Origin of the sequence: Psychrosphaera haliotis, from assembly GCF_039523615.1 — a bacterium.
Classification (GTDB): domain Bacteria; phylum Pseudomonadota; class Gammaproteobacteria; order Enterobacterales; family Alteromonadaceae; genus Psychrosphaera; species Psychrosphaera haliotis.
Genome location: NZ_BAAAFQ010000011.1, coordinates 1 through 56744 on the forward strand (window position 1 = coordinate 1; position 56744 = coordinate 56744).

Annotated in this window: 66 protein-coding genes (1 of these 66 running past the window's edge); 12 read left to right on the forward strand and 54 right to left on the reverse strand. The window is 40.7% G+C overall.

The features are described 5' to 3' along the window. Positions 1–203 precede the first annotated feature (203 nt). The 33 genes from rplQ to cobO form a co-directional block, all read right to left on the reverse strand. Complete coding sequence (rplQ, locus tag ABD009_RS12995; RefSeq protein ID WP_155696616.1) at positions 204–605, reverse strand: 50S ribosomal protein L17; 402 nt, start codon at positions 603–605, stop codon at positions 204–206. Between the two features lie 33 nt (positions 606–638). Next, positions 639–1631 carry a DNA-directed RNA polymerase subunit alpha gene (locus tag ABD009_RS13000; protein WP_343826092.1) on the reverse strand — a complete coding sequence of 331 codons (993 nt, stop codon included), beginning with the start codon at positions 1629–1631 and terminating at the stop codon, positions 639–641. Positions 1632–1655: 24 nt separating this feature from the next. Then, positions 1656–2276: a 30S ribosomal protein S4 gene (gene rpsD / locus ABD009_RS13005; protein ID WP_155696619.1), complete on the reverse strand. Its 621-nt coding sequence runs from the start codon at positions 2274–2276 to the stop codon at positions 1656–1658. 22 nt (positions 2277–2298) lie between these two features. Then, entirely contained in the window at positions 2299–2688 is a 390-nt protein-coding gene (gene rpsK, locus ABD009_RS13010) for a 30S ribosomal protein S11 (protein WP_155696621.1), read from the reverse strand. Positions 2689–2704: 16 nt separating this feature from the next. Continuing rightward, positions 2705–3061, reverse strand: coding sequence for a 30S ribosomal protein S13 (rpsM, locus tag ABD009_RS13015; RefSeq protein WP_330997821.1), 357 nt, complete (start codon positions 3059–3061; stop codon positions 2705–2707). A 112-nt stretch (positions 3062–3173) separates the two neighbouring features. Next, positions 3174–3287, reverse strand: coding sequence for a 50S ribosomal protein L36 (gene rpmJ / locus ABD009_RS13020; RefSeq protein ID WP_105051509.1), 114 nt, complete (start codon positions 3285–3287; stop codon positions 3174–3176). A 17-nt stretch (positions 3288–3304) separates the two neighbouring features. Continuing rightward, the gene (gene secY, locus ABD009_RS13025) at positions 3305–4663 is read right to left on the reverse strand and encodes a preprotein translocase subunit SecY (protein ID WP_155696623.1); all 1359 of its coding nucleotides are present in this window, start codon (positions 4661–4663) and stop codon (positions 3305–3307) included. A gap of 13 nt (positions 4664–4676) precedes the next feature. Then, on the reverse strand, positions 4677–5108 hold the full coding sequence (gene rplO / locus ABD009_RS13030) for a 50S ribosomal protein L15 (protein WP_155696625.1): 432 nt from the start codon (positions 5106–5108) through the stop codon (positions 4677–4679). Between the two features lie 3 nt (positions 5109–5111). Further along, positions 5112–5294, reverse strand: a complete 183-nt coding sequence (rpmD, locus tag ABD009_RS13035) for a 50S ribosomal protein L30 (RefSeq protein WP_155696627.1) — start codon at positions 5292–5294, stop codon at positions 5112–5114. A 6-nt stretch (positions 5295–5300) separates the two neighbouring features. Beyond that, a complete protein-coding gene (rpsE, locus tag ABD009_RS13040) occupies positions 5301–5801 on the reverse strand; it encodes a 30S ribosomal protein S5 (protein WP_155696629.1) in 501 nt (166 codons plus the stop codon). 9 nt (positions 5802–5810) lie between these two features. Beyond that, a complete protein-coding gene (rplR, locus tag ABD009_RS13045; protein WP_155696631.1) occupies positions 5811–6161 on the reverse strand; it encodes a 50S ribosomal protein L18 in 351 nt (116 codons plus the stop codon). A 9-nt stretch (positions 6162–6170) separates the two neighbouring features. Then, positions 6171–6704, reverse strand: a complete 534-nt coding sequence (gene rplF / locus ABD009_RS13050) for a 50S ribosomal protein L6 (RefSeq protein WP_155696633.1) — start codon at positions 6702–6704, stop codon at positions 6171–6173. A 13-nt stretch (positions 6705–6717) separates the two neighbouring features. Further along, complete coding sequence (gene rpsH / locus ABD009_RS13055) at positions 6718–7110, reverse strand: 30S ribosomal protein S8 (protein WP_155696635.1); 393 nt, start codon at positions 7108–7110, stop codon at positions 6718–6720. Positions 7111–7130: 20 nt separating this feature from the next. Continuing rightward, positions 7131–7436, reverse strand: coding sequence for a 30S ribosomal protein S14 (gene rpsN, locus ABD009_RS13060; protein ID WP_155696637.1), 306 nt, complete (start codon positions 7434–7436; stop codon positions 7131–7133). 11 nt (positions 7437–7447) lie between these two features. After that, positions 7448–7987 (reverse strand): 50S ribosomal protein L5, encoded by a 540-nt coding sequence (rplE, locus tag ABD009_RS13065; RefSeq protein WP_155696638.1) that lies wholly within the window; start codon positions 7985–7987, stop codon positions 7448–7450. 14 nt (positions 7988–8001) lie between these two features. After that, positions 8002–8316, reverse strand: a complete 315-nt coding sequence (gene rplX, locus ABD009_RS13070) for a 50S ribosomal protein L24 (protein ID WP_155696640.1) — start codon at positions 8314–8316, stop codon at positions 8002–8004. A 10-nt stretch (positions 8317–8326) separates the two neighbouring features. Continuing rightward, positions 8327–8695: a 50S ribosomal protein L14 gene (gene rplN / locus ABD009_RS13075; RefSeq protein ID WP_155696642.1), complete on the reverse strand. Its 369-nt coding sequence runs from the start codon at positions 8693–8695 to the stop codon at positions 8327–8329. Between the two features lie 265 nt (positions 8696–8960). Further along, complete coding sequence (gene rpsQ / locus ABD009_RS13080; RefSeq protein ID WP_155696644.1) at positions 8961–9218, reverse strand: 30S ribosomal protein S17; 258 nt, start codon at positions 9216–9218, stop codon at positions 8961–8963. Further along, the gene (gene rpmC / locus ABD009_RS13085) at positions 9218–9412 is read right to left on the reverse strand and encodes a 50S ribosomal protein L29 (protein ID WP_155696646.1); all 195 of its coding nucleotides are present in this window, start codon (positions 9410–9412) and stop codon (positions 9218–9220) included. Before rpmC ends, rpsQ begins: the two co-directional genes overlap by 1 nt. Beyond that, positions 9412–9825: a 50S ribosomal protein L16 gene (rplP, locus tag ABD009_RS13090; RefSeq protein ID WP_155696648.1), complete on the reverse strand. Its 414-nt coding sequence runs from the start codon at positions 9823–9825 to the stop codon at positions 9412–9414. Before rplP ends, rpmC begins: the two co-directional genes overlap by 1 nt. 9 nt (positions 9826–9834) lie before the next feature. Next, the gene (rpsC, locus tag ABD009_RS13095; RefSeq protein WP_155696649.1) at positions 9835–10539 is read right to left on the reverse strand and encodes a 30S ribosomal protein S3; all 705 of its coding nucleotides are present in this window, start codon (positions 10537–10539) and stop codon (positions 9835–9837) included. An 11-nt stretch (positions 10540–10550) separates the two neighbouring features. Next, positions 10551–10880 carry a 50S ribosomal protein L22 gene (gene rplV / locus ABD009_RS13100; RefSeq protein ID WP_155696651.1) on the reverse strand — a complete coding sequence of 110 codons (330 nt, stop codon included), beginning with the start codon at positions 10878–10880 and terminating at the stop codon, positions 10551–10553. Between the two features lie 10 nt (positions 10881–10890). Beyond that, on the reverse strand, positions 10891–11169 hold the full coding sequence (gene rpsS, locus ABD009_RS13105) for a 30S ribosomal protein S19 (protein WP_155696653.1): 279 nt from the start codon (positions 11167–11169) through the stop codon (positions 10891–10893). A 16-nt stretch (positions 11170–11185) separates the two neighbouring features. Then, complete coding sequence (gene rplB, locus ABD009_RS13110; RefSeq protein ID WP_155696655.1) at positions 11186–12010, reverse strand: 50S ribosomal protein L2; 825 nt, start codon at positions 12008–12010, stop codon at positions 11186–11188. A 14-nt stretch (positions 12011–12024) separates the two neighbouring features. After that, positions 12025–12330: a 50S ribosomal protein L23 gene (gene rplW / locus ABD009_RS13115; RefSeq protein WP_155696657.1), complete on the reverse strand. Its 306-nt coding sequence runs from the start codon at positions 12328–12330 to the stop codon at positions 12025–12027. Continuing rightward, a complete protein-coding gene (rplD, locus tag ABD009_RS13120; protein WP_155696658.1) occupies positions 12327–12932 on the reverse strand; it encodes a 50S ribosomal protein L4 in 606 nt (201 codons plus the stop codon). The genes rplW and rplD overlap by 4 nt, the downstream gene beginning before the upstream one ends. 14 nt (positions 12933–12946) lie before the next feature. Then, positions 12947–13585, reverse strand: coding sequence for a 50S ribosomal protein L3 (rplC, locus tag ABD009_RS13125; protein ID WP_155696660.1), 639 nt, complete (start codon positions 13583–13585; stop codon positions 12947–12949). Positions 13586–13609: 24 nt separating this feature from the next. Further along, on the reverse strand, positions 13610–13921 hold the full coding sequence (gene rpsJ, locus ABD009_RS13130) for a 30S ribosomal protein S10 (protein ID WP_105051487.1): 312 nt from the start codon (positions 13919–13921) through the stop codon (positions 13610–13612). 323 nt (positions 13922–14244) lie between these two features. After that, positions 14245–16017: an acyl-CoA dehydrogenase C-terminal domain-containing protein gene (locus ABD009_RS13135; protein ID WP_343826123.1), complete on the reverse strand. Its 1773-nt coding sequence runs from the start codon at positions 16015–16017 to the stop codon at positions 14245–14247. Positions 16018–16142: 125 nt separating this feature from the next. Next, positions 16143–19295 carry an error-prone DNA polymerase gene (locus ABD009_RS13140; RefSeq protein WP_343826125.1) on the reverse strand — a complete coding sequence of 1051 codons (3153 nt, stop codon included), beginning with the start codon at positions 19293–19295 and terminating at the stop codon, positions 16143–16145. Further along, a complete protein-coding gene (locus ABD009_RS13145) occupies positions 19292–20683 on the reverse strand; it encodes a Y-family DNA polymerase (RefSeq protein WP_343826128.1) in 1392 nt (463 codons plus the stop codon). Before ABD009_RS13145 ends, ABD009_RS13140 begins: the two co-directional genes overlap by 4 nt. Before the next feature lie 29 nt (positions 20684–20712). Beyond that, positions 20713–21429: a translesion DNA synthesis-associated protein ImuA gene (imuA, locus tag ABD009_RS13150; protein WP_343826131.1), complete on the reverse strand. Its 717-nt coding sequence runs from the start codon at positions 21427–21429 to the stop codon at positions 20713–20715. 165 nt (positions 21430–21594) lie between these two features. Beyond that, positions 21595–22206, reverse strand: coding sequence for a cob(I)yrinic acid a,c-diamide adenosyltransferase (gene cobO, locus ABD009_RS13155; RefSeq protein WP_343826471.1), 612 nt, complete (start codon positions 22204–22206; stop codon positions 21595–21597). 195 nt (positions 22207–22401) lie between these two features. Here cobO and fusA point away from each other — a divergent pair, with 195 nt between their 5' ends. From fusA to rluF, 3 genes are all read left to right on the forward strand, one after another. Continuing rightward, entirely contained in the window at positions 22402–24489 is a 2088-nt protein-coding gene (fusA, locus tag ABD009_RS13160; protein ID WP_155696666.1) for an elongation factor G, read from the forward strand. Between the two features lie 169 nt (positions 24490–24658). Beyond that, positions 24659–26563 (forward strand): alpha/beta hydrolase family protein, encoded by a 1905-nt coding sequence (locus ABD009_RS13165; protein ID WP_343826135.1) that lies wholly within the window; start codon positions 24659–24661, stop codon positions 26561–26563. A gap of 81 nt (positions 26564–26644) precedes the next feature. Beyond that, positions 26645–27385: a 23S rRNA pseudouridine(2604) synthase RluF gene (gene rluF / locus ABD009_RS13170; protein ID WP_343826138.1), complete on the forward strand. Its 741-nt coding sequence runs from the start codon at positions 26645–26647 to the stop codon at positions 27383–27385. Positions 27386–27430: 45 nt separating this feature from the next. On the opposite strand, the gene ABD009_RS13175 is transcribed toward rluF, so the two are convergent. Continuing rightward, the gene (locus tag ABD009_RS13175) at positions 27431–28750 is read right to left on the reverse strand and encodes a DUF5610 domain-containing protein (protein WP_343826140.1); all 1320 of its coding nucleotides are present in this window, start codon (positions 28748–28750) and stop codon (positions 27431–27433) included. A 211-nt stretch (positions 28751–28961) separates the two neighbouring features. Between ABD009_RS13175 and ABD009_RS13180 the strand changes: the two genes are divergently transcribed. From ABD009_RS13180 to ABD009_RS13195, 4 genes are all read left to right on the forward strand, one after another. Next, entirely contained in the window at positions 28962–29942 is a 981-nt protein-coding gene (locus ABD009_RS13180; protein ID WP_343826143.1) for a glutathione S-transferase family protein, read from the forward strand. 92 nt (positions 29943–30034) lie between these two features. Continuing rightward, positions 30035–30943: a citrulline utilization hydrolase CtlX gene (gene ctlX / locus ABD009_RS13185; RefSeq protein WP_343826146.1), complete on the forward strand. Its 909-nt coding sequence runs from the start codon at positions 30035–30037 to the stop codon at positions 30941–30943. A 97-nt stretch (positions 30944–31040) separates the two neighbouring features. After that, positions 31041–32054 carry a hydrolase gene (locus ABD009_RS13190; protein WP_343826149.1) on the forward strand — a complete coding sequence of 338 codons (1014 nt, stop codon included), beginning with the start codon at positions 31041–31043 and terminating at the stop codon, positions 32052–32054. Beyond that, the gene (locus tag ABD009_RS13195; protein WP_155696676.1) at positions 32051–32287 is read left to right on the forward strand and encodes a YheU family protein; all 237 of its coding nucleotides are present in this window, start codon (positions 32051–32053) and stop codon (positions 32285–32287) included. Before ABD009_RS13190 ends, ABD009_RS13195 begins: the two co-directional genes overlap by 4 nt. Here ABD009_RS13195 and cysQ read toward each other — a convergent pair. Next, entirely contained in the window at positions 32259–33092 is an 834-nt protein-coding gene (cysQ, locus tag ABD009_RS13200; RefSeq protein WP_343826153.1) for a 3'(2'),5'-bisphosphate nucleotidase CysQ, read from the reverse strand. The two genes, ABD009_RS13195 and cysQ, sit on opposite strands and share 29 nt — an antisense overlap. A 193-nt stretch (positions 33093–33285) precedes the next feature. Further along, positions 33286–33879 carry an ADP compounds hydrolase NudE gene (gene nudE, locus ABD009_RS13205; RefSeq protein WP_343826155.1) on the reverse strand — a complete coding sequence of 198 codons (594 nt, stop codon included), beginning with the start codon at positions 33877–33879 and terminating at the stop codon, positions 33286–33288. 60 nt (positions 33880–33939) lie between these two features. Here nudE and yrfG point away from each other — a divergent pair, with 60 nt between their 5' ends. After that, positions 33940–34599: a GMP/IMP nucleotidase gene (yrfG, locus tag ABD009_RS13210; RefSeq protein ID WP_155696682.1), complete on the forward strand. Its 660-nt coding sequence runs from the start codon at positions 33940–33942 to the stop codon at positions 34597–34599. Positions 34600–34657: 58 nt separating this feature from the next. On the opposite strand, the gene ABD009_RS13215 is transcribed toward yrfG, so the two are convergent. The 15 genes from ABD009_RS13215 to gspC form a co-directional block, all read right to left on the reverse strand. Beyond that, positions 34658–35215 carry a DUF3833 domain-containing protein gene (locus tag ABD009_RS13215; RefSeq protein ID WP_343826160.1) on the reverse strand — a complete coding sequence of 186 codons (558 nt, stop codon included), beginning with the start codon at positions 35213–35215 and terminating at the stop codon, positions 34658–34660. A gap of 14 nt (positions 35216–35229) precedes the next feature. After that, positions 35230–35850 carry a chalcone isomerase family protein gene (locus ABD009_RS13220; RefSeq protein WP_343826162.1) on the reverse strand — a complete coding sequence of 207 codons (621 nt, stop codon included), beginning with the start codon at positions 35848–35850 and terminating at the stop codon, positions 35230–35232. Next, positions 35847–36482 (reverse strand): DUF2878 domain-containing protein, encoded by a 636-nt coding sequence (locus ABD009_RS13225; RefSeq protein ID WP_343826165.1) that lies wholly within the window; start codon positions 36480–36482, stop codon positions 35847–35849. Before ABD009_RS13225 ends, ABD009_RS13220 begins: the two co-directional genes overlap by 4 nt. 106 nt (positions 36483–36588) lie before the next feature. Continuing rightward, positions 36589–37353 carry a type II secretion system protein N gene (locus ABD009_RS13230; protein ID WP_343826168.1) on the reverse strand — a complete coding sequence of 255 codons (765 nt, stop codon included), beginning with the start codon at positions 37351–37353 and terminating at the stop codon, positions 36589–36591. Then, on the reverse strand, positions 37353–37853 hold the full coding sequence (gene gspM / locus ABD009_RS13235) for a type II secretion system protein GspM (RefSeq protein ID WP_343826170.1): 501 nt from the start codon (positions 37851–37853) through the stop codon (positions 37353–37355). Before gspM ends, ABD009_RS13230 begins: the two co-directional genes overlap by 1 nt. Next, complete coding sequence (gene gspL, locus ABD009_RS13240) at positions 37853–39076, reverse strand: type II secretion system protein GspL (RefSeq protein WP_343826173.1); 1224 nt, start codon at positions 39074–39076, stop codon at positions 37853–37855. Before gspL ends, gspM begins: the two co-directional genes overlap by 1 nt. Then, positions 39057–40079, reverse strand: a complete 1023-nt coding sequence (gspK, locus tag ABD009_RS13245; protein WP_343826175.1) for a type II secretion system minor pseudopilin GspK — start codon at positions 40077–40079, stop codon at positions 39057–39059. The genes gspL and gspK overlap by 20 nt, the downstream gene beginning before the upstream one ends. Then, positions 40066–40698 carry a type II secretion system minor pseudopilin GspJ gene (gene gspJ / locus ABD009_RS13250; protein WP_343826178.1) on the reverse strand — a complete coding sequence of 211 codons (633 nt, stop codon included), beginning with the start codon at positions 40696–40698 and terminating at the stop codon, positions 40066–40068. Before gspJ ends, gspK begins: the two co-directional genes overlap by 14 nt. Continuing rightward, positions 40691–41146, reverse strand: coding sequence for a type II secretion system minor pseudopilin GspI (gene gspI / locus ABD009_RS13255; RefSeq protein WP_343826181.1), 456 nt, complete (start codon positions 41144–41146; stop codon positions 40691–40693). The genes gspJ and gspI overlap by 8 nt, the downstream gene beginning before the upstream one ends. Next, positions 41146–41742, reverse strand: coding sequence for a type II secretion system minor pseudopilin GspH (gspH, locus tag ABD009_RS13260; RefSeq protein WP_155696702.1), 597 nt, complete (start codon positions 41740–41742; stop codon positions 41146–41148). The genes gspI and gspH overlap by 1 nt, the downstream gene beginning before the upstream one ends. A gap of 43 nt (positions 41743–41785) precedes the next feature. Beyond that, positions 41786–42217: a type II secretion system major pseudopilin GspG gene (gene gspG / locus ABD009_RS13265; RefSeq protein WP_343826473.1), complete on the reverse strand. Its 432-nt coding sequence runs from the start codon at positions 42215–42217 to the stop codon at positions 41786–41788. A 64-nt stretch (positions 42218–42281) separates the two neighbouring features. Beyond that, positions 42282–43502 carry a type II secretion system inner membrane protein GspF gene (gene gspF / locus ABD009_RS13270; RefSeq protein ID WP_343826184.1) on the reverse strand — a complete coding sequence of 407 codons (1221 nt, stop codon included), beginning with the start codon at positions 43500–43502 and terminating at the stop codon, positions 42282–42284. Continuing rightward, positions 43502–45034 (reverse strand): type II secretion system ATPase GspE, encoded by a 1533-nt coding sequence (gspE, locus tag ABD009_RS13275; protein ID WP_196492528.1) that lies wholly within the window; start codon positions 45032–45034, stop codon positions 43502–43504. Before gspE ends, gspF begins: the two co-directional genes overlap by 1 nt. 4 nt (positions 45035–45038) lie before the next feature. Next, positions 45039–47186 (reverse strand): type II secretion system secretin GspD, encoded by a 2148-nt coding sequence (gene gspD / locus ABD009_RS13280; protein ID WP_343826188.1) that lies wholly within the window; start codon positions 47184–47186, stop codon positions 45039–45041. A gap of 18 nt (positions 47187–47204) precedes the next feature. Continuing rightward, positions 47205–48209, reverse strand: coding sequence for a type II secretion system protein GspC (gspC, locus tag ABD009_RS13285; protein WP_343826190.1), 1005 nt, complete (start codon positions 48207–48209; stop codon positions 47205–47207). A 191-nt stretch (positions 48210–48400) separates the two neighbouring features. Here gspC and hslR point away from each other — a divergent pair, with 191 nt between their 5' ends. Together hslR and hslO are read left to right on the forward strand one after the other, a co-directional pair. Further along, positions 48401–48796 (forward strand): ribosome-associated heat shock protein Hsp15, encoded by a 396-nt coding sequence (gene hslR, locus ABD009_RS13290; RefSeq protein WP_343826192.1) that lies wholly within the window; start codon positions 48401–48403, stop codon positions 48794–48796. 7 nt (positions 48797–48803) lie between these two features. Beyond that, positions 48804–49691, forward strand: a complete 888-nt coding sequence (gene hslO, locus ABD009_RS13295) for an Hsp33 family molecular chaperone HslO (protein ID WP_343826194.1) — start codon at positions 48804–48806, stop codon at positions 49689–49691. Between the two features lie 118 nt (positions 49692–49809). On the opposite strand, the gene ABD009_RS13300 is transcribed toward hslO, so the two are convergent. Then, on the reverse strand, positions 49810–50316 hold the full coding sequence (locus ABD009_RS13300; RefSeq protein WP_343826196.1) for a TlpA family protein disulfide reductase: 507 nt from the start codon (positions 50314–50316) through the stop codon (positions 49810–49812). Positions 50317–50457: 141 nt separating this feature from the next. Between ABD009_RS13300 and ABD009_RS13305 the strand changes: the two genes are divergently transcribed. Further along, positions 50458–52101: a M28 family metallopeptidase gene (locus ABD009_RS13305; protein WP_155696713.1), complete on the forward strand. Its 1644-nt coding sequence runs from the start codon at positions 50458–50460 to the stop codon at positions 52099–52101. Between the two features lie 292 nt (positions 52102–52393). Here ABD009_RS13305 and ABD009_RS13310 read toward each other — a convergent pair whose 3' ends face one another. Beyond that, entirely contained in the window at positions 52394–54631 is a 2238-nt protein-coding gene (locus ABD009_RS13310; RefSeq protein ID WP_343826199.1) for an acyl-CoA dehydrogenase, read from the reverse strand. Positions 54632–54938: 307 nt separating this feature from the next. On the opposite strand from ABD009_RS13310, the gene ABD009_RS13315 reads away from it, so the two are divergent. After that, a complete protein-coding gene (locus ABD009_RS13315; RefSeq protein ID WP_343826201.1) occupies positions 54939–56456 on the forward strand; it encodes a YifB family Mg chelatase-like AAA ATPase in 1518 nt (505 codons plus the stop codon). 88 nt (positions 56457–56544) lie between these two features. Here ABD009_RS13315 and ABD009_RS13320 read toward each other — a convergent pair whose 3' ends face one another. After that, a protein-coding gene (locus ABD009_RS13320) for an NAD-dependent epimerase/dehydratase family protein (RefSeq protein WP_343826203.1) crosses the window boundary here: on the reverse strand, positions 56545–56744 show its 3' portion. 781 nt of this gene lie beyond the right edge of the window; only the last 200 of its 981 coding nucleotides appear in the window; its start codon lies off the right edge, out of view; its stop codon occupies positions 56545–56547.

Consider the following 56744-nt stretch of genomic DNA (forward strand, 5'->3'; position numbering starts at 1 on the left):
ATAAGTAGATAAGTAGATAAGTAGATAAGTAGATAAGTAGATAAGTAGATAAGTAGATAAGTAGATAAGTAGATAAGTAGATAAGTAGATAAGTAGATAAGTAGATAAGTAGATAAGTAGATAAGTATAAAAAAAGAAGATTGCTAAAAACAACCTTCTTTTCTTAATAATGTAAAAAAGCCGGGTAAACCCGGCCTTTTCAATTACTCTTCAGTAGCTTCAACTACTTCAGCATCTGCATCAAGTTCTGGTCTACCAACCAGTTCAATGTACGCCATTGGTGCTTTATCACCAGTACGGTATCCACACTTGATAATTCTAGTGTATCCACCTGGACGTTCATTGTAACGTTGACCTAAGTCAGTAAATAATTTACCAACTACTTCAGCATCTCTCGTACGAGCGAATGCTAAGCGACGATTTGCTACGCTGTCAGATTTAGCCATTGTGATCAATGGTTCAATAACACGACGTAATTCTTTCGCCTTAGGCAAAGTTGTCTTGATGATTTCATGCTTCACCAATGAACCCGCCATATTACGGAACATCGCTTGACGATGACTGCTGTTGCGGTTTAATTGACGACCACTCTTACGATGGCGCATGAGCTTTTCCTTCTAACTAATTCGTTTAAAAATTTAGTCGTTATCTAACAGACTAGCCGGTGGCCAGTTCTCTAGGCGCATGCCTAGTGATAAACCACGAGACGCTAAAACGTCTTTGATTTCCGTTAGAGACTTCTTACCAAGATTAGGAGTTTTTAATAACTCAACCTCAGTACGCTGTACTAAATCACCGATATATTGTACTTGTTCAGCCTTCAAACAGTTGGCTGAGCGAACAGTCAATTCTAGATCGTCTACTGGACGTAATAGAATTGGATCAAATTCTGGTTTCTCTTCTTCTTGCGCTACTTCTGTAACATCACGTAAATCTACGAATGCTTCCAGTTGCTCAGCAAGAATAGTAGAAGAGCGACGAATAGCTTCTTCAGGATCTAAAGTGCCGTTCGTTTCCATATCAATGATCAATTTGTCTAAATCAGTACGCTGTTCAACACGAGCACTTTCAACATTGTAAGCAATACGCTCAACAGGGCTGAAAGACGCGTCTAGAAGTAAGCGACCAATTGGACGATCTTCTTCGTCTGAGGACACACGCGCAGAAGCAGGAACATAACCACGGCCACGCTGCACGTTTACACGCATTGAAATTTCAGAGCTTTCACTCGTTAAGTTACAAATAACGTGTTCAGGGTTGATGATTTCTACATCACCATCGTGCTGAAAATCAGCAGCTGTAACAGGGCCAATACCCGACTTAGTTAAAGTCAAGGTTACTTCGTCCTTTCCCTCTACGCGAACTGCTAAACCCTTTAGGTTTAACAATATTTCGATCACATCTTCCTGTACACCTTCTTTTGCACTGTATTCGTGCTGGACACCGTCGATTTCTACTTCGGTTACCGCACAACCAGGCATAGATGACAACAAGATTCTGCGTAACGCATTACCTAAAGTGTGACCAAAGCCACGCTCTAAAGGTTCAAGCGTTACTTTTGCTCGAGTTGCACTAACTTGTTCAATGTCTACAAGCCTAGGCTTAAGGAATTCAGTTACAGACCCCTGCATTTTATATCCTCTTATGTTTCAACTTTACTTAGAGTAAAGTTCAACAATTAACTGTTCATTAATCTCTGCAGACAACTCAGAGCGTTCAGGGTGTGATTTATAAACACCTGTCATCGCTTTCGCATCTACGTCAATCCAAGTCGGTTTTTCACGTTGTTCAGCTAACTCAAGAGCTGCAACAATACGGCCTTGCTTTTTCGATTTTTCACGAATAGCAACAACGTCTTCTGCAGACACTTTGTAGGAAGGAATGTTCACTACGCTACCGTTAACAACAATTGACTTGTGGCTAACTAGCTGACGAGCTTCCGCACGAGTACTTGCGTAACCCATACGATAAACAACGTTATCTAAACGGCTTTCTAAAAGTTGTAATAGGTTTTCACCAGTATTACCTTTAAGACGTGCCGCTTCTTTGTAGTAGTTACGGAATTGTTTTTCTAAAACACCGTAAATACGACGAACTTTTTGTTTCTCACGAAGCTGTAAACCATAGTCAGACAAACGCGGCTTACGCGCGCCATGTTGACCTGGTGCAGTATCGATTTTACATTTAGTATCTATAGCACGTACGCCACTCTTAAGGAACAAATCTGTTCCTTCGCGACGACTAAGCTTTAGCTTTGGACCCAAATATCTAGCCATGTTCTTTCTCCACTAACAGTCGTTATACACGACGTTTCTTAGGCGGACGACAACCGTTATGAGGAATAGGTGTAACGTCAGTAATGTTAGTGATCTTGTAACCCACAGCATTTAATGCGCGGATTGCAGATTCACGACCAGGACCAGGTCCCTTGACGAACACTTCAATATTCTTCAAACCGTACTCTTTTGCTGCTTCGCCTGCGCGTTCAGCCGCTACCTGTGCAGCGAATGGTGTTGATTTACGTGAACCACGGAAACCAGAACCACCTGCAGTAGCCCAAGACAATGCATTGCCTTGACGGTCGGTTAATGTAACGATTGTGTTGTTGAAAGACGCATGGATATGAGCCATACCATCAGCAACCTGCTTTTTTACTTTTTTACGTGAACGAGTTGGAGCTTTTGCCATTTCTTGCTACCTCGCCTTATTTAGTAATAGGTTTACGTGGACCTTTACGGGTACGCGCATTAGTTTTAGTGCGCTGACCACGTAGAGGAAGACTGCGACGGTGGCGCATGCCACGGTTACAACCTAAATCCATTAAACGTTTAATATTTAAAGTTACTTCACGGCGAAGGTCACCTTCTACAGTGTACTTGCCAACTTCTTCACGTAATTTATCTAAATCTTGTTCAGATAATGTTCCGATTTTCGTATCTTCCGCGATACCAGTAGACGCTAAAATTGCTTTTGAACGTGTTTTACCGATACCGAAAATCGCTGTAAGAGCGATTACTGAGTGTTTACGATCGGAAATGTTAATGCCAGCGATACGGGCCACTAACACATCTCCTATAGTTTTGGGTCAATCGAAAAGCCCGTTAGGATACTCGACCTTTGACCATTTGTAAATATGGGTGAGGAAAACTTCCTCACCCCCAACTTACGTCGTATTAACCCTGACGCTGCTTGTGCTTAGGGTCTGTACAGATTACGCGAACAACACCTGAACGCTTAATTACTTTACAGTTACGACATATCTTCTTAACGGAAGCACGTACTTTCATTGCTTTTACTCCGCAATCTAACGGCTGTAGCCTTTCAGGTTCGCTTTATCTAAAGCTTTTCCTGCAAGGTTTGCCTTCTTAAGAACAGAATCATACTGATGAGACATCAACAGTGTTTGAATCTGCGCCATAAAATCCATGACAACAACAACGATGATTAACAACGATGTGCCACCAAAATAAAATTGGACGTTCCAAGCGATCATCATGAACTCAGGTACAAGACAAACAAATGTAATGTACATGGCTCCTGCCAGTGTCAAACGCGTCATCACCTTATCGATGTATTTCGACGTTTGCTCACCAGGTCTGATACCTGGAATGAATGCACCTGAGCGCTTCAAGTTATCCGCTGTTTCTCTCGGGTTGAAAACCAACGCGGTGTAGAAAAAACAGAAGAATATTATAGCAGCTGCGTACAACATAACATATAGGGGTTGTCCCGGTGATAATGTTAAAGACACTTGTTGCAGAAATTCTGCAACGGCACCTTCTCCAGTACCAAACCAAGCAGCAATAGTGCTTGGGAACATAATAATACTACCAGCAAAAATTGGTGGTATTACGCCAGCCATATTTACTTTTAAAGGTAAATGAGAGCTTTGTGCTTGAAACACTTGGCGACCCTGTTGTCGTTTTGCGTAGTTAACAACTATTCGTCGTTGTCCACGTTCTACGAATACAACAAAGTATGTAACCGCGAAAACAATAACTGCAATCAACAATAGTAACAACATATGCAATTCGCCTTGACGAGCTTGCTCAGCTGTTGAACCGATTGCAGATGGCAACCCTGCTACGATACCGGTAAAAATCAGTATCGAAATACCGTTACCAATACCTCGTTCAGTAATTTGTTCACCTAACCACATTAAGAACATGGTACCGGTTACTAAACTTACTACTGCTGTGAAATAGAAACCTGGTCCTGGGTTTAACACCAATCCCGGCATCATATTCGGTAAGCTAGTAGCAATACCAAACGACTGGAATGTCGCTAATACAAGCGTGAAATAACGAGTGTATTGACTGATTTTCTTACGACCAGCCTCACCTTCTTTCTTTAGCTCTGCTAAAGAAGGGTGCATCACCGTCAATAACTGCATAATAATTGATGCGGTTATGTATGGCATGATACCTAACGCTAATACCGAAGCACGCTCAAGTGCACCACCGGAGAACATGTTAAACATTTCTACGATGGTACCCTTTTGCTGTTCGAATAATTCAGCTAGTACTGCAGCATCTATCCCAGGAATTGGAACAAAAGAACCCAATCGAAACACAACAATAGCTAAAAAAACAAATAATAATCGTTGTTTTAACTCGGCAAAGCCTGTCTGTCCGCTTTGTAGGTCTAATCCTGGTTTAGCCATAATGTACTTGTCCTTATTCTACTTTTCCGCCGGCTGCAACAATAGCTTCCTGCGCACCTTTAGTAACACGTAGACCAGCTACAGTTACCGGGCGTGCAACGTCGCCAGATTTAACAACTTTAACGAAAAGTATGTCTTTCTTCACTAGGCCTGCAGCTTTCAAAGTTTCTAAAGAAACGATGTCGCCTTCAACTTTTGTAATTTCTGACAATGTTACTTCATCAGTTACCAACGATTTACGAGAAGTGAAACCGAATTTCGGTAAGCGACGTTGTAAAGGCATTTGACCGCCTTCAAAACCTGGCTTAACACTTCCGCCTGAGCGTGATTTCTGACCTTTGTGTCCACGACCACCAGTTTTACCTAAACCAGAACCGATACCGCGTCCAACGCGTTTCTTATCCGTTTTAGCGCCTGGTGCTGGAGATAGAGTATTCAAACGCATCGATTACCCCTCCACTTTAACCATGTATTGAACTTGGTTTACCATACCACGTACACATGCTGTGTCTTCCAACTCAACAGTGTGATTGATACGGCGTAAACCCAAGCCACGTAATGTAGCTTTATGCTTCGGTAAACGACCGATAGAGCTACGTATTTGTGTTACTTTAATCGTCTTCTTAGCCATGGTCTATTACCCCAAAATTTCAGAAACGTTAAGGCCACGTTTAGCTGCGATTTGTTCAGGAGAATTCATTCCTGCCAAAGCGTCAACTGTAGCGCGAACTACGTTAATTGGGTTAGTCGAACCGTAACATTTAGATAGTACGTTTTGTACACCTGCTACTTCTAATACTGCACGCATTGCACCACCTGCGATGATACCCGTACCTTCTGAAGCTGGTTGCATGTAAACTTTTGAACCAGAGTGGCGACCCTTAATAGGGTGCTGCAATGTTCCATTAGTTAATTCTACACTAACCATGTTACGACGCGCTTTTTCCATTGCTTTTTGAATAGCAGCTGGAACTTCACGCGCTTTACCATAACCAAAACCTACACGGCCATTCTTGTCACCAACAACAGTTAAAGCAGTGAACGAGAATATACGACCACCCTTAACTACTTTTGATACACGATTTACCGCGATAAGCTTTTCTTCGAATTCTGTTTGCTTTGCTTCTACGTTAGACATGAGCTACTCCTAGAACTGAAGACCGGCTTCGCGAGCAGCGTCTGCTAACGCTTTCACACGGCCGTGATATTTAAAACCGCTACGGTCGAATGACACTTTTTCAACGCCATTCTTTACCGCACGTTCTGCTACTGCTTTACCAACCGCAGTTGCAGCTTCAACGTTACCTGTAGAAGCTACCGCAGAGCGGATATCTTTTTCTACAGTTGACGCCGCCGCTAACACCTTACCTTCAGGAGAAATTACCTGAGCGTAAGCGTGACGAGGCGTACGGTGCATTACTAAACGAGTAACACCGTTTTCAATAAACGTTCTGCGAGCGCGCTTGGCACGACGTAAACGAGCTGTTTTCTTATCCATCGTCTTACCTTACTTTTTCTTCGCCTCTTTGCGACGAACGATTTCATCGCTATAACGGATACCTTTGCCTTTATAAGGCTCTGGCTCACGATAAGCGCGAATATTCGCTGCAACTTGACCAACTAAATGTTTACTTGCACCCTTCACAACAACTTCTGTTTGTGATGGAGCTTCGATAGTCACACCAGCTGGCACTTCAAAGTCTACTGGGTGAGAGAAACCTAGAGATAGACTTAATACTTTGCCTTTTACCGCAGCACGGTAACCAACACCATTAAGAACTAACTTCTTCTCAAAACCAGCACTCACACCAACAACTTGGTTGTTAATGTTTGCACGAGCAGTACCTGCCTGTGCCCACGCGTCGGCAAAACCGTCACGAGGAAGTGTGCGAACTACGTTGTCTTCTAAAACAACTTCAACAGCAGGGTTAACGTTTAAAGTTAACTCGCCTACTTTACCTTTAACTTTTACTTCCTGACCATTTACGGCGATTTCAACACCGGCAGGAACATTAATAGGTGCTTTTGCTACACGAGACATTATGACTCTCCTATTAAGCTACGTAGCCGATGATCTCGCCGCCAATGCCCGCTTTGCGTGCAGCACGGTCAGTCATCAAACCTTTTGATGTAGAAACGATAGCTATACCTAGACCACCCATAACTTTAGGTAGGTCTGAAGTCTTCTTATATATACGAAGACCAGGACGGCTAACGCGTTTGATAGTTTCGATTACTGGTTTGTCTTCGAAGTACTTAAGTGTAACGTTTAATTCTTTCTTAACGTCACCTGACACTTCGTAGCCAGCAATAAAACCTTCGCTCTTCAAAAGTTCAGCCAAAGCTGTTTTTAACTTTGATGAAGGCATTGCAACGGTTACTTTGTTTGACATTTGACCGTTACGTACGCGGGTGAACATATCCGCGATAGGATCTTGCATGCTCATCTTTCAATACTCCCAGATTCTTACCAAGAAGCCTTTTTAAGGCCTGGAACTTCACCACGCATCGCTGCTTCACGAAGTTTAATACGGCTTAAGCCGAACTTACGTAAATAGCCATGTGGACGACCTGTCACATTACAACGGTTACGTTGACGTGCAGGGCTTGAATCACGAGGAAGCTCTTGAAGTTTAAGCACAGCTGCCCAACGATCATCATCAGACGTGTTAACGTCTTTGATAGTAGCCTTTAGATCGGCACGTTTTGCAGCGAATTTTTCAACTAATTTGGCACGTTTTACATCACGTGCTTTCATTGATTGCTTAGCCATAACTCTACACCTTATCCTTTAAATGGGAAGTTGAAAGCAGCTAACAGAGCGTGACCTTCCTCGTTCGATTTTGCAGAGGTAGTAATTGTGATATCTAAACCACGTACTTTGTCTACTTTATCGAAATCGATTTCAGGGAAGATAATTTGCTCGCGTACACCCATGCTATAGTTACCGCGACCGTCAAATGACTTAGGATTTAAGCCACGGAAGTCACGAACACGAGGTAGAGCGATTGTAATTAAACGCTCTAAAAAGTCCCACATACGCTCGCCGCGTAGAGTTACCTTGGCACCGATTGGGTAGCCTTCACGAATTTTAAAGCCAGCAACTGACTTACGTGCACGAGTAACAACAGGCTTTTGACCAGCAATAGATTGCATGTCAGAAGTTGCTGCTTCTAGTACTTTTTTATCCGCTAGAGCTTCACCCAGACCCATGTTCAGGGTAATCTTTTCAAGTCGTGGGACTTGCATGACAGATGTGTAGCCGAACTGTTTAACTAGTTCAGGCACTACGCTGTCTTTATAAGTATCATGCAGTTTCGCCATCATATACTCCAAGATTAGATAGTTTTACCATTAGATTTGAAGATACGAACTTTTTTGCCGTCTTCAAATTTAAAACCTACACGATCAGCTTTACCCGTTTCTGGGTTAAGGATCGCAACGTTTGATACGTTGATTGACGCTTCTTTTTCAACAATGCCACCAGGCTGCTGTAGTTGTGGTACAGGTTTTTGGTGTTTCTTGATAAGGTTCACGCCTTCTACGATTAATCTGTCAGTACCAGTGATAACTTTTAAAACTTTACCAGTTTTACCTTTATCTTTACCAGCAATAACGATTATTTCATCTTCACGACGAATTTTGCTTGCCATTTTCAGCTCCTTAAATTACTTCAGGTGCCAATGACACGATCTTCATGAACTTATCACCGCGAAGTTCGCGAGTAACAGGTCCAAAAATACGAGTTCCGATTGGCTGCAAGTTGGCGTTCAAAATAACAGCTGCATTACTGTCGAAACGGATGGCTTGACCATCTGGACGACGAACCGCTGCTTTAGTGCGAACTACCACCGCGTTAAGTACATCACCTTTTTTAACTTTACCGCGTGGAATTGCTTCCTTTACAGTAACTTTAATGATGTCGCCGATGCCGGCGTAACGACGGTGAGAGCCACCAAGAACCTTAATACACTGTACGCGACGCGCGCCTGAGTTATCAGCCACATCTAACGTAGTTTGCATTTGGATCATGTTTAGTGCTCCGCTAATTAAATTTATACTTCAATGTCCTTTCGGACTTGCCGCTTCTAGTCATTATTGACTACCCCCTACAAAAGGGCGCGCAAGTATAACTAAGTGATGGTTGAAATACAACCTAATTAAACACCTGATTAATTAATAATCGGTTATTAAATTGTAAGTCATTGCTCAGCATAGTTATCTTCTAAAAGAACAAAACTAAAAATAAAAAACCGGAGCTTTCGCTCCGGTTTTTTAAGCTAATTACTTCAATAAATTAAAGAGATTTAGCTTTTTCGATTACGTCTACCAAAGTCCAAGTTTTATTCTTAGAAATTGGAGCGCATTCACGGATTAAAACCGTGTCACCGATACCACATTGGTTAGTTTCGTCGTGAGCGTGCAACTTAGTTGTACGCTTAACGAACTTACCGTAGATAGGGTGTTTTACCTTGCGTTCGATAGTAACAACGATAGATTTCTCCATCTTGTCGCTAACTACGCGGCCTTGTAATGTACGGATATTTTCGCTCATTACGCACCTGCCTTGTTTTGTGCAATTACTGTTTTAACACGCGCAATGTTGCGACGTACTTGACGCAGTAAATGTGTTTGAGCTAGTTGGCCAGAAGATTGTTGCATGCGCAAGTTAAATTGCTCACGTAACAAACCTAGTAGTTCAGCTCTTAGCTCTTCTACAGTTTTATCTTTAAGATCGCTAGCTTTCATTACATCACCGTTCTAGTTACAAAAGTGGTTTTGAATGGCAGTTTACGAGCCGCTAGGCGGAACGCTTCACGTGCCAATTCTTCTGCTACACCGTCCATTTCGTAAAGTACTTTACCAGGTTGAATTTCAGCAACCCAATATTCAACATTACCTTTACCTTTACCTTGACGAACTTCTAACGGCTTAGCCGTAATTGGTTTGTCAGGGAACACACGGATCCAAATTTGACCTTGACGTTTTACGTGACGTGTCATTGCACGACGAGCTGCTTCGATTTGACGTGCAGTCATACGACCACGGCCAGTAGCCTTAAGGCCGAAAGTACCAAAGCTAACCTTGTTACCGTTCTGAGCTAGACCACGGTTGCGGCCTTTATGCTGCTTACGGAATTTTGTACGTTTTGGTTGTAACATCGTCTACTCCTACTTAGCGCTTTTGCTACGACGCTTCTTCGCTGGTTTAGGTTGTTTTGGTTCCTCTTGAGAGATAGAACCGAAACCACCAAGTACTTCACCTTTAAAGATCCATACTTTCACACCGATGATGCCGTAAGTAGTTAATGCTTCAGAAGTTGCATAGTCGATATCTGCACGTAAAGTGTGTAGTGGTACACGACCTTCACGATACCATTCTGAACGTGCAATTTCTGCTCCGCCCAAACGACCGCTTACTTCAACTTTGATACCCTTTGCACCAACACGCATTGCGTTTTGTACCGCGCGCTTCATAGCACGACGGAACATAACACGACGCTCAAGCTGGCTAGAAATGCTTTCAGCTACTAGCTGTGCATCTAACTCAGGCTTGCGAATCTCTGCGATGTTGATTTGAGCAGGTACGCCTGTCAATTTCGCTACAACGTTACGAAGTTTTTCAACGTCTGCGCCTTTTTTACCAATTACAACACCCGGACGAGCCGTGTGAATAGTAACTTTGATAGATTTAGCTGGACGTTCAATCGTAATCTTTGAAACTGAAGCGTTTTTTAATTCTTTAGTCAAGTATTGACGAACTTTGATATCGCCATTTAAGTGACTTGCGTAATCTTTTGTATTCGCGTACCAGGTAGCAACCCATGGTTTAGTGATACCTAGGCGAATCCCCGTAGGATGTACTTTTTGACCCATTAGTAAATCTCCTAGTCCGCTACTACAACAGTAATGTGTGAAGAGCGCTTAAGAACGCGATCTGCGCGGCCTTTTGCACGAGTCTTAATGCGTTTCATGGTTGGACCTGCGTCTATCATGATTGTCGCAACTTTAAGTTCGTCGATGTCTGCGCCTTCATTATGCTCAGCATTTGCAATTGCAGACTCAAGAACTTTCTTCACCAAAACAGCAGCTTTTTTATTGCTGAAATTTAATACGTCTAACGCCTTGTCGACTGGTAGACCACGAATCTGGTCAGCTACCAAGCGAGCCTTCTGTGGAGAAGTGCGGGCGAAACGATGTTTAGCTATTGCTTCCATTATTTACTCCTTACTTCTTCTTAGCTTTCTTGTCAGCCGCGTGACCGCGGTACGTACGAGTAGGTGCAAATTCACCTAACTTATGGCCAACCATTTCGTCAGATACAAACACAGGAACGTGTTGACGACCATTATGGACAGCGATGGTCAATCCAATCATATCAGGAATGATCATTGAGCGACGAGACCAAGTTTTAATTGGTTTCTTGTTCCCGCTTTCCAAGGCTGCTTCAACCTTCTTCAGCAAGTGTAGGTCAATAAAAGGACCTTTCTTGAGAGAACGTGGCATGGTATTACCTCACTAATTATTTATTACGACGACGAACAATGTACTTATCAGTACGTTTGTTCTTACGAGTCTTAGCACCCTTAGTCGGTTTACCCCAAGGAGTAACCGGGTGACGACCACCAGAAGTACGACCTTCACCACCACCGTGCGGGTGATCAACCGGGTTCATTACAACACCACGGACAGTCGGACGAACACCACGCCATCTGCTTGCACCAGCTTTACCAAGCTGACGAAGCATATGTTCAGCATTACCTACTTCACCTAAAGTCGCACGACAATCAGAAAGAACTTTACGCATTTCGCCAGAGCGAAGACGTAGAGTAACGTATTGACCGTCACGTGCTAATATTTGCACATATGCACCAGCTGAACGAGCAATCTGAGCGCCTTTACCAGGCTTAAGCTCAACATTGTGTACAGTACTACCTACAGGCATGTTACGCATAGGCATAGCATTACCAGCTTTGATAGGTGCATTGATACCAGACATAATCTGATCACCAGCTTTTAGGCCTTTAGGTGCAATGATGTACTTACGTTCACCGTCTGCATAAAGAACTAACGCGATGTTTGCGCTTCGGTTTGGATCATATTCCAAACGTTCAACTGTTGCCGGAATACCGTCTTTATTACGTTTGAAGTCAACCAAACGATAGTGTTGCTTGTGACCACCACCGATGTGACGAACAGTAATGCGACCATTGTTATTACGACCACCAGATTTAGATTTTTTCTCTAAAAGTGGTGCGTATGGTGCGCCTTTATGCAAGTCAGTGTTAACTACTTTCGTCATATGACGACGACCAGCAGATGTTGGTTTACATTTTACTAGAGCCATTTTTTACTCTCCAATTACTCTGCTGCGCCGTCTTCAAGATCAAGGCTTTGACCGTCTGCAAGAGTTACGTAAGCTTTTTTCCAATTCTTACGACGACCCATGCGAGCACCAGTACGTTTTGCCTTACCTTTAACGTTAAGAGAGTTAACTCGCTTAACTTCAACTTCGAAAAGTTTTTCAACAGCAGCTTTAATTTCTTCTTTAGTAGCGTCAACAGCAACTTTGAATACTAACGTGTTGTTAGCTTCAGATGCTAAAGTGGTCTTTTCAGAAACATGTGGAGCTACTAATACTTTTAACAAACGTTCTTCGCTTATCATGCTAGCATCTCCTCAATTTGTTTAACTGCACCAGCAGTTACCAATACTTTATCGAACGCAATTAAACTAACTGGGTCGATTGTTGCCGCATCACGAACGTCAACTTTATATAAGTTGCGAGCTGATAAGAACAAGTTCTCAGATACTTCTTCAGTAATGATCAATACGTCTTTTAAGCTCATTTCATTTAACTTAGCAGCTAGTGCTTTAGTTTTTGGAGTTTCAACTTCAAAGTTGTCAACTACCACGAAACGCTCTTGACGAACTAACTCAGAAAGAATGCTTTGAATAGCACCACGGTACATTTTCTTATTCACTTTTTGTGAATGATCCTGTGGCTTAGCAGCGAATGTTACGCCACCAGAACGCCAGATAGGACTACGAATAGTACCGGCACGAGCACGACCAGTGCCCTTTTGACGCCATGGCTTCTTACCACCACCGCTAACTTCTGAGCGAGTTTTTTGAGCTCTAGAACCCTGGCGAGCGCCTGCAGCGTATGCAGTAACTACCTGGTGAACTAATGCTTCATTGAACTCACGTCCGAAAGTAGCTTCTGAAACTTCAACAGCGCCTGTTGCGCCTGTAAAATCTAATTTCATCACTATTCTCCGGATTACGCTTTAATAGCAGGTTTAATGATGACGTCGCCGCCAATTGAACCTGGTACCGCGCCTTTAACTAGAAGTAAATTACGCTCTGCGTCAACGCGCACTAACTCAAGATTTTGAGTTGTAGTACGTACGTTACCCATTTGGCCGGCCATCTTCTTACCTTTAAATACACGACCTGGTGTTTGGTTTTGACCAATAGAACCAGGAGCACGGTGAGAAAGAGAGTTACCATGAGTTGCGTCTTGCATGCTGAAATTCCAGCGCTTAACACCACCTTGGAAACCTTTACCTTTTGACGTACCAGTTACGTCAACCAATTTAGCGTCATTAAATACTTCTACAGTAATATCGCTACCAACTTCGATACCTTCGCCTTCATTTGCAGCTAAGCGAAATTCCCACATACCACGACCAGCTTCAACACCTGCTTTCGCAAAGTGTCCAGCTTCTGCCTTAGTAACGCGGTTCGCTTTCTTAGTGCCTGCAGTCACTTGAAGTGCGCGGTAACCGTCGGTTTCTTCGTTACGGATTTGAGTAACACGGTTAGGTGTCGCTTCAATCACTGTAACTGGAATTGATACACCATCTTCTGTGAAGATACGTGTCATTCCCACTTTACGTCCGACTAGACCAATAGTCATTTTGAAACCCCTTTAATCTCTCGATTAACCCAGACTGATCTGAACATCTACACCAGCGGCAAGATCTAAACGCATAAGAGCATCAACAGTTTTTTCTGTTGGCTCAACAATGTCGATTAAACGCTTGTGCGTACGAATTTCATATTGGTCACGCGCATCTTTATTTACGTGTGGAGATACCAATATAGTGAAGCGTTCTTTGCGAGTAGGTAGTGGAATAGGACCACGAACCTGCGCGCCTGTACGCTTTGCCGTTTCAACGATTTCTTGTGTTGACGCATCGATTAGACGATGGTCGAACGCTTTCAATCGGATACGAATACGTTGACTGTTCATTTTATACCTCAAAAGAGCATTTTAGAAAGAGCATAAAAAAACATCGCACTACCCCCATTTTATTGGACATAAGCGAAGCTTTCTTATCTATTAATTGGACTCACAATTGGAGCCCCTGTATATCTGCTAACTAATTGTTAGCTTTCAAACCGATAAAAGAGCATCTTAAATATTTCGGTTTGTCTCAAAAGAATCCTTACGGAAAATTCGAGAGAGCGCATTATATATAAATTGAGTATAAATACAACACTTATTTCTGAATAAATTAAGCCAAAGCGGCTGTCTGTATGGACATGCCGCTAAGTGTTTAATATATGTACTAATTAAACTTCGTCAGCGGTGAAGTCGAATAATAACTCCGCACCGGACTCAATTTGTTGCTTAAGTGAATGTATTCTAGGTAATACTCTAGCAAAGAAGTAAGTCGCTGTTTTCTGTTTACTCGTTGTCGTTACTTCATCAATACTTTCATCTTCAACAGCCACAACCATTTTCGCCCACATATATGCATAAAATACATATCCGCATAAATGTAAGAAATCTACTGATGCTGCACCTATTGCGTTTTTGTCACCTTTGGCTTCTTCCAATACAGTTGCTGTAACTTCTCTTAATAGTAAAGCGCTATCGTTTAGCTGCTTCATCATTGAGCCATTTACGCTTTGGTTTTCAAGGCTGAATTCTAAAATTTCATCAATTAACAGGTTAAGTGTTTGACCGCCATCCATTGCAACTTTACGACCCATCAAGTCAAGAGCTTGAACTCCGTTAGTGCCCTCGTATATCTGTGTAATGCGACAATCTCTTACTAGTTGCTCTTGTCCCCACTCACGAACATAGCCGTGCCCACCGAGAACTTGCTGTCCTGCTACACAGCCATCTAGGCTTGTGTCGGTAACAAATGCTTTTGCTATTGGAGTTAATAATTGAGCCTTAGCGTTAGCGAGTTTCGCTGTTTCTTTATCTTGGCTGAACTTAGAAACATCTAGTTGCACAGATACGTAAGTACCAAAAGCTCGAGCTGCTTCATTCATAGCTCGCATATTAAGTAGCATGCGTCGTACATCTGGGTGAACAATTATAGGATCGCAGTCTTTGTCCGTCATTCTTTCTGCACCTTTACCCTGACCTCTATCCATGGCGTAAAGTTTTGCATTTTGATAAGAGCGTTCTGCGGCTCCTAATCCTTGAAGACCAACTAAAAGTCTTTCGTAATTCATCATGGTAAACATAGCAGCTAACCCCTTGTTTACTTCACCAACTAAATAGCCTTTAGCGCCATCAAAGTTAATAACACAAGTAGCGCTAGTATGAATGCCCATCTTGTGTTCAATAGAACCGCAAGAAACTGCATTCGGAGTCGTTAAAGCGCCTTGAGAATCGATATTAATTTTAGGCACTAAAAATAACGATATACCACGAGAACCAGCAGGTGCATCCGGTAATTTAGCTAGCACTAGGTGGACAATATTTTCGGTTAAGTCATGCTCGCCGCCAGAAATAAATATCTTGCTACCCGTTATGTCGTAGCTGCCATCTTCTTGTGGTATTGCTTTTGTCTTGATTAAGCCGAGATCAGTACCAGCGTGTGCTTCTGTTAAACACATAGAGCCAGTCCACTGACCAGAATACATATTTGGAAGGTAAAGCTCTTTAAGCTCTTCAGATGCGTGTGCATTAATAGCTAAACAAGCACCAGCGGTTAAACCTGGATACAAAGCAAAAGCAAGGTCAGCTGAACACATCATCTCTTCATGCATAGCAGTGATAGTTTTTGGCATTCCCATGCCACCAAAGTCAGGATTACCGGCTAGGCCAATCCAACCACCTTCTGCTACAACGTTATAAGCATTTTTATACGAATCAGGAGTCGTTACATTACCTTCAGAAAATAACACGCCTACTTCATCCGCAGCTCTACTAAACGGCGCTATTGCTTCTTCTGTTACTTTTGCGCTTTCTGCTAATATCGCGCTAGCCGTTTCTACATCTATCGACTCTGCTAATTCTGGTGTGTTTTGCCAAAAGTCTTGAACTTTAAAAGTGTTAAATAACAAAAAGTTCATATCATTTAGTGGTGCATTATACTGACTCATAATTCTCTCTTATTCATTTACCTGTGCTGAACTATACAACATTAATCCCGATAAAACAGGGTTCAAACTACCTAATATCCATCAAACATACGTTAATTGTTTATAAATGGTTTTAATTGTGAGCATTAATGAAAGTCTCTACTTTTTATTTCAAGTTCCTGAAGCTCATCACTCAAGTCTATTAGCTTTCCCGCTATTACATGAATCACTTTCCCTTCACGCTCCACAACCCCTTGTACTTTGAGTAGTTTAGACGTTAAAAACGATTTTTTCTGTGCTCGAGCAGTTGCGACCCAAATAACAACATTAGAACTGCCAGTATCATCTTCTAATGTAACAAATGTGACACCACCAGCAGTTCCGGGACTTTGCCTTCCAGTAACCAGGCCCACTACAGTTACAACAGATTTATGCCTACATGATATTAAATCCTCAGCTGCTGTATACTTTCCAAGTAACCCGTTTTCTCTTAATAGCTGGATTGGATGGGAGTGAATACTAATATTAGTAGCGGCATAGTCTTCTAGCATTGATTCAACTTTTGTTGGTGTTTTAACAATGTGTTTAGTGTAACTGTCTAAGTCTAATTCCTGATGGGGTGTTGAGCCCTCATCGATATTTTTAAATAGCGGTAATTCGGCTTCCATATCCATTAATGACCACCTCGTTGTGTAACGGTCTCCACTAATCATGGCAAACGCATTAGCACTAGCTAATAGTTGTAAGTCTCGTTTATTTAAACCACTACTTGTTATTTGGTTTAAGTGTGTAAAACCGTCCTCATGTTTTGCTTTAGAGGTGATTATCAAATTAACCGAACTCTCAGAAAGGCCTTTAATAAGTCGGAAACCTAGCCTTAGCTTTACTTCACCTTCGGTTATTACCAATTGATGATCCCAACAAGAAGCATTAATACAAATAGGGAGTATGTCTACACCGTGCCTGCTAGCATCTTGTAGTAACTGAGATGGGCCATAAAAACCCATTGGTAAACTATTCAAAAGACCACAATAAAATGCAGCAGGGTAATAGTGCTTTAGCCAAGATGAAACATAGGCCAACACAGCAAAGCTTGCAGAATGCGACTCTGGAAAACCATACTCTCCGAATCCACAGATTTGTTGAAAGATACGCTCAGCATATTCTTCCGTATACCCTCTTTTTGACATACCGTTAATGAGCTTGATGCGAAACTTTTCTATCTCTCCATTCTTTTTCCACTTGCCCATGGCGCGTCGTAACTGATCTGCTTCTCCACCAGAAAAGCCCGCTGCAACCATCGCAAGCTTAATGACCTGCTCTTGAAATATTGGTACACCTAAAGTTCTCGATAGTACCGACTCAACGTCTTCTGAAGGGTAAGTTATTGGCTCTAAACCATCACGTCTACGCAAGTAAGGGTGAACCATTCCACCTTGTATAGGACCAGGCCTTACAATGGCTATCTGTATAACCAAGTCGTAATAGGTAGCTGGTTTTAACCGAGGTAACATACTCATTTGGGCTCTTGATTCAATTTGAAAGACCCCTACTGTATCCGCGGCTGATATCATCTGGTATACATCCTGATCATCACCACCAGCGGTAATATCAGCAATACTTAGTTTTGTATTATAGAAGCTTTCAATATACTCAAAAGACTTTCGAATCGCACTCAACATACCTAAAGCCAGTACATCAACTTTTAGTAGTGCTAACGTTTCTAAATCATCTTTATCCCATTGAATAACGGTGCGGTTATCCATGGCTGCATTTTCTACCGGCACTAATTCATGTAAAGGGCCAGAGGAAATAATAAACCCACCGACATGTTGGGATAAATGCCGAGGAAAACCTTTAATTTGTTCTACTAATGAAATAAGTTGCTGAGCTTTACTAGAGTCTATGGATAAACCTAAAGTAGAAATTTGAGAAAACCATGGTTCCGCTGCATCTCTTCTATTTATATTCTTTATAAAGAAGTCTAGCTGAAGCTCTTCATAACCTAATGCTTTACCCACCTCTCTTATGGCACTCTTGGTTCTATAGGTCACTACCGTTGCTGCTAGTGCTGCGTGTTTCCGGCCATACTTTTCATATATGTACTGATAGATTTCTTCTCGGCGCTGATGCTCAAAATCAACATCAATGTCTGGTGGCTCATTTCGTTCTTTTGATATAAAGCGTTCAAATAAAACATTTATTTGTGATGGGTCTACCGCCGTGATCTCTAAACAAAAACAAACCACAGAATTTGCCGCTGAACCTCGCCCTTGATAAAGAATATTCTGCGTTTTGGCATACTGAACAATATCGTAAATTGTAATAAAAAAGTGTTCATATTCCATTTCATGAATAAGCTTTAGCTCCTTCTCTATTAACACTTCTATATCAACTGGTACGCCTTTAGGAAATCGATACTTTTTACCTTTATTAACTAGTTCTTTTAGATATTCCGAAGGTGATAACTGAGACGGTATTAACTCCGATGGATATTCATACCTCAGTTCGCCTAAATCAAATGTACAGAGATCCGCTATTTCCAAAGATATATCTAAGTATTGTTTTTTATATAGTGTTTGTAACTTAGAGATAGGCCTTAACGATTGCTCGGCATTAGTGAGGGCTTTTCTGCCAATGTTGTTAACTTGTGTGCCTTGCTTAATCGCTGTTAATACATGTTGTAAAGGAAGCCTAGTGATGCAGTGCATTAGTACTTGCCCACAAGCAACTATTGGTAGCTGATGGCGTGTAGCAACCTCTTCACAGTTGTGAATATAACAATGCTCTCTGTTTGTTAGCTTTCTGGTCATTCCTATATATAACTTTTTAGGAATAAACTTATTAAGTCCTTTTAACCAAGTTAAGTTAGTTTCGTCTTTGTTAAGGTCACCGCTAGCATGCCAAAGAATGATGCACTCACGAATTGACTTTAGATCCCAAAGGTTAAGCTCATACTCGCCTTTATCACATCGACGCCTGGCATTCGTTATGATTCGACAGAGCTCAGCATAGGCTTTTCTATTTGGGCACAATAGCGTGAGTTGAATGTTATTTTGATACTCAAACTGACTCCCTACTATTAGCTTTATGTTTAAATCTTCTTTTTTTACATGCGAATAAGCTCTAACCACTCCAGCAACAGAGCATTCATCGGTTATTGCTAAAGCGCTATAACCTAACTGACACGATTGCTCTATCAACTCTTCCGGAGAAGAGGCTCCTTTTAAAAAGGTGAAGTTGGAAAAACAACTTAGTTCCGCATAACCGCCCTCTTGGCAGGCTTGTTGTTGGCTCATGCGAACCAACCTTGCACAAACCACTCTTGTTTAGGTGTGCGATAAATCCATAACCATTGCCCTTGTGAGTTTTGTGCGATGAAGTAATCTCGATAAATAGATTTACCATCCCACCAGCCCGTTAATATACGCTCAGGTCCATGTAACGCCTTTACTGGCTCTACTAACTTTGATGCCTTTGCTTGTATAAAACTAGGTCTTTGCATAGCGGTTTCGTGGTTAACAAGTAGGTTACTGTTTTTTGTGCACAGATCCGTGTTTAGTTTCGTTACTAACTCTGGATTAATCGAATCGATGAATGTTGGCCGAGTTACCTTTCCCGTAGAGAGCTTTGCTATCAGCTTGTTATGTAATTGAGTGGATTCGAGTTGACTCATTTTGTCGCTGAAAATATCTTTGGTCCGGCTTTGTTGAGGTTCTAGCCCTACGCACTCTAAAGAGATAGTAACGGCTGGTTCCAATAATTTAACGGACTCTAATTGCAACTTAATTAATCGTAACCAAACGCTAGCTTTATATTCGCCTCCAGCAGCGATGACGTTAATGGTTAACCCACTGTTATGTCTGTATAAAAATGTGAACTTCAATTGGCTAGATAATAAGTTTCTATTTCTAAAAAATAGCTCTAACTCTTTTAGTAACTTATTTATTGGGTTAATTAGTATATTTGCATTGGAGATTTCAAACAGTAACTCCAGAGTGCGTTTATAATGGAGTGTTGGACTGAACAAATTCATTGGAAACTTAGTTTGACCAGACAATTGCCCTAAGTAAGTGAATACCGACAAGTCGAACCGCTTTGATAAAGACTTTAATGGAATCGCTAATACATCCCCTATTCGCTTAAATCCAACTCGGTGAAATTGCTCTTTTTGTGCTTTGGTTAATTCTAAGTAGTCAGTTGGTAGACTATTGATATATTGCTGAGCCAATACACTTTGGTCATATAACGTATTATGTTTGGATAAGGCTATCAATTTGGCACTCAATGCTATGGGAGCCGCCCCATATGAGTAACTAAAGCCTAAATTATTTAGTTGAGCTATTATGGTAGACCAATAAGCACTTAAATTTTCATACAGTCTAAGCATGTTATCAATCCGAAGGAACATACCTTGCGGAGCATCTAAACTTATGTCTGCAGTATACCGGTAGAGCATATTCGCAATGTTCGTTAAGCTTTCCTGTTCTATCTTTTCCTTATACTCTACAACCTCAATATTCGAGGTTATTGAAATAGCCATCGCTAAGCCCATATTCAGCTTTATACCTGATGTCAGTGCTACCTGATTTGCTTGAGTAACTTGGTTAGAAAAAGGGTCGACTATAATGACGGCTGTGTCTTTAGAAGTCTCTAAAGCTTCTAATTGCAGAGAGTCAAAATTCAAATATAGCCATAACATAAGTTATAACGTCACTAGTGGTTCACGATATTAGGAAACGCTAAAACATTACTAGGCTCTCTGCTTGTAGCCTGCTCTGAATTAGTAATGGTGAAGTCTTGCCATCTCTCTGTCATATTAATAATAAATGGAGATGATCCTATTCCCCCTTTTTGCTTATCTATTTTGACTTTTATCCCCATAGGGTGTGCATGTAATGACAGGCTCAAAGCGCTCGGTAACGATAAAAAGCGAGTGCCTTTTGATTTTGCTTGGCTATTTCTGATAAGTATTAAGCTACTCGCACCTTGCTCACAAGCTAACATTAAGCGTCGAACCTGTTTGATACTAAGCTCTGCTTGCCAAAGTACGACTGTGCTACAACAACCGCTATTAAGACACTGCTCTGCAGCCCATAAAGCTTCCACTGGATCATAAGCAGGTATAATAAGTGTTTGTGACAGTTCTAATCCATTGGCTATTAAAAATTCGGCATTGAGCTGGATTGGAGGAGCAATAAAGACACATTCCGCTTTTTGATTGCCTTGCTGATCCGCGAGGAATGGCAGTATTAACCTTAACTCCCCTATGCCTAACATCGACTTAACTTCTATAATTCCGGACGTTGGAAAGCCACCGTGAAGTCGGCTGTCTAGCTCATCATAATGAGTTTTAGCCTTAGCGATATGATCATTGTTTTTACAGCCGTACCAAACCAGGCCTTTATTTTGATATTCATTTAGCTCTAACATAACACCACCCACTGTTTATTTATACAGTATAATAACAGTTAAAATTTATGCAAAGCTATAAATGAAAAAAGCCACCAATTGGCAGCTTTCTATCTGAATTATATGAGGTTATTTTATATGCATTGTAAAGGTATGCCTATATTGCCTAGTACTGTACAAATAAGATCAGTAGTCAAAACCTTGTAATGCTTTTACTCCAGAGTCAAAAGCATGCTTAATATTTTTAACTTCACTCACGGTATCTGCGGCTTCTATTAACTCTCGATGTGCAGCGCGGCCTGTTATAATAACTGACTGTATTTTTGGTCTATTGTTAATAGCATCAATAACTTCCTCTAAAGGTATATATTGATACGTCACCATGTAGGTAAGCTCATCTAATAAAACAACATCAATACTAGGATCTTGTAAAAACAACTTAGCTTTAGACCAAGTTTCAAGAGCCGCTTTGGTATCTGATTCTCTATTTTGAGTGTCCCACGTAAACCCGGTTTTCATCACCACAAAAGGGACTCCATGCTTTTCTAGCAAATTACGCTCACCACACTCCCACTCACCTTTGATGAATTGCGCAACAGCGGCTTTTTTGTCATAACCAACACATCGCGTCACAACACCAAAACCCGAAGTAGATTTTCCTTTTCCATTTCCTGTAATAACTTGAAAAATACCTTTCTCAACTTGAGCAGACTCAACTCTTTGATCAACTTGCTCTTTTAAACGCTGTTGGCGTTCTTTGTGTTTTTGATCTTTATTTTGATCGTTTTCATCGTTCATCATTTTCTAAAAACTCTTCTACACTCATTGTGCTTGGCAAGATAAAGCAAAAATATAGGTTAGTACAACTATCTATATTTAATGACTTTTCAGATATTTCATTATTTTTTTAGGAAAAGTGTGCCGTTTTGGTTAATTAATGATAGAATCCGGCGGCTTTTTTTAACCAACTTATTGAGAAGATAGAGTAAGACAATGGCTGACTTATCGAAGTATAGAAATATAGGTATCTTCGCTCACGTAGATGCTGGTAAAACCACAACAACTGAGCGTATTTTGAAATTAACTGGTCAAATCCACAAGACTGGTGAAGTACACGACGGTGAGTCAACAACTGACTTCATGGAACAGGAAGCTGAGCGCGGAATTACTATCCAGTCTGCTGCTGTAACTTGTTTCTGGAAAGATCACCGTTTTAACGTTATCGATACTCCTGGACACGTTGACTTCACAGTTGAAGTTTACCGTTCTCTTAAAGTATTAGACGGTGGTATTGGTGTATTCTGTGGTTCTGGTGGTGTTGAACCACAATCAGAAACTAACTGGCGTTATGCGAATGACTCAGAAGTTGCACGTATTATCTTCGTTAACAAATTAGACCGTTTAGGTGCTGATTTTTACCGCGTAGTTAAGCAAACTAAAGACGTTCTAGGTGCAAACCCACTAGTTATGGTTCTACCAATTGGTATAGAAGATGACTTCGTTGGTGTTGTTGACCTACTATCTCGTAAAGCATACGTTTGGGATGAGACTGGTCTTCCTGAAAACTACGAAATCACTGATGTTCCTGCGGACATGGTTGATAAAGTAGAAGAATATCGTGAAATGCTAGTTGAAACTGCTGTTGAGCAAGACGACGACCTTATGGAAGCGTACATGGAAGGTGAAGAGCCTTCAATCGAAGACATCAAGCGTTGTATCCGTAAAGGTACTCGTACAATGGACTTCTTCCCTACATACTGTGGTTCTGCTTTCAAAAACAAAGGTATGCAGTTAATTCTTGACGCTGTTGTTGATTACTTACCATCTCCTACAGAAGTTGATCCTCAACCTCTTACAGATGAAGAAGGTGAGCCTACTGGCCGTCACGCAATCGTTTCTGCAGACGAGTCATTTAAAGCATTAGCATTTAAAATCTCTGATGACCGTTTCGGTGCACTTACGTTCGTACGTATTTACTCTGGTATGCTGAAGAAAGGCGACACCATCATGAACGCTGCGACAGGTAAAACTGAACGTATCGGTCGTATGTGTGAAATGCAAGCCGATGACCGTAATGAGTTAACAAGCGCACAAGCTGGTGACATCATCGCAATCGTAGGCATGAAGAGTAACGTTCAAACAGGTCACACATTATGTGATCCTAAAGATCCAATCATTCTAGAAGCAATGGTATTCCCTGAGCCAGTAATCTCAATCTCTGTTAAGCCTAAAGATAAAGGTTCAACTGAGAAAATGGGTATTGCTATCGGTAAAATGGTTGCTGAAGATCCAACGTTCCGCGTTGAAACTGACCAAGATTCAGGTGAAACAATCCTATCTGGTATGGGTGAACTTCACTTAGACATCAAAGTTGACATCCTTAAGCGTACTTACGGCGTTGAGCTAGAAGTAGGTGAGCCTCAAGTTGCATACCGTGAAACTATCACGCAGCCAGTTGAAGATTCATACACGCATAAGAAACAGTCTGGTGGTTCTGGTCAATTCGGTAAAATCGATTACCGTATCAAGCCTGGCGAAGCTGGTTCTGGTTTCACGTTCACATCAACAGTTGTTGGTGGTAACGTACCTAAAGAATTCTTCCCTGCTATCGAAAAAGGTTTTGCTGGCATGATGGAAACTGGTGTTCTAGCTGGATTCCCTGTTCTTGACGTTGAAATCGAACTTTACGATGGTGGTTTCCACGCAGTCGATTCATCTGCAGTAGCATTTGAATTAGCAGCACGTGGCGCGTTCCGTCAATCAATTCCTAAAGCAGGTGCACAACTACTTGAACCAGTAATGTTAGTAGACGTGTTCACTCCTGAAGATCACGTTGGTGATGTTATCGGTGACCTTAGCCGTCGTCGTGGCATGATCGCTGGTCAAGAAGCAGGCGCTACTGGTGTTCGTATTAAAGCTGACGTACCACTTTCAGAAATGTTTGGTTACATCGGTTCACTACGTACAATGACTTCAGGCCGTGGTCAGTTCTCTATGGAGTTCAAAAACTACATGCCTTGTCCAAGCAGTGTTTCTGACGAAGTAATTGCAAAAGCTAAAGAAGAGAAAAACGCTAAGTAATTAGCCTTTATTTCAATTTAGTATTAAGAAGCCTGCCTTGTGCAGGCTTTTTTGTGTCTATAAAGAAATTCAAATAAGTAGCATGGTAACAAATTGGCCTATTTACAGATTTGAATCAAAATTTGCTTTAACGTAAAGTAGTGGCAATAAAAAATACAAGGAAGTTAAAATGCGCTATTTAATTGCATTACTTATAATGTGTACCTCATTTGTCACATTCTCAAGCCAACCAACTGTAGACGACTACGCTCAGCTACCATCCAAAAGTTTATTAGCAATTTCTCCAAGTGGGCTTAAATTAGCTTATCGTGATACCGCTAAAGAAAAAGATATGCTTATCATTATTGATGCAGCCACTAAAAAACTTATTTCAGCTGCCAATATTATCGACATCAATCCAAATCTTATTTACTTCGTCTCGGAAGAAACTGTTGTATTAACAGCCACTAAAAATATAAAACTAGATGGCTACAAAGGACGTCATGATGCTAGTTGGGCTTATGCTTTTAATATTGATTCAAATAAGATCCATGCACTCTTACAACAGAATTACGGTATTTTTAAAGGACAAACACAATTAGGACGTGTCTTGGGTATTTCGAAAGATAAAAAGCATGCTTATATGCCAGCCTACGAGAAGCCAGGACAATACAACTTATACAAAGTAGATCTCAAAAAGCGACGTAAACCTAAATTAATGCAAAGAGGCACACCTGATACCGACGACTTTTTTATTAACAATAACGGAAAAGTTATCGCAAGAGAGCGTTTCAACAACTATGAAAATCTACATCGTGTTGAAGCTAGAATTGACGATAAGTGGATAGAGATTTACCGCAATGAAACAGAAATAAAAACCATTGGCGTTCATGGTTTAACACCAAGCTTTAAAGCACTTGTCATTAGCGCTTACAGCCCTGAGAGTGGACAGCTAGCCTACTATACAATGAACTTAAAAGATGGCGCTATTGGCCCTGCAATATTCAAAAAGTCCGATAAAAGCGTAGAACGATTACTAATGAGTTTAGGGCGCACTGTATATGGCGCCGAGTACTCGGGATTTACACCAAGCTACGAGTTTTTTGACAAAACACTAAATGCTCGTATGCGTGGTATTACTCAAGCATTGCCTAACAACTCATTTCGTATCGACGGTTACACCCCCGATTGGAAACAAATTATTTTATTTATGCAAGGCGAGTTCAGTTCAGGCGATTACGTTCGTTATAACGCAGGTGGTTTAGAGATGTTGGCGCCAAGTAGACCAGAAATAGCGCCCGACTTTGTTTATGACGTGGTGGAGTATTCCTTCAAAGCTAGAGATGGTTTAACTATTCCAACATTACTTACAAAACCTCGCACAACAGCGAAAGGTCCAGTGCCTGCCATAATAATGCCTCATGGTGGTCCAGAGTCTTATGACAAAAAGGGCTTTGATTACGTGACACAATATTTTGCTAGCCAAGGCTATTTAGTTATTCAACCTCAATTTAGAGGCAGTGAAGGTTTTGGCTTAAACTTTAAGCTTAGAGGCCGCGGCGAATGGGGTAAAAAAATGCAGGATGATTTAACCGATGCTGTTCATGCCCTTGTTGCTGATAATTCAATAGATAAAAATAGAGTATGTATTGTTGGTGCTAGCTATGGTGGTTATGCAGCTTTAGCAGGCGCGACTTTTACTCCAGACTTATATAAGTGCGTTGTGTCGATTAATGGTGTGAGTGATGTAGACAGAATGATGCGGGACGAGCAGTGGGATTACGGAAAAAACCATTGGTTAGTATCGTATTGGAACAACGTTATTGCCAACGGTAACTTTGATGATGATCACTTAAGTACAATATCACCGGTTAACTATGCAAAAAAGGTAAGCGCTCCCGTCCTATTAATTCATGGAGAACATGACGAAATTGTCCCAGTGCGCCAATCTAAATATATGCATGAAGAACTACAGGATAATGGCAAAGATGTTACATTTATTGAATTAGAAGAAGGTGATCACTACCTAAGCAATTCTAAAAATAGACTTGAAGCGATGCGGGCAATCGGTAAATTTGTCAAAGAACATATTTAAGATACAAAGCAAAGATCAACACCCTAAATGGAATGTGGTATTATTTAGCGACTAAATTTAGGGTATTGATAGGTAACAAACGTGACTGAACAACAAGGCAAACGGCTCAATAAATTCATTAGCGAATCGGGATATTGCTCTCGACGCGAAGCGGATAAACTTATTGAGCAAAAGCGCGTTAAGATAAACGGGAAACTCCCTGAGCTCGGCACCAAAGTACTTGATGGTGATACTGTCACAGTTAATGGTAAAACTATTAACGCCAGTGCCGAAAATAAATCTGACCGTGTTTACATTGCCTATAACAAGCCTATTGGTATTACGTGTACTACAGAGCGTCACGTTCGAGGCAACATCATAGATGCCATCAATCACCCTAAACGAATTTTCCCGATTGGACGCCTAGATAAACCATCAGATGGTCTAATTTTTTTGACCAGTGACGGTGACATTGTTAATAAGATTTTACGCGCAGAGAATGCGCACGAAAAAGAATACGTTGTTGTGGTAGATAAGCCTCTTAACGAACGATTTAAAAGTCGTATGGAAAAAGGCATTCCAATACTTGGAACAGTGACAAAACCATGCCGAGTGAAATTACTTGGACCTAAGAAATTCTCTATCATTCTTACTCAAGGATTAAACCGACAAATTCGTCGTATGTGTGAATATTTAGGATTTGAAGTTACTAAGCTACAACGAACTCGAATTATGAACGTCGACTTAAAGGGCCTAAAGCCTGGACAATGGCGTGAGTTAACCAGCAAAGAAATGAACCAAATTAATCAAGCTGTTGCTGGTTCTAAAAAAACGGCAGAATAAAATCTGCCATTTAAATTACAAAGGGATGACTTGCTAAATTAGCGCTTAGTCATCAACCTTAGGTCCGCGAATTAACTCCAGACGACTTGACCATTGTTCAATAATGGAAGTTGAAAAAGAAGAAAAATCTATCGAGTAGTCTTGTTCTTCAGGCTTATTCAATAAGTCCATTTTTTGGAACAAGTCCGATAACAAATCTCTTGGATGAGCAAACAAGTCTTCCGTCTTCGCAAATTCACCTTTCAAATCAGCGGCGAAGTTCCCTAATGGCTCTAACTCTCTTAATGCGGCTGCACCAGGATTTAGAGAAACTTGTTCAGATTGATAAGCCTCCACAGCTTTAACGCTTGTGCTTTGGCTTAAATCCAGTGCAAAACCACTGATCTCAGATGAGTCGTATTCCAGCTCCATTGCTTTGTTAATAGCTTCTTGCATGTCACCGTCATAAAAGTCCGCCGACAAACTATTAATCTTTTCTAATAAGGCATTTATCGCTTCTAGTTCGTCTTCGTCTAAATCACCATCAATACTTAATGAAAACTGCTGCTGACTAACTACTTCGCTATAAGAGTAGGCATAGCTACCACTATATGAATTTCCATTGCCTTGGCCCTGACTAGAAAAACGACCACTACCAGACTCAACCGACGCACCTAAAAAGGCACTGGCATTAATCTTAATCCTGTCGCCATCTCGTGTTTCCAGTTCAAATTCAAACGAGCGAGACTCCTTTGACTGTAAAGACTGAAATAAAGCTTCACCAATACGCGCTGGTGGAACGGACTCTTCTGCAGAATCATCCGATTGATTTAAACTGGCTGGTTTTTCAATAACACTCTGACTTTCACCTAAGTATTCATTCGCAAGTTCAAATAACCCTTCTTTTACCTTTTGGGCGGTAAGTGAAATGTCGCTTTCAACATCACCTTCCAACAGCCCCATGTCAGATAAGATACCACTGGCTTCTTCATAACCTTGTTCAAAACCTTTAAGACCAGCTTCTATTCGGCTTTGCAATTGCTCTTGTGTTGCACCATCGGCTTTATCCATTTTTAAGCGGTTAGTTATAAACCCGAGAATTGCGCTAGATGACGCGTCTGAGCGTTTATCCCTTTGTTCAATTGCTGCCTGCTCTAACTTATTAGGCTTTGGATCTTGTGGAACTGAAATTGATTGCTGCACTCGCTTTTGCACCGTTTGATGAAAATACGAAAAACTGGTGCTAGATGTTGCGCCAGACAAGGTCACTAATGACGCTGGCGCTGACTTTTGAATTTGCTGTTGGCCATTTTGAGAATTTAGTTCGCCCTTACTGCTGGGTTTGCTCAGCCAATTTTGTAATTGAGTGGGGTCGAATTTAATCATTTTAATATACCTATGGTTGCCTAGCATTAATATCGGCTGACACACTGTAAAATTGAATGAATTATATACAAATATAACTCTTTTCTTTTAACCTGTTGATCAATAATTGCATTTATTCGAAAGGAATATGCAAGTTTTACTAATTATAGAGAATCCAAGCCTCTGCTAGACTCATAAAATACAAATAAGAGATTAAAATAGAGAGGACATAATGGGATTACTCGTAAATGGTAATTGGCAAGATAAGTGGTACGACACTGACAAAAGTGACGGTAAATTTGAGCGTGAAAGCGCACAGTTAAGAAACTGGGTTACCGCAGACGGAGAAGCTGGAGCAACGGGTAGTAAAGGCTTTATCGCAGAAAAAGGTCGATATCATTTGTATGTTTCTCTTGCCTGTCCTTGGGCACACAGAACGTTAATTTTTAGAAAGCTAAAATCCTTAGAGGATTACATCGACGTGTCTATTGTTAGCCCAGACATGTTAAACAATGGTTGGGAATTTGATAAATCAAATCACAGCACTGGCGATGCGCTATTTGATGCTCAGTATATGCACCAAGTATATACTCGAAATAAAAGCGACTACTCAGGCCGTGTGACGGTTCCTGTACTTTGGGATAAGAAAACTAACCAAATTGTAAGTAATGAATCATCAGAAATAATTCGAATGTTTAATAACGCCTTTAATCATTTGACGAACAGTTCACTAGACTTATATCCAAGCGAATTAAAGTCCGACATTGATGATGTTAATGACTTTGTTTACCACAACATAAACAATGGTGTTTATAAGTGTGGTTTTGCTACTAAGCAGGCCGCTTATGAAAAAGAATTTACAAAGCTATTTAATGCATTAGATGAGATTGAACACAGACTAACTACAAATCGTTATTTAGTCGGAAATACAATCACTGAGGCAGATTGGCGTTTATTCACAACCTTGATTCGTTTTGATGCGGTTTATGTGGGTCACTTTAAATGTAACCAAAGAACTATTGAGAGTTATCCACATTTATCCTCTTATTTAAGAGAGCTATATCAATGGCCAGGTATTGCGGAAACGGTCGACTTCTATCATATTAAAAGGCATTACTACTTCAGCCATACTATGATAAACCCAACGCAAGTTGTCCCTGCGGGCCCAGAAATCGACTACAACCGCCCACACAACCGGCATGAAATTGGTTAATATAAATACTTTCTGATTGTTTAAACAGAATAAAAGGCCGTACAATGCGACCTTATTATTATCTTGTTCCCCACAACATAAAAGGAAATATCATGAGTCAGGCACCTAAAGCTGTGGTTATGATCCGCCCACATCACTTTTTACCAAATCCACAAACGTCTGCCGATAATACCTTTCAAAGTGAAGCCGATAATAATAGGGCGCTAACAACACTGGCTTACGAACAAGTGTCTAACATGGCAAAGAAGTTAGAGGACAATGGTATAACAGTTCATTTATTTGAAGACGTCAGTAAAGCAACTCCAGACTCCGTATTTCCAAATAATTGGTTTTCAACACATGATGATGGCAAGTTAGCAATTTATGCCATGTACCCTGAAAACCGCCGCTTAGAAAGGCGCTCAGATATTATTGATAAGCTTGTGAATCAGTATCAAGTAAATCAAATAATTGATTACTCTCCTTATGAGCATTCGAGTAAGTTTTTAGAAGGAACTGGCGCTCTTGTTTTAGATCACGATGCTCGCGTAGCTTATGCTGTTCGATCAAATCGCTGTTCTGAACAACTATTCTATGAGTTTTGTCAGCAGTTCTCTTATCGCCCAGTATTATTCGATGCAGTGAATAAACAAGGTACCGCTGTTTATCATACCAATGTAATAATGACCGTAGGATCTAGTTACGTATTGTTAGCTACTGAAATGATTAAAGACGCCTCTCAACAACGCTTCGTCATTGAAGCTATTGAAAGAACGGGCAAAACCATCATTCACCTTACGGAGCAGCAAATTGAGCAATACTGTGGCAATGCGTTAGAGCTAACAAATGGCGATACGCTTTATTTAGCGCTTTCTCAAACTGCTTTTAATGCGTTAACAGATGAACAAAAGCATGAATTAAACAGCGAAGTAACCTTGCTGCCATTTGACGTTGAGGCCATTGAATATGCAGGTGGCTCGGTTAGATGTATGTTGGCTGGTATCCATTTACCAAAAAGATAAATAATATGAACAAGTAAACCCGTTATTCACTTGAACTGTACTGGTACAATACAATAAAATTGTTCGCCCTCATGGTGAGGTAGTAAATGAGGATTGCATGATATTTGAGTCAACTTTTAAACCCGCTTGGTGGCTTAACAACCGCCATCTACAAACGATTGTTCCTAGGTTCTATTCTGTAAAGAATAGCTTTAGACCTTTTGAGCAAGAGTTCAACCTATCCGATGGTGATTTTCTCGAGCTTATTTGGAGCCGTTCTCCTGCCTATATTAATGAGCAAACCCCTATTGTTATTGTGCTCCACGGATTAGAAGGCTCGTTTGACAGCTTTTATGCTAAACGCATGATGAATGCTATTCATCAAAAAGGTTGGGTTGGTTTATTAATGCAATTTAGGGGCTGCGGCAAAAAGCAAAACAGACTGGCTAAAACCTATCATTCTGGTCAAACAGAAGATGTTGCTGAGCTAGTTAAATACGTGCATAAAAAATTTCCTAACAACCCTAAATACAGCGTGGGTTTTTCATTGGGCGGCAACATGCTTGCTAAATACCTAGGTGAAGAAAGCAGTCACTCTGTTTTATCTGGCGGTATTGTTATTTCAGCGCCACTTGATTTGTCTATCTGCGCACACGCAATTGGACAGGGCTTTTCGGCTGTTTACCAAAAGTATTTAGTGGATAAACTTAGAAACAAGACCAAAGATAAACTGGCTTTGATGAATGAGCGTTTCCCTATTAAAGTGACCGCAAATGAACTGGACGAAATTAAAGTTCTGACAGAATTTGATGATGCTGTTACAGCACCTATTAATGAATTTAAAAGTGCCGCAGAATATTATGAAAAGAGCAGTGCGAATAAATTTTTAGCTTCTATCTCAACGCCTACTTTAATTATTCATGCCAAAGACGATCCATTCATGTCAGAAGCCGTCATCCCAACCAAAGACAAACTCTCGTCATCCGTTCGATTCGAATTAAGCAAAGCAGGCGGACATGTTGGATTTATTTCGGGCTTAAATCCATTTAAACCTAAATTCTGGGCTGAAAATAGAACCATAGAGTTTATACAACAACTGCAACTCAATAAGTTTGGTAGTAAAAAGTCATGATCATACCTTGGAAAAATATTAGCGCTGATGCTTTAGAAGGCATTATCGAAGAGTTCATTATGCGTGAAGGTACTGACTACGGTGAACATGAAGTGTCTTTCACTGATAAAAAAGAGCAAGTTTTAAATCAGTTAAAATTGGGCGAAATCGTCTTGGTATTTTCAGAGCTGCACGAAACCGTTAACTTAATGCCAGCCGCTACGTTTAATCACGACGAGAACCATGCGGAATAATCATTGTTGTCCAGTCTAGGTTATTATCTGCGGCAACAATAAAGTCAGGATTTAAGAATGACTCTCTTTGATTATAAGTTAGCGGAACAAACTCAGAATCAATAATACAACCACCAGCCTCTTCCACAATTATTTGCGGCGCACCTGTATCCCACTCGCCCGTTGGGCCAACGCGAATATATAAGTCGGCTTTACCTTCCGCCACTAAACATGATTTTAGAGCACAACTGCCAAGGGATATAAAACCTAAATCTACAGAGTCGCTTATATATTTAGTAATTGAATCTAATTTTTGAACGCGACTTATGGCAAGTGTAAGTGAGTGCTTGTTTACATCAATTTTATTGGCAGCTAATTTTGTAACTTGCTCTTGGCGATTCTTTTTAAAGGCGCCACCCTCTTTTACAGCCCAATACATATCTTCCGTTACAGGTGCGTATATAACACCTAAAACAGGTTTGTTGTTTTGAATGAGGGCTATATTAACTGCAAAGTCAGGGCGACCAGCAACAAACTCTTGCGTACCATCTAGAGGATCTACCAGCCAATATTCTGACCACTTTACTCTGTCGCTGAGCACTAATCCTTCAACTTCTTCCGACATAATAGGAATATTAGGCGTAAGTGACTGCAAACAGGAAAGAACTATATCGTTTGCAGCATAGTCTGCACTTGTGACTGGCGACTGGTCTGATTTATTAAACTGCTCAAAGTCACCGTCATCAAAGTATTCTAAAATTGCTCCGCCGGCTTTCACCGCGATTAGTTTTACTTCTTCGACTAACTTATCAAGACTCGTTTCCATAGCAGTTCCAAATACACTCGTACATTTTGAAAGAATAGACGAATTTATCTGTCACTGCTCAATAAAACAACCCTGAGTGCGCCAGTTGGTGGTATTTTAGGCATAATCAGTAATCAGTAATCAGTAATCAGTAATCAGTAATCAGTAATCAGTAATCAGTAATCAGTAATCAGTAATCAGTAATCAAAAATGTTTACTTGAATAAATCTGGTTGCGAATCTATTTTTTGTTGAGCCAAGAACAAGGCTGCAACCGAGCGTGCTTCATTAAAGTCTTCTTGATCTAGTAAACTACTTGCATCACTCCATCGCCAGGTGATTTTTTCTAGCGGCTCAGGCTCATCGCCCTCTAATGACTCTTCATATAAATCTAACGCAATGTAAATGTGCATTTGAGCACTAAAGTAACTCGGGGCCATTGATACCGTCTTTAGCTTTAGGAATCGTTTTGCACCGAGCCCAATTTCTTCTTTTAATTCACGGTTTGCCGCTTCTTCCGGTGTTTCACCAGGGTCAATTAACCCTTTTGGGAAACCCACTTCATAACCGTGTATTCCAGCAGCGTATTCTCTTACTAAAATAAACTCGCTGGCACTAATACAAGGCACAACCATTACTGCACCGCGACCAGAACCTTTCATGCGTTCGTATTGTCGCTTTTCACCATTGGTGAACTCTAAATCCAGTTGTTCAATTTTAAATAAATTACTCTGCGCAACCAATTTACTATTATGGATTGTTGGTAAAGTTGGCGCGGCAGGATAAGCGCTTATTTTTTTCCCCGACATAACTACCTTCTGCTAGAATCGATTCATCATCTAACTATAACGACTAAAAATAAGAAATCTATGCTTAATTGGCACGACATTGAAACCGTATTACTTGATATGGACGGCACTCTATTAGATCTGCATTTCGACAATCATTTTTGGATGGAACATACACCACAGGCGTATTCTAAAGTACATGATATGCCACTAGATGAAGCAAAGGTTTTATTAAAACAGCAAAATGATGCCGTATACGGGCAACTTGAATGGTATTGTTTAGATTACTGGCAGCGGGAGCTAAAACTCCCAATTGTTGAGCTGAAAAGAGAAATACAACATTTGATTCAGTTACGCGAAGATACTATTCCCTTTTTAGATGCGCTTAAGTCTGCTGGAAAAAAGGTAGTGTTGGTAACAAATGCACACCCTGATTCTTTAAGCTTAAAAGTTGAAAGAACTCAGTTGGATTTGCATATCGATGATCTAATCTCATGCCATCAATTTGGTGCCAGCAAAGAAAGCCAATCACTCTGGACACAATTACAAAGCCATTTAGACTTTGACCCTGCCAAAACCCTATTCGTTGATGACTCAGAACGTATTCTCCACTCAGCAAAAGAATTTGGAATAAAACATCTACTTGCGGTAGCAAATCCAGACAGTAAAAAAGTTGCGGTGCCTATTAATGGTTTTGTTAATGTTACCGACTATCGCACTCTTTTAAACGACATCAAATAAGTCTTGTCGTCTGCACAGTTTGTAGTGAAAAGGTTAACTAACAGCCTCTAAACCCTTGTTACTTTTTACAACGTCTCAGTGGCTGTTCTTTATCAAAGAAAATAGTAATCTCTGCGACAGTAACACCAAACTTCTTCATCGCTGTTTTGTTCATCAATCGATATTCATCAAGTTGATACATCCAATCATCTAGCGCAAAAGTATACTCGCTATCATCAATACTCACTTCTAAGTTGTACTTCCAGTTAAACGCAAAACCAATCGCTTCGCCGCTGGCGTCTCCACTTACATCACCTGCTGAGCCAGTATAAATTCCGTCTGCTGACTTGTTGAGTTTCCATATACGTCGGTCTTGTTCGCCATCGTCATAATAGAAAAACTCATCCAAAACGCCAGTTTTACCGGTTTCTGCATCTTGCCAACTGCCCGTCATTTCTACACAAAAACGTCGAGTCACTTTATCGCTATAATCTTGAATCATTCCCCAAGCAATTACTTTTCCATCAAAGTATCGGTCTAACTCAAACTTTGGGCTTGTCTCTTTGTAATCGTCAACTTGAGTACTGCAACCTACAAGTAGCAAACTAAAAGCCAACGCAGCGAACATCGTTTTCATAAAATAAATCCTATCTATAATGATAATAACTGCTTACGCAATTTAGGCTCGGAAGTATCAACTGACAGCCAAATATCTAAAAATGTTTTTCCAAAGGCAGGGTTGTCTTGTTTTGACAGAAACTGGTTGTTGTAAAAAAACACACTGTGATCTGGGTACATTAATAAGGCTAGTTTGTCGCCTTTTTTCAAGTTAGGCCAAGTTTCACTTAACCAGCTTACATAGGCTTCGTAGTCTGCATTACTTATCTTTAAATGCTGCCACTGTTCAACTGTGCTATCTAGTAAATCTTTAGCCTTTATATCTCTTTTATAACGTATCTCTAGTACAACGGGCCCCTGTTCGTGCCACGCATAGTCTTTATTAAACTCACCTTTAGCGTTAAACAAAGTACTGTTATATACATCCCAAAATAGATAACTAAATTCCGCTTGGCCGGTTGCCTTGAAGCTTTTTCCATTCGATAACAACAGGTTTTGATTTTGGACTGAATAGCTTAAATTTTCAGGCTCATCTTTAGATTGTGCAAAAGCTGGCAGGCTGCATAAAACCATCGTTAACATTGCAAAGCTAATAACGCAGTAGCGTGACGCTTCATGCCCCAGGGTAAATAACTCTCGCTGTATATAGTTCATGATTTTTGCTCCTGAGGTTGTTTAACCTGAACTTCTTTAATCTCAACGTCTTTAGTCTGAAATTCTTTGGCCTGGACTTTTTTAATTTCAACGTTTTTATTCTGAACTTCTTTGAGCTGCACGTCTTTGACCTGAATGTAGATTGATTGATTCATTCGTTTTGCCCATTGAGTTAATAATAAAAATAAAGGACCCCAGATGACCGCAAATATAATAGCGGTTTGCCATAGTCCAAGTGGTATCTCAATCGCGCCAAGCCTCGCTCCCGCCAGGTAAGACAATGGCCCACTGATACTGCCACCAACAAACGCTAACCAAGGTTTTTGCTGAAAATACCTTAAGCTATGATTTAACGTCATGGCAAAACCAGCCCAAATTAATACTAGCCAAGGAGGAATTAAAAAAGGAACGACCACACTGTGATTAAACTCAAACACCCCAAACGCCATAAGCATCGAATCAACGAACAGGCCAATGACTACACTCGCGGTAATAATAACGACATCAGGTTTACTGCACTTTGTGAAATATAAATGAAATGCCACTAGGCCTATCGCAACTGGCAAAAATGTATTGCCAAGCAAAATGCACCCGAACCAAATGGATTGAAAAAGTATAAAGTTAATAAGCATAGGTAACATCCCCTGTTTGCTTTTTATACGAAACGAACGTTAGTTTAGTTCATAAAAAAGGCCACCGCAGAGGTAGCCTTTATTTACAATAGAGTGTGCTTGTAAATTACGAGAGCTTTATTGGGTAACGACCTTGCCCATCTAGCTGAGAAAACATTTTAATACCGTTGTGAATATCTCTAGGTAAACTAGGATCTGGTTTCACAAACCCTTGAAAGCCAAACGAATCTGGTGACTCAATGCGAGCATTACCTTCTAAACCTAACTTGTTTGAACCGTCAAATGTGGCAACAACATCACCTTCATTACAAGACAACTTTGAGGCAATTGTACCTAGTTCCATTGCTTGGCCAAAAACTACTTCCGCTTTTGTCCATAAAAGCTCTCCCTGTAAAACATCACACATTTGCATTTGCTCATTTGGGTCAGTAACGGAAGTCATATGAAACTCATCTATGTCTAAAATGACACGACCATTAAGCTCACTAGTCGGAATCGGCAGTTCCGAACGGATTGCACTTGCTGGTGCTCTAAAAGTGAGTTCCGATAATGACAAGGTATTGAAACCTAATCCAATTGTTCCCTTCCCGCTTAATTGATTTGCGTCCCTTGCCTGTCCGAATTTAATGTCGAACGACAGTTTTCCTGTAAACAAGGCGGCGATATTCATATCCCAAGTTAAGCTATTGAACTGCCACTTATCAACTTGAATAACATTCGCTCGTCCAGACCAAAGTGTGCCCGATAACGACTGATAAGCGACATTTTTAGGTGTATCTACATACTTTGCAATAAAGCTTACAGGCGCTAACAGCACACTAAAAACAATGAGCATGATAATAAATAGAGAAAAGAGTTTTTTAAAAGACATTAATTGCGCTCCAAGTCTAAACGTCGAACTCGTACAATGCCTGTCTCGTCAGTCTTAGATAAATCTAAGTTGCTCACATAAATACCATGTTGGTTACGTAAGTCTGCTAACCACTTTGTTAATTGATTGAAGTTCATGTCTTCAAGTCCAACCTTTACTAAGTCCGCTGTTTGCGGTTGCAACCTAGCTAACGTAATACCATTTCTTCTGGCCGTTGTATTAATTACCTGCGCCATAGAGCTAGTACTACCTGAAGCACTAGAAGTTTTACCTGAACGCTTGATCAAAGCGATTTGCTGCTCAGCCCAAGTATTTAACTCTTGTTGTTGTATCAGTTTCTTTGATGTCTCTGATAAACCATTGGCCACAGAGTTATACACTGAAATAAGAATAAACAGGCTAAAACAAACACCTAATATAAGTATTAATTTTTGCTCACTCTCTGTTTTTGACTGATATAACGCTATCGTCTTTTGTTTAAAGTTAGCTATTGCTGACATTATCTAGACTCCTTAATACTTAGTGAGCCTGTAACCACAGAGCCGTCATTGTTTACAGCCCCCGGATTCACTTCTAACCCTAAGTCGACAATGGCCACTCGGAACTTCTCAAACTCTTGAAAAGACGGTGCCACTGCACTTATTCGTAGTTCATTTCGTTTGCCATCAAATCTTAAGTTTTCAATTTTCACCGCTGAAAAGCTTTTGAATACAGAACTTAACTTCTGCATTACTGATAAGTAGTCAAACGATGATGCTGTGGTACCGCCACCAGAAATGGCTTTCACCTTTGACTGTAACTGTCTTTTTAATAAGTTTATACGCAGCTTTTCTTTAGGGAATGCTTGCTGATAAGTATTTGCTAGCTCTTGCTGTGCGGACGCTAAACGAGACTTCTGTTGTTGCCACTGCGCTGTCATCATCACAAACTGTATAACAAGCAATAATCCGCCTAATATTGCTACTGGTCGCCATGTTTGCCATGCTTTGCTGACAGGCTTTTTAGGAGCGAATTCACCTTGAAGTAAGTTCCACTTTTGCTTCGCCGCTTGTTGCGCTAATAACAACATTGGTAGCTCAGGATCTTCTGCTACTAAGGTGATCGATTTTTCTTCATCTTCCGCCGCATCAATGACTTCTTTTGGCAAAGGACTATAAAAATTAATGGTTTTGTTAGACATCTGCTGGACATACAAAGGCAGCCAGTCTTTTTCAATAAAGCAGCCTTGCCACTCACCTTCACGTATAAGATAGCCATTGGCTATTTCAATTAAGCTTATGTGTTCTGGTTTTTCGTCAAGCGGGATACACAATACTTCAGGAAGAATATGATTCACCCGAATATCATGGTCCGCCAATAAGCTAACCCAGCCAGCCAAACTGACTTTATTGACCACTGCAATGTTAATAAAGTGCTGTTCTAACTCTTTGTCAAAACCTACGTCTCGAATCGCGAAGTGCAACTTCTCAATGTCATCGGCTAATTCATCTTCGAGCATATACGGCAAGGCCTTAAGCACCTGACGCGTTGGTTTTATTGCACTCATGTGCTTGATAAGTCGAACATCACCACTATTTGCCAGTACAGTCACTGGACGGCCTTGTGCATAACGGCTTAACGAAGACAGTTCAGACTGATCTTGCAGTTCACCAGAAACAATGACTTCGTTCGTTACATCAGACCATACTAGCCAAGATACTGGACTAGCTTTTTGGCTGCTCATCCTCAGGATTAGCTTTTCGCTCAACTTCCCCTCCAAATCGACGCCCAATAATCCAAGCTCGATACTGTTCATCTAACTGAATCAAGCTGGTTAATGCAAATTTGGCGTCGTTATAAGTTGCATTTGTAATTAGTTTAAAAAATTTACTCGATACCGTAAAAGCCTTTCTGTCGACATTGGCGATTCCGCTAATTGCTTTTACTGACGGTAAGTCCCAGAACTCATTAATGTCTTGAAAACCTTTTTCAGGACGGTCACCAATCACTTTTTGTGCGGTGGACTCATCAATATTAAGCACGGCCATTAGCAGTTCAGGCTCATTCTCTTTAATAGTATTTACGTTAATCATAAGTTCGTGATACTGCGGAATAACACACACAAACTTCTTAATTTTATTCAGTGTCAGTGGGTCAAACCCGTATATTACTCGAAGTTCATTTTCATGAGCCAACGCACTATTACCACTTAAGTACGGAAACTCCATTGACGAGTACATATCGCCATCGTAGCCGCCCGCTTCAGTAGCGTAATCATCTGGGTCAATCCAATCGTAAACATTATTGGCAAGGTCTTCTAGGCTTACTTCAGACTCAACTTCCAAAGATTCTAATAAACGCACAAACATATCACGAAGCGCTTTTTGTTTGGCTTTATCAAGATTAGGTTTCCACAAGCCATTAAGGTTAAAACAGCTATGTAAATCAATAATTCGACCTTCAATTAAGCCATTGCTAACCGGAAACGCCATGCCCTCTGCAGCCCACGTTTGCTCTAAATGTGTTACGCCATTATCTTCTTTTAACGTTTCTGTTAATAACATTTTTACAAACGACTCTGAGCCTTTTGCGTATTGAAACGCTTGTTGCCGCTCAAACATATTATGTGCTCGGCTTATACCTAAACGTTGCGTTTTTAATAACTGCGAGGCTAATACAACACAAAGTGCGACAATAAGCATTACTGAAATTAAGGCGATACCTCGCTGTTGTTTAACCTTGATCAACTTCAGTTTCCTCTATGAACGCAAATACCCGCTCAATTTCTCCAAATGCGTCTGTTAAAAACGTTAGTCTCACCAATAATGGTAAACCATCGTCAGGCAAATCCTCTTGCCATTCGTTATCATAAAAATACTGTAGTTTTAGCTCAGATACACCTTCGATTAAATCTTGAATTCTAGGCTCTTCACCTCGGTCAGAATCAACATAATTAAAATAAAGCCTTTGTAAAACACCTTCTACCACACGATAACCAACGGCTTGCAATTCGCTTCTAGGCAATATCATTACCGGGTTAATCCAACCATCACGGATAAAGGCAAAACCCATGTCTTCAGAGTCTAATAAATAAGGTTCAGCCACAAAGTATTTATCAATTGGCGGCTCACCATTAAGCCTTATTTTGCGCTGTACCACCTGCTGGAAGTCATTCTCGATAAACATCATGGCCCGTTGCAAGTGGCTTAACTGCGCTGATTGAGCTTCAATCTGTTCTTTGTTTGATATTGTATTATTGAGTACTGAATAAGTAGCAACGCCTAACATGGCAAAAATCGCCAAAGACAAAAGCATTTCTATAAGTGTGAAACCTTGCTGTGAAGTTTGTGACCGCTGGTTAATCATCACTTTTGCCTCGCGGCTCATATTGAACAACGTAGGTTTCTAAATCGTAAATACTGCTTTTGCTGTCTTCAAATTCATAAACGGAAACTGTCACAGCGCGCATTCTAGGATCAGCGGTTTCCACAACTTGTTGTCGCCAAAACCATTTTAAACCTGCCATTTCAGCTTCACCTTTGTGATTTTGTTTTGGCGGCCAGGTTGTTTCAACTTGAAGCTCCGTTAAACGGTTTTGAGCTACCCAAGATGCAAAGGTCATTTGCTGTAGTAAACCAATATTACTCGCACTTTGACTAACAACATTTAAAATTGAGGCGCTGGCATAAGCAAAAATAGCTAACGCCAATAGCATTTCTACCAATGTAAAACCGTTAACTTTTTTACGTGTTGTAATAGGTAGCCTATTAAGTGAAGCAGTAGGAACAGTATTAGGTGGAGTAAGAAGCTTCATTATCTATCAAGCTCCTCTTGTTCAGCTGGGTTGTAATGTTTTACGGGCGCAGTAAACAAACCTTGGATCACAAACATGACAACATCATCAAAGTCTTGGAACTCTAACTCAATTTCAAAAGGGGATATTTCACCAGAAGATAATAAAAACACCTGTGGGAAAGCTAACAGTTTTTCTTCATTAGAAAGTCCTGACTGATCTTCCATTGTTTCATCATCAATAAACTGTACCGCACTTAACAAACTCTGTTCTTGCCAAGGCAAGCCATCAAGCTTGAGTGTTAACGTTAAGTTTTCGTTTAAAGGCTCTGTTTCAAAAGGACGGTCTGTAAAACGAACCCACTCTTCGTCCTCGAGTATCAAAAAAACATACTGTTGTTCCGATACCGACAAACCAAGCTGTTTGTTTTTTACTGTGGCATATTCCGACGCTAGGTTGATTAGCGCCGTTAGCTTTTGCGACTCTTCTTCAACTAAGTCGTAGGCATTAGGCGCAAAGCTAGGAAAGCGTACAAGCGACACTAAGTAGCCGATGATGACAATCACCAACATCAACTCTATTAGCGTAAAGCCTTGATGTTTTGAACATCGTGCCATCGTCGCTTTCACTTTTGTGTACTTCTATTGAATACCTTAACGCTTATAAATATTCGTCTGCGTTCCAGTTACCAATATCATCATCAGTACCGGCAACACCATCAGGGCCCATTGAAAATAAGTCGTATTGTGCCATTTCACCTGGGCTTACTAATTGATATTCATTGCCCCACTTATCCACAGGTACCTTTTTCAAATAGCCATTTTGTGGATAATTACGCGGTACTGGCTCCATTTCAGGCATGTTAACCAAGGCTTCTAAACCTTGTTCTGTTGTTGGGTACATTCCACCCTTCAACTTATACATGTCTAACGTAGATTCTAAGTTACGAATTTCTATCGCTGTACTCTGCAATTTTGCTTCGTCAGATTGGCCCATTAAGTTTGGCACAACCAAACCAGCAATCATGCCTAAAATAGCAATAACGATCATCACTTCTAATAAAGTGAAACCTGTTTGTTTATTTGTTTTTATTGTTTGAAACTTTTTCACTGGATACTCCAATCGTTTTCTTTTTTTTTATAGTAACCGATTCAGGTTACATTCCTACTAAAGTGTTCATTTGCATTATGGGCTGCAAAATTGCCATTAATATAAACATCACCATACCGGCCATCACCAATACAATTAAAGGAGTTAACAAGCCTAAGCTTATTTTTAGCGTTGCATCCATTTCATTGTCTTGGTTATCAGCGGCGCGGCCTAACATTTGTTCTAGCTCACCTGACTTCTCACCACTGCCAATCATATGGATCATCATGGGAGGAAACGTTTTACTTTGCTGTAACGAGTTTTTTAAAGAACTACCTTCACGAACTGCATCTGAGGCGTCTTTTACACACTTCTGAATATATTTGTTGGTTAATACTTGTCCCGCTATTTTCATTCCGTCTAATATCGGCACTGCACTTGATGCTAGAATGCTCAAGGTTCTCGCAAACCGAGCCGTATTTGCGCCCAATATCACTCGACCTATCAAAGGTAGACTTAACAACCAGCGGTCAAACTTAAGCCGAATAGCTGGCTGTTTTAGCATTCGTTGCATGATCACGCTAATGCCTAAAATACCAATCAACACAAACACACCATAATCAATAATGAAATCACTGAGCGTTAATAAAAACTGTGTGGTACCAGGCAGTGTCGCACCAGACTCAACAAATTGACCTACTATTTGTGGCACCACCGATGCCAACAGAAACGCAACGATACCAATGGCAAATAGCGTCAGCATAATTGGGTAAATCATAGCTTGAGTAAGCTGACTTTTGGTGGCTTGACGTTTTTCTGTGTAATCGGCCAACCGATTTAATACCTCATCCAAATGGCCAGACTTTTCGCCTGCGGCCACCATTGAACGAAACAAATGATCGAATATTGTTGGAAACTCTTTCATGCCGTCGGCAAGAGTATAACCTTCAACCACCTTTGAACGGATAGACATGATGGTTCTTTTTAAACGCGGTTTTTCACACTGTTCAGCAACGGCTAACAGCGCCGCTTCAATAGTTAATGCTGAACCAACTAACGTCGCTAATTGACGCGTAATTAACGCTAAGTCAGAGGCAGAAACCGTAGGTTGAAACAAAGTAAAACCGGTACTTTCTTGCTGTTCTTTTTGGCTTGCTTTGTTTATCTCTAGCGGAATAAGGCCTTTGTCTCGAAGCTGTTGGCGAATTTGTTTTGATGTGTCCGCTTCAAGTATGCCTTTTTTAGACTTTCCCTTCGCATCAAGCGCTTTATACTCAAAAGCCGCCATTATGTATCCTCGCGTGTCACTCTTAGAACTTCTTCTAATGTAGTGACACCTTGTAATACTTTACTCATTCCGTCATCACGAATGCCTGGGATATTTTGACGAACGTACTTTTCAATTGCTTGTTCACCGTGGCCATTGTGAATTAATTCACGCACTTGCTCATCAACCACTAATAACTCATGTATACCAACTCGACCACGGTAACCACTAAAGTTACATTTATCGCACCCTTTTGGATGGTAAATCGTGACGTTTTTAGCGCTCGCTTGTTCTGCAGTAAGTCCTAACAGTTCCAACTCAGAGTTGTCAGGTTGCACCTCAACTTTACATTCTTTACACAAGGTTCTTACAAGTCGTTGAGATAACACAGCTAACAAACTCGATGACAACAAGAATGGCTCAATGCCCATGTCTTCCATACGCGTAATTGCGCCTGCAGCAGTATTTGTGTGTAACGTGGAAATTACCATGTGACCGGTTAAACTGGCTTGCACGGCTATTTCAGCGGTTTCTAAGTCTCGTATTTCACCTATCATGACCACATCTGGATCTTGACGTAGTATTGCTCGTAAACCACGTGCAAACGTCATGTCTACTTTTGGGTTAACTTGCGTTTGACCAATACCTGGCAATTCATATTCCACGGGATCTTCCACCGTAAGAATATTGCGATCTTTACTATTAATATCAGACAAACCCGCGTACAAGGTGGTACTTTTACCTGAACCTGTAGGTCCGGTAACCAATATAATTCCATGCGGTTTACGTAACAATTGACCAAACTGTAATTCGTTGGCTGATGCCATACCTAAGTCAGCAAGGTTCAAACGAGCATTGTTTTTATCTAATAGTCGCATTACCACTCGCTCGCCGTATGACGAAGGCATTGTAGACACACGAACATCAATTGCTCGACCAGCAATACGCAAAGAAATACGGCCATCTTGAGGAATACGCTTTTCAGCAATGTCTAACTGCGCCATTACTTTAATTCTTGAAACTAAAAGAGAGGCTAGTTTGCGGTTCGGGCTTAATACTTCACGTAAAACACCATCGACTCTGAAACGAATAACTAATTCTTTTTCAAAGGTTTCAATGTGGATATCAGACGCGCCTTCTTTAATCGCTTCGGATAAGGTGGCGTTAATTAGTTTTATAATTGGTGCGTCGTCTTCACTTTCTAATAAATCTTCAGTGCCTGGTAACTCATCGGCAATAGAAAACAAGTCCACTTCGTTACCAATATCTTCCATCAGCTGCTGAGTTTCAGAGGCATTACGCTGGTAAGCCTGCTCAATCGCAATTTCAAATTCGTTATTGGTAATAACTCTGTATGGTAGTGGATGCCCAATCAAACGACGTGTTTCTAATAATGCTGACATTGGCGTGTCAGACTTAATTAACAACTCTTTTTCATCGTTGTTGTAAGAAATCATCACGCCAAAGCGCTGCGCAAAACCAAAAGGCAAACGTTGATTCGCTGGTATTGCTTCGCTCTCAAGCTCTTGTTCTATCTCTGGTTCAAGTTCCATTATCTTACCCATCTTTTTTAGGGCTATCTTTAGATACGGTTGGTGGTTTTACACCTTTTTCTTGGCTTTCAAGATAGTCTTCAAAACGAGGCGGCAACGCTAGGCTGTCATCCCACTCTTTTAAAACAGGTTGATCTGTTAGTGGCATTAATGAAATACCGTCTTGGTCTTTCTTAATTTGCTCGGCACGAATGTAGTTGTATTTTTGTTTACTTACGTCAAGTGCTGAAGCACCGTCACGCAAAATTCTAGGGCGAATAAAGACCATCAAATTACGTTTACGTTTAGTTGTACCTGTTGAGCGGAACAGGTGTCCTAAAATAGGTAAGTCGCCAAGTAGTGGTACTTTAGAAATACTTTCTTGAACGTCTTCATCAATCAGGCCGCCGATAACAATCGTGCCGCCATCTTCGGCTAATACATTGGTTTTAATTGAACGTTTGTTAATGCCAACGTCCACACCTACCGCACCACTTACGCTTGATACTTCTTGCTCAATTAACAATTGTACTGCTGAACCTTCGTTAATTTGTGGCGTTACTTTTAACTTAATACCCACTTCTTTACGGTCAACTTTTTGGAAAGGATTTGAGTTTGCAGAGCTTGCTGTAGAGCCAGTAAGAATAGCAATTTCTGAGCCCACCAATATAGAAGCTTCTTCGTTATCAATAGTCGTGATGGATGGCGTAGCAAGAATGTTGGTATTGGTGTCGTTGCGAACCGCTTGTAAAACTGCACCCCAGCCGCCGTTTACTACGCCTGTTGCGAAACCAGAGATACCACCAAGTACTTGCGCTAAACCTGAATAGTCACCATTTTCTGACGTAGTCACAACAGAGGGTACTGGAGCACCTTGTTCATTGTAAGTATTCACTACTTGCTCTGTTTCCTGATCACGAGCCTGATATGCCGCACCCGCAATGGTAGAAATTGGCGTTACACCATTGTTATATTGAGTAAATCCAATATCCGTGCTGCCCCACTGAATGCCTAGGTTAATACCATCACTTTCAAATACTTCAACAATAATTGCTTCAACCAAAACCTGCTGACGTCGAACATCTAACTGACGAATAATTTGCTCTAGTGAACGCATCATGTCTGGCTCTGCATTAATAACTAATGAATTAGAGTCAGTATGAGCTTGAATAGAATAGTCGCGTGTAGATGACGTTCTTGTGCGTTTATTTGTTGTTGGCGTTCCACCTTGAGCATCGGCTGCAATAGAATCCGATACGCCCGTTAATACTTTTACGACTTCTTCAGAGTTTGCATAATTTAAGAAGTAAACTTTTGTATTACCTGTGCTTTCTAGCTCAGAATCTAGACGCTTTATTAGCTCAATAACTTTGTCACGCGCTTCTTGCTCACCTGTAACAATCACGCTATTTGTTCGGTCGTCAGCCACAATTTTTGGCACCAAAAAGTCTGGTTGTCCTTTATTTCCAGCTGAAGACTTATTAATACTTTCAACAATGCGCACCATTTCACTCGCAGACGCATATTCTAGCTTCACAATAACCACTTTTTGATCGCCAGCGCGGTCTACGCGGTTAATGATTTCAACCATACGATTAACCATAGCGACAGAGCCTACAACCATCACTACATTTGATGGCTCGTAATGCACTACATGTCCGCTGCCTGACTGATCGCTAAGTTGACGCAATAGTGGAGATAGTTCTCTTACTGATACATTTTTAACTTCAACAACGCGAGTGACCATTTCGTCACCTTCGCCTAAATAACCTTCACCCACGACAGGAGTAGGCGAGCTTTTTACGTCTTTGGCACGAATGACTTTTAATATGCCATTGCCCATATCAATAACGCCATAACCGTAAACCTGAAGTACATTTAAGAAAAAGTGATAATACTGCTCTTTAGTTAACAAATCGTAAGAACGTACATTAACTTTGCCTCGAACAGCCGGGTCAATAATGATGGTTTTCTGTAATATCTTGCCCACAATATTAATAAATTCATTAATATCAGTGCCTTTAAAATTAGGTGAATATTGCGTTGCATTAGCAACCGGTGAAACCCACGCTGTAGATAACAAACCTAAAGTCAGAATAGCGGAAAAAGCCGACACCTTGGCCGAACGAGTAACTTTTGCTTGTATGTTCTTAGATTTACTGAAAAATCCCATTTAAATAAACTCCAGGGCTTATAATGCCAAAATTATTTGAACCGGTGAATCATCGCGTAAAACAGTAATATCTGCTTCCGTTAGTTCTTTTAATTCACTCATCAACGACAATGCTTGTTGCATGTCCGTTAAGTCATAACCGTTAATATTCACCGCCAAGTCGTTTTGCTTTAAACCTGCTTGGTTAAAAAGCGTTGGGTCATTACCAGGAGACAATTTATACCCCAATAATTCACCTTTTTCTCTATGCGGTGTAATTTTTATAATATCCATCAACTGTTTAGGATCTTCAAACAGTTGCTCTCTTTGTTCACGTAATGAATCTGCTAATTCAGTATCATCACGATTATCAATTCTTTCTGGCTCTCTATCGTAAGCCGCTGGCTTTCTTGTTTTTGCATTACGCGATGGTCTTGTTGGACCAACGTCCACAGCATCGACATCAATATTGTCATTAAGTTCAGAGGCAGAACCAGGAATTGATGTGGAATATTCAATCCCTTCTAACATTAACGTTTCGTAACCAACGCCAACGGACAAGATCACTCTGTCTAATAAGATTTGACTCACTGACGCTGAGGTACCCTCAATTTTTTGCCCAATTCCATAAGTATCTTGACTACCTGATGACTCAATAATGGCAACGGATGTTTCAGATACTTCACTGGAGCTGTCAGCAACAATTCCCGTTAAAGTTAAATTCAATCGCGTTTTAGGGGCCACTGAGGTTGTTGGCTTAGGCTTTGTGGGTGCTTTTTTAGTTTCTTCCTTACCAAATAAGTTAAGGCTTACTAACTGGCTAATATTTATACTTGAAGTGTTTGATGAAGAGGATGAAGTTAATGGCTGAGCAGCAGAAATGCGACCTGAACTGGCAGGCTCATCAATAAATTTCCAAATAGTAAGCGCGGCAAGGTAAGCGCTATAAAGCACCAATAGCACGGTGATAATTTTGGCAATTTTATTTTGCGGAATTTTTTGAGCCAATTGGCTGAACTGCTCTAACAAGCGAGGCGACTCCATTTCTTATTATTATCCAAGCAATTTATAATCAACGATGACAGATTGCGGCGCCATACATTATCAAACTAAAAGTAAAAATGCTTGTGCTCGATGTTGAAAAGTCGAGTATAACCTTTCAAGTAGTTTAAAATCACTAATTATGATAAATTCACGACGTTTTCACGGCACATTTAACATTACTGAAACATAACATGACAGAATCAAAAATTCGATTAGATAAATGGCTTTGGGCCGCACGATTTTTTAAAACTCGTTCTATAGCTACTGACATGATCAATGGTGGAAAAGTTCACTATAATGGTCAACGATGCAAAGCGTCTAAAGCAATAGATGTGGGCGCGGAAGTTAAAATACGTCAGGGATTTGATGAAAAGATTGTGGTAATAAAAGAAGTCAGTGACAAACGACGCAATTTTACTATTGCACAAACACTCTATGAAGAAACAGAACAGAGCATTGCTAACAGAGAAAAACAAGCGTTGGCAAGGCAATCTAGTGCAGCGATGTCGCCGCGCCCAGATACAAAACCAGATAAAAAACAGCGCCGAACGTTATTAAACCTTAAAAATTCAGATTTATTTGAGTAACTTATCCATGACTGACATTAAACAACCAGACCTACTACACCGTTACCTTTTTGATAAGTACCATGTTCGTGGAGAACTAGTACAAATTTCAGATTCATTTACGGCAATGCTTGAAAATCACGACTACCCAAATGTCGTAAAACGAATTCTTGGTGAATTGCTGTCTGCTACATGCTTACTTACAGCAACGCTAAAGTTTGAAGGTGAAATTAGTGTTCAACTTCAAGGTGATGGGCCGCTTAACTATGCAGTGGTAAATGGCAATAATAAACAGTCTATGCGAGCGTCTGCTAAGTTTGATGAAAACATTAAAGAAGGCACATTATTAGACCTAATTGGTTCTGGCTTTATGGTTATTACTATCGCACCTAAAGGCGGCGAACGTTACCAAGGTGTTGCTGCATTAGACAAAGATACGCTTGCAGAGTGTATTGAGCATTACTTTGAAACTTCAGAACAATTGCGCACCCGAGTATGGTTAGCGACTGACGTTCAGCAAGAGCAATGCAAAACCGCTGGCATGTTATTACAAGTACTACCGGTTGAAGAACGCGCTAAAGAAGACTTCACGCATTTGGAAGCTTTAACCAACACGATTAAAGACGAAGAATTATTGCACCTTGATCCAACTCAAGTATTGATTCGCTTATACCATGAAGACAACCCGCAATTATTTGAACCTCAAGAAGTTAAATATGCCTGCGGATGTAGCCGTGAAAAAACAGGTGATGCTATTTTAAGATTATCAAAAGACGACGCGCTTTCGTTAGTTGAAGAGAGAGGTAATATTGAAATAATTTGCCAATTCTGTCTTAAACAATACTTGTTTGACTCTATTGATGTTGAAGCACTTTTTAATGCAAATGCCGACTCAGACAACGCTTCGGTTAATTAGCATTTTGTGACTTGGACTGTCTAAGCCGGTTAAACGTGCTTAGACAGCTAAGATTTAAATAAACATTCAATTTGCCAGTGCCTAACTATTCAAAGCTATGACTACACAAACGTCTTAGTTAGCGTTTTAATAAAATAGAAATTCCTTTCTCTAGTTTTTTTTCGTCGCCAGGCAAAAAGCCGTGATGAATTGCACGTACGATGCCCTTTCGGTCAACCAAATACCCCACCGGCATTACACTCACATTAAAAGTATTACTCACATCGCCATTAGCGTCATAAAGGTTGGTGTAATCAACGGGCTTTTTATTTAAGAAGTCTTCGGCATTGCGTTTTTTCTGATCTAGATTCACCGCAACGATTTCAAAACCCTGTTCTTTTTTCCTGCTGTAAATGTCGTTTAATAGCGGAAATGACTTTAAACAGGGTTTACACCAGCTTGCCCAGAAATCGACGTAAACCACCTTCCCTTTTAAGGAATCCATTTTAACAACCTGCGTGCCATCCATTGTTTTTAACTCGAAATTTGGCAACGGCTCGCCTACTTTTACTTTAGCGATTACGTTAAAAGAACCAAACCCGATGAACAGTGCCGTTAAAACGATGAGCTTAGTAGGTAATTTCATGGTTATCCTTTATGATGAGAGTGTGTAAGTGCCATTTTAGGCTAACTATGCATAAGAAAAGGAAGTTTTCACGACCGTTTTTATGAAACCAAGTGTGTAAACTAGAATACTGATTTCCATCCAAAAAGTAAGCAAAATAATATGAAAACAATAATTTCAAGCGTTGGCCTGATGTTAGTGTTGGCGGTAACTACCGCCTGTTCTGAAAAGAAAACAGAGCAAACTAACGTTGAGGTAGAAAAATCACGTATCCAAGCTCACCTAGAATTTTTAGCTGATGATCTTTTAGAAGGTCGTGACACAGGCAGCAAAGGTTATGACCGAGCGGCTCTTTATGTAGCCACTGAATTCAAGAAAATGGGCCTACAGCCTGCTGGTATCGACGGTTCTTACATGCAACCGGTAACTTTCCGTAAAGGTTATTTAAATCAGCAGAGCCCTAAAGCTACTATCAAAACCGCTGATGGCGAAGTTGAATTAAAATTCCCACAAGACTACATCATGGGCCCTAACATGTCGGCTACAGAGTCTGCTTTAGAAGCAGAAGCGGTATTCGTTGGTTACGGTATTGTGGCGGAAGACTTTGACTACAACGACTACGAAGGTCTTGATGTTGAAGGAAAGATTGTTGTTACTTTACGTGGTCGTCCAGCAGAATGGCCATCTGAAGAAGGCGCTCACTTAAACCGTGAGAAAACACGTTTTGCTGCAGAGCGTGGTGCCGTAGGTGTTGTTTCACTTCACTCACCTAAGCGTGAAAAAGTTCGCCCTTATACGAGCTCTTTAAACTATCTACGCGCTCCTTCAATGCGTTGGATAGACGAAAATGGTAATCCTTTTGGTGGATATGAAAACATCAAAATGGGTGCGTACTTAAATATTGGTGCCGCTGAGAAGTTATTTGCGAATGCAGAAACATCTTTAGAAGATGTATTTGCTGCAGACAATGACGATAAGCCAGTAAAAGGCTTCCCATTAAACGCATCATTATCACTTGCGTCTAAAGCAAAACACGAAGAAGTATCGTCGCCTAACATTGTTGCGATTCTTCCTGGTACGGATCCTAAACTGAAAGACGAATATGTCGTATTTACTGCACATTTAGATCACGTTGGCTTTACACAAGATGTTAGTAAAGAAGACCGTATCAACAATGGTGCAATGGATAATGCGTCTGGTGTTTCTATTTTATTAGAAACAGCTCGTGTATTAAAAGAGTCTGGTTCTCTTCGTCGTTCAGTATTATTTACTGTTGTAACGGGTGAAGAAAAAGGACTACTAGGTTCAAGCTATTACGCGAACAACCCAACAGTTCCAATTAACGACATGGTTGCTAACATCAACTTAGACATGCCTGTGTTACTTTACGATTTTGCCGATATCATTGCCTTTGGTGCTAACCACAGTTCAATGGGTCCTAGCGTAGAAAAAGCAGCGGCTAAATTTGATATCGCTTTAAGCCCAGATCCAATGCCTGAGCAAGCTATTTTCACTCGCTCTGATCATTACAACTTTGTAAAACAAGGCGTTCCTTCTGTTTTCTTAATGACAGGCTTCACTTCAAAAACTGAAGGCGAAGATGGCGGAAAAGTATGGGGTGACTTCTTTGCAAATCATTACCATCAGCCAAGTGACTCTTTAGACTTACCTATCAACTATAACTCAGCAAAACTATTCACTGAGATTAATATTGGTATCGCGAGAGAAGTTGCAGAAGCGGATCAACGTCCAACATGGAACGACGATAGCTTCTTTGGTAAAACATACGGCCAAAAAGATAAGTAAGCACTGTTAGATTTAACTATGTTTAACTATGAAAGCAGCGGCTTATCCGCTGCTTTTTTTATAGCTGTAAGCACCTCATAAACTATTCAAATACTATTCAACGCATACTGAATAAAATTACATTCCGTTGAAATGCTGTGTTTCCTGTTGTGCTGTGTTGTTTTCTACTGTGCTACTCTCTAGCTACTTTCCAACTACTTAAGCTGAGTCACTTTCCCTTGGTGAATTTTAGGCACAAAAAAACCAGCTCGAAAGCTGGCTTTTATCATTTAGATTTAACTAAGTATATGGATTAAGCCGTTTTTAAGATTGGCTTAGGCTCATCAATGTTTGATAACAATTCCATATCAAAAGTATACTCATCAACAGCAATCGCAAGCTTACGCTTTTCGTTGTATGCCATTAACTTGTCACTTTCTTCAGCTGTTACTACGTTTGCTTGTAGTGAAACTTCTACTAACTCTTCAAACGTTAACTGCTTAGTTACTTTACCAGCACGTTGTGCTTTCTTAATCTTGTCTAGTAACGGAAGAACGTCTAACTTCGCTTTGTATGCGTCAGAAAGAACAGTGAAACCATCACGGCCTTTCATGCTTACTAAGCTAGTTAACTCTTCTTTAGCGCCGTCATTACGTAACGTTGCTTCTGCTAAGTCAGTGATTAACTTGTCAGAGATTTTAGTTTTACCTAAGAACGCATTACCAGTAGATACTTTTAAGAATCCAGCAACAACACGATTAGGGAAGTTATCAACATAAGCTTCTAGTGCTTCTTCAGCTTGTTGTAGTGCCCAACGTGTTCCGTACTCAAAGTAAGGCGTTAGATCTTTACGGTTTTCGCTTTGTAGGTAGAACTTAATGTTACCCATCGCCATGAATAAGAAGCTAAGAATGTCGCCTAAACGAGCAGATAACATTTCTTTACGCTTAAGGTCGCCGCCTAATACTAACAATGCAAAATCTGATTGAACTGCTAACACGCTTGATAAACGCTTAATACGCTTTTCAAACTGGTTAACTAGTTTGTCAGGATTATTTGAACCGCCAACACCTGGTACATACGCAGTTGTTAAACCACGGAAGAAGTTCTTAACACTGTAACCAATTGTTTTACGGAACAATGAGTTAAATTTAGCGTCTGCATCTGAATCTTCAGAGTGAATTGCTGTAATTAAGTCTTGTACATATGGGTGACAACGAGTCGCACCTTGACCAAAGATCATAAGGTTACGAGTTAGAATGTTCGCACCTTCAACGGTAATACCGATTGGCGTTGCAAAATAAGCCGTAGCCAATACATTACCAGGGCCCATTTGAATTGCTTTACCAGCTTGAACGTCCATCGCCGCTTCTAGCGTATCACGACCAAGTTCAGTCATGTGGTACTTAGCCATTGCAGTGATAACTGAAGGTTTGAAGCCTAAGTCTAAAGAGTTAAGAACTAAATGACGCATCGCTTCAAGGTTATAAGTTAAACCACCGATAAGCGCTAACTGCTCTTGGATACCTTCGAATTTACCAATTGGCATACCAAACTGTTCACGGATTGCCGCGTACTCAGAGGTAGACTTCAAACATGCGTGTCCAGTTGCACAACCGTTTGCTGGTAATGAAATACCACGACCTGCACCTAAACAAGCAACAAGCATTTGCCAACCGCGACCAACATTGTTTTGACCACCGATTACAAACTCCATTGGTACGAATACGTCAGTACCACGAGTAGTACCGTTGTAGAAGTTAACGCCTAATGGATTATGACGATTACCCGTTTCTACGCCTTCATAGTCAGCAGGAAGTAGTAAACAAGTGATACCTAAATCTTTCTCAGCACCAATTAATCCTTCTGGATCAAATACTTTAACTGCTAGACCAACTAAAGTAGCGATAGGCGCTAGTGTAATATAACGTTTTTCCCAAGTAACACGTAAACCAACAACTTCTTCGCCGTTGTACATGCCTTTAGTTACGATTGCACGGTCTGGAATACCACCAGCATCAGAACCAGCTTCAGGGCTAGTTAGTGCAAAACATGGGATGTCACGACCATCGACTAAACGAGGTAGGTAATGATTTTGTTGTTCTTCAGTACCGTAGTGAGCCAATAACTCACCTGGGCCTAACGAGTTAGGTACCATTACGGTAGTAGCAATTGGGTTGCTCTTAGTTGAGATACGCGCAACGATTGTTGAACTTGCATATGCACTGAACTCTAAACCACCAAATGCTTTTGGAATGATGAACGAGAAGAATTTGTTGTCTTTTAAGTGCTGCATTACATTTGCAGGGATATGGTTGCTGTTATGCACTTCCATATCATTAAGCATTTCTAACAATTCTTCTAAAGGACCGTCGATAAACGCTTGCTCTTCGTCTGTTAATTTAGACGGGGCAGTATTAAGTAGCGTTTCGAAATCTGGCGCACCTTGATAAATAGAGGCTTCAATCCATGTGTCACCTGCGTCTAACGCTTCTTGCTCTGTTCGAGAGATTTCAGGAAGTATTTTCTTGAATTTTGTTCTTAGGCTCATGTTTCGCCCCTCAATTATAATTAAATAAAGTGTTTCCCAATATACGCTACTTATCCCTCGGTCGTAACTCTAATTAGTATAGACCATCTTTGAGACAACTCACGCACAACTGGTACGATGTCTTACCAGTTTATTCATTTTTAACAAAAAATAAAGTTAATTTTGCATATATATCTCAGTTAGGTACTACGGAAGTGCCTACAGGTCGGATCAGTAGGTCTAGTTGTTTAGCATTTAAGTCTAGGATTTCTCGATAAATTTAGTTTTTTTGTTATACCTGTTTAATTAATGACCAGATGGGTAAACAATGTCACTTGCGATCATATTTAGTCGGGCACGAGTTGGAATAAATGCGCCTTTAGTCACAATTGAAGTGCATTTATCTAACGGATTACCCTCTTTTACTATTGTCGGGCTGCCAGAAACTTCCGTACGAGAAGCAAAAGATAGAGTACGAAGTGCCATTATCAATTCAGGTTTGGAGTTTCCACAAAGGCGAATCACAGTTAATTTAGCCCCGGCAGATTTGCCCAAAGACGGAGGCCGTTTTGATTTAGCCATCGCCATTGGTATTTTAGCCGCCAGTAAACAGATATCTGACAAACAACTTTATCAATATGAGTTTTTAGGTGAGCTAGGATTAAACGGTGACATCAGAACCGTCATTGGTGAAATTCCATCGGCAATTGCTTGTAAGAAGCGTAATCGAATTAACATAATGCCTTCTTTAAATGCCGTGAATGCAACTATTATTAATGGCGCGCAGACCTTGTCGGCAAACTCTTTGCGAAATGTAGTTGAGCACTTTAAAAATGAAAAACATCTTTGCCAACCAGAGGAGTTATTTACTGTTGATGCTGATACTTTAGATCAGCCTGATATCGCTGATGTTATAGGTCAACCGTTAGCAAAACGAGCCTTAGTGATTGCCGCTGCTGGGCAACACAACATCGTGTTTACTGGACCTCCTGGCACAGGTAAATCTATGCTAGCACAACGAATTGCTAGCCTTATGCCTGAACTGTCCGACGATGAAGCACTTGAGTTAGCGGCAATAAACTCTGTTAGTGGTAAAACATTCGATATTAAAAAGTGGCGTCAGCGCCCTTTTCGCTCTCCCCATCATACGGCTTCCGCGATAGCCTTAACAGGTGGCGGTCGCCCTCCTAGACCCGGAGAAATTAGTTTGGCACACAACGGGATTCTTTTTTTAGATGAACTTCCCGAATTTAATCGGTTTGCACTTGATGCGTTGCGTGAGCCGCTAGAAAGCGGCGTTATCTCTATTTCACGAGCGGCTCTTCAAGTTGAGTTCCCAGCCCAGTTTCAACTGGTGGCCGCTTTAAACCCTAGTCCAACAGGCCATCACACTGATGGTCGCGCTAACTCAGCTCAAGTTCTAAAATATTTAAACCGGATTTCTGGCCCGTTTTTAGATCGTATTGAACTGCAAGTAGACGTGCCAGCTTTGCCTCAAGGGGCGATTAACGCTAAAAATAACAAAGACGATAAAAGCTCAGCTTATTACAAAGAGAAAATATCTGTAGCTCGCGAGCTCATGATAAAAAGAGCAAACAAACCAAATGGGCTGCTTTCGAGTAAAGAAACTGCCCTTCATTGTAAACTAGACACCGCCGATGCGAAGTTTTTAGAAGATACTATCTACCGCCTAAACATGTCGATAAGGGCGTACCACAAGATATTAAAAGTAGCGCGTACCATTGCCGACTTAGAAGGCTGCCAAAATATTAACCGTACGCATTTATCAGAAGCATTGGGGTATCGCTCCCTGGAGCGCTTGCTCAAACAGCTTTCTAATTTCTAGTTTCTATTTACTAATTTTTACCTGGCCCTGACTGGAGGCTGAGTGTTGGCAAGGTACTACTTCCAAAACGGCTCAACCAAAACTTAAGTCAAAGTCGGTTTTCCGATTTCAGCCATTCATAAGTATCCTTGAGCATAACGTCTAGTTGCACAGTATTATTGTATCCAAGCTCACTTACCGCCTTGTCACTAGAGGCCACGACTCTTTTGGTAACCATAAGCGCTTTTTCTGGCGTCATGTTTGGCTCCTTACCAGTTACTAGTGAGCCCCAATAAGATAGGCGACCCA

Excerpts from the sequence above, each read along its gene's own strand:
- ABD009_RS13225 (WP_343826165.1), bottom strand. The coding sequence starts at position 36,482 with ATGCTTATTAACTTTATACTTTTTCAATCCATTTGGTTCGGGTGCATT.
- ABD009_RS13165 (WP_343826135.1), top strand. The coding sequence starts at position 24,659 with ATGCGCTATTTAATTGCATTACTTATAATGTGTACCTCATTTGTCACA.
- rpmC (WP_155696646.1), bottom strand. The coding sequence starts at position 9,412 with ATGAAAGCTAGCGATCTTAAAGATAAAACTGTAGAAGAGCTAAGAGCT.
- rplB (WP_155696655.1), bottom strand. The coding sequence starts at position 12,010 with ATGGCTCTAGTAAAATGTAAACCAACATCTGCTGGTCGTCGTCATATG.
- rplN (WP_155696642.1), bottom strand. The coding sequence starts at position 8,695 with ATGATCCAAATGCAAACTACGTTAGATGTGGCTGATAACTCAGGCGCG.
- rplF (WP_155696633.1), bottom strand. The coding sequence starts at position 6,704 with ATGTCTCGTGTAGCAAAAGCACCTATTAATGTTCCTGCCGGTGTTGAA.
- cobO (WP_343826471.1), bottom strand. The coding sequence starts at position 22,206 with ATGAACGATGAAAACGATCAAAATAAAGATCAAAAACACAAAGAACGC.
- hslR (WP_343826192.1), top strand. The coding sequence starts at position 48,401 with ATGACAGAATCAAAAATTCGATTAGATAAATGGCTTTGGGCCGCACGA.
- rplP (WP_155696648.1), bottom strand. The coding sequence starts at position 9,825 with ATGTTACAACCAAAACGTACAAAATTCCGTAAGCAGCATAAAGGCCGC.
- ABD009_RS13305 (WP_155696713.1), top strand. The coding sequence starts at position 50,458 with ATGAAAACAATAATTTCAAGCGTTGGCCTGATGTTAGTGTTGGCGGTA.
- ABD009_RS13215 (WP_343826160.1), bottom strand. The coding sequence starts at position 35,215 with ATGAAAACGATGTTCGCTGCGTTGGCTTTTAGTTTGCTACTTGTAGGT.
- gspM (WP_343826170.1), bottom strand. The coding sequence starts at position 37,853 with ATGTCAGCAATAGCTAACTTTAAACAAAAGACGATAGCGTTATATCAG.
- rplQ (WP_155696616.1), bottom strand. The coding sequence starts at position 605 with ATGCGCCATCGTAAGAGTGGTCGTCAATTAAACCGCAACAGCAGTCAT.
- ABD009_RS13310 (WP_343826199.1), bottom strand. The coding sequence starts at position 54,631 with ATGAGCCTAAGAACAAAATTCAAGAAAATACTTCCTGAAATCTCTCGA.
- rpsJ (WP_105051487.1), bottom strand. The coding sequence starts at position 13,921 with ATGAACAGTCAACGTATTCGTATCCGATTGAAAGCGTTCGACCATCGT.
- rplR (WP_155696631.1), bottom strand. The coding sequence starts at position 6,161 with ATGGATAAGAAAACAGCTCGTTTACGTCGTGCCAAGCGCGCTCGCAGA.
- ABD009_RS13000 (WP_343826092.1), bottom strand. The coding sequence starts at position 1,631 with ATGCAGGGGTCTGTAACTGAATTCCTTAAGCCTAGGCTTGTAGACATT.
- nudE (WP_343826155.1), bottom strand. The coding sequence starts at position 33,879 with ATGTCGGGGAAAAAAATAAGCGCTTATCCTGCCGCGCCAACTTTACCA.
- rplV (WP_155696651.1), bottom strand. The coding sequence starts at position 10,880 with ATGGAAGCAATAGCTAAACATCGTTTCGCCCGCACTTCTCCACAGAAG.
- gspL (WP_343826173.1), bottom strand. The coding sequence starts at position 39,076 with ATGAGCAGCCAAAAAGCTAGTCCAGTATCTTGGCTAGTATGGTCTGAT.
- gspE (WP_196492528.1), bottom strand. The coding sequence starts at position 45,034 with ATGGAACTTGAACCAGAGATAGAACAAGAGCTTGAGAGCGAAGCAATA.
- ABD009_RS13230 (WP_343826168.1), bottom strand. The coding sequence starts at position 37,353 with ATGTCTTTTAAAAAACTCTTTTCTCTATTTATTATCATGCTCATTGTT.
- gspJ (WP_343826178.1), bottom strand. The coding sequence starts at position 40,698 with ATGATTAACCAGCGGTCACAAACTTCACAGCAAGGTTTCACACTTATA.
- ABD009_RS13315 (WP_343826201.1), top strand. The coding sequence starts at position 54,939 with ATGTCACTTGCGATCATATTTAGTCGGGCACGAGTTGGAATAAATGCG.
- yrfG (WP_155696682.1), top strand. The coding sequence starts at position 33,940 with ATGCTTAATTGGCACGACATTGAAACCGTATTACTTGATATGGACGGC.
- ABD009_RS13220 (WP_343826162.1), bottom strand. The coding sequence starts at position 35,850 with ATGAACTATATACAGCGAGAGTTATTTACCCTGGGGCATGAAGCGTCA.
- ctlX (WP_343826146.1), top strand. The coding sequence starts at position 30,035 with ATGAGTCAGGCACCTAAAGCTGTGGTTATGATCCGCCCACATCACTTT.
- rplE (WP_155696638.1), bottom strand. The coding sequence starts at position 7,987 with ATGGCGAAACTGCATGATACTTATAAAGACAGCGTAGTGCCTGAACTA.
- gspD (WP_343826188.1), bottom strand. The coding sequence starts at position 47,186 with ATGGGATTTTTCAGTAAATCTAAGAACATACAAGCAAAAGTTACTCGT.
- rpsE (WP_155696629.1), bottom strand. The coding sequence starts at position 5,801 with ATGTCTAACGTAGAAGCAAAGCAAACAGAATTCGAAGAAAAGCTTATC.
- ABD009_RS13300 (WP_343826196.1), bottom strand. The coding sequence starts at position 50,316 with ATGAAATTACCTACTAAGCTCATCGTTTTAACGGCACTGTTCATCGGG.
- fusA (WP_155696666.1), top strand. The coding sequence starts at position 22,402 with ATGGCTGACTTATCGAAGTATAGAAATATAGGTATCTTCGCTCACGTA.
- ABD009_RS13195 (WP_155696676.1), top strand. The coding sequence starts at position 32,051 with ATGATCATACCTTGGAAAAATATTAGCGCTGATGCTTTAGAAGGCATT.
- rpmD (WP_155696627.1), bottom strand. The coding sequence starts at position 5,294 with ATGGCTAAGAAGACGATTAAAGTAACACAAATACGTAGCTCTATCGGT.
- cysQ (WP_343826153.1), bottom strand. The coding sequence starts at position 33,092 with ATGGAAACGAGTCTTGATAAGTTAGTCGAAGAAGTAAAACTAATCGCG.
- secY (WP_155696623.1), bottom strand. The coding sequence starts at position 4,663 with ATGGCTAAACCAGGATTAGACCTACAAAGCGGACAGACAGGCTTTGCC.
- rplW (WP_155696657.1), bottom strand. The coding sequence starts at position 12,330 with ATGATAAGCGAAGAACGTTTGTTAAAAGTATTAGTAGCTCCACATGTT.
- rpsS (WP_155696653.1), bottom strand. The coding sequence starts at position 11,169 with ATGCCACGTTCTCTCAAGAAAGGTCCTTTTATTGACCTACACTTGCTG.
- rpmJ (WP_105051509.1), bottom strand. The coding sequence starts at position 3,287 with ATGAAAGTACGTGCTTCCGTTAAGAAGATATGTCGTAACTGTAAAGTA.
- rpsK (WP_155696621.1), bottom strand. The coding sequence starts at position 2,688 with ATGGCAAAAGCTCCAACTCGTTCACGTAAAAAAGTAAAAAAGCAGGTT.
- ABD009_RS13135 (WP_343826123.1), bottom strand. The coding sequence starts at position 16,017 with ATGAGTCAGTATAATGCACCACTAAATGATATGAACTTTTTGTTATTT.
- ABD009_RS13140 (WP_343826125.1), bottom strand. The coding sequence starts at position 19,295 with ATGAGCCAACAACAAGCCTGCCAAGAGGGCGGTTATGCGGAACTAAGT.
- rpsC (WP_155696649.1), bottom strand. The coding sequence starts at position 10,539 with ATGGGTCAAAAAGTACATCCTACGGGGATTCGCCTAGGTATCACTAAA.
- rplC (WP_155696660.1), bottom strand. The coding sequence starts at position 13,585 with ATGACTATTGGTCTAGTCGGACGTAAAGTGGGAATGACACGTATCTTC.
- rplX (WP_155696640.1), bottom strand. The coding sequence starts at position 8,316 with ATGGCAAGCAAAATTCGTCGTGAAGATGAAATAATCGTTATTGCTGGT.
- rpsH (WP_155696635.1), bottom strand. The coding sequence starts at position 7,110 with ATGAGCATGCAAGATCCTATCGCGGATATGTTCACCCGCGTACGTAAC.
- gspC (WP_343826190.1), bottom strand. The coding sequence starts at position 48,209 with ATGGAGTCGCCTCGCTTGTTAGAGCAGTTCAGCCAATTGGCTCAAAAA.
- rpsD (WP_155696619.1), bottom strand. The coding sequence starts at position 2,276 with ATGGCTAGATATTTGGGTCCAAAGCTAAAGCTTAGTCGTCGCGAAGGA.
- rpsQ (WP_155696644.1), bottom strand. The coding sequence starts at position 9,218 with ATGAGCGAAAATATCCGTACATTACAAGGCCGCGTAGTTAGCGACAAG.
- ABD009_RS13190 (WP_343826149.1), top strand. The coding sequence starts at position 31,041 with ATGATATTTGAGTCAACTTTTAAACCCGCTTGGTGGCTTAACAACCGC.
- rpsN (WP_155696637.1), bottom strand. The coding sequence starts at position 7,436 with ATGGCTAAGCAATCAATGAAAGCACGTGATGTAAAACGTGCCAAATTA.
- rplD (WP_155696658.1), bottom strand. The coding sequence starts at position 12,932 with ATGAAATTAGATTTTACAGGCGCAACAGGCGCTGTTGAAGTTTCAGAA.
- ABD009_RS13175 (WP_343826140.1), bottom strand. The coding sequence starts at position 28,750 with ATGATTAAATTCGACCCCACTCAATTACAAAATTGGCTGAGCAAACCC.
- gspI (WP_343826181.1), bottom strand. The coding sequence starts at position 41,146 with ATGAAGCTTCTTACTCCACCTAATACTGTTCCTACTGCTTCACTTAAT.
- gspH (WP_155696702.1), bottom strand. The coding sequence starts at position 41,742 with ATGGCACGATGTTCAAAACATCAAGGCTTTACGCTAATAGAGTTGATG.
- gspF (WP_343826184.1), bottom strand. The coding sequence starts at position 43,502 with ATGGCGGCTTTTGAGTATAAAGCGCTTGATGCGAAGGGAAAGTCTAAA.
- imuA (WP_343826131.1), bottom strand. The coding sequence starts at position 21,429 with ATGTTAGAGCTAAATGAATATCAAAATAAAGGCCTGGTTTGGTACGGC.
- rplO (WP_155696625.1), bottom strand. The coding sequence starts at position 5,108 with ATGCGTTTGAATACTCTATCTCCAGCACCAGGCGCTAAAACGGATAAG.
- hslO (WP_343826194.1), top strand. The coding sequence starts at position 48,804 with ATGACTGACATTAAACAACCAGACCTACTACACCGTTACCTTTTTGAT.
- ABD009_RS13180 (WP_343826143.1), top strand. The coding sequence starts at position 28,962 with ATGGGATTACTCGTAAATGGTAATTGGCAAGATAAGTGGTACGACACT.